The sequence below is a fragment of the Marinobacter maroccanus genome (genome assembly GCF_002933275.1).
Classification (GTDB): Bacteria; Pseudomonadota; Gammaproteobacteria; order Pseudomonadales; family Oleiphilaceae; genus Marinobacter; species Marinobacter maroccanus.
Genome location: NZ_PSSX01000018.1, coordinates 1 through 56591, shown reverse-complemented (window position 1 = coordinate 56591; position 56591 = coordinate 1). Strand labels below are relative to the sequence as shown.

General features: G+C 53.0%; 58 protein-coding genes (1 of these 58 running past the window's edge). 27 read left to right on the top strand and 31 right to left on the bottom strand.

From position 1 onward, the window contains the following. The 11 genes from KEHDKFFH_RS16570 to KEHDKFFH_RS16520 form a co-directional block, all read right to left on the bottom strand. A protein-coding gene (locus tag KEHDKFFH_RS16570; RefSeq protein WP_104322937.1) for an ATP-binding protein crosses the window boundary here: on the bottom strand, positions 1-1563 show its 5' end (the start). It extends 2127 nt beyond the left edge of the window; only the first 1563 of its 3690 coding nucleotides appear in the window; the start codon lies at positions 1561-1563; the stop codon falls past the left edge of the window. Between the two features lie 457 nt (positions 1564-2020). Then, positions 2021-2551: a hypothetical protein gene (locus KEHDKFFH_RS16565; protein ID WP_104322936.1), complete on the bottom strand. Its 531-nt coding sequence runs from the start codon at positions 2549-2551 to the stop codon at positions 2021-2023. A gap of 96 nt (positions 2552-2647) precedes the next feature. Next, the gene (locus KEHDKFFH_RS16560; RefSeq protein WP_104322935.1) at positions 2648-3451 is read right to left on the bottom strand and encodes a GIY-YIG nuclease family protein; all 804 of its coding nucleotides are present in this window, start codon (positions 3449-3451) and stop codon (positions 2648-2650) included. A gap of 268 nt (positions 3452-3719) precedes the next feature. Continuing rightward, positions 3720-4187, bottom strand: coding sequence for an RES family NAD+ phosphorylase (locus KEHDKFFH_RS16555; protein WP_104322934.1), 468 nt, complete (start codon positions 4185-4187; stop codon positions 3720-3722). After that, positions 4184-4756, bottom strand: coding sequence for a type II RES/Xre toxin-antitoxin system antitoxin (gene parS / locus KEHDKFFH_RS16550; protein WP_146084227.1), 573 nt, complete (start codon positions 4754-4756; stop codon positions 4184-4186). Before parS ends, KEHDKFFH_RS16555 begins: the two co-directional genes overlap by 4 nt. Positions 4757-4808: 52 nt before the next feature. After that, positions 4809-6059 (bottom strand): replication initiation protein, encoded by a 1251-nt coding sequence (locus KEHDKFFH_RS16545; RefSeq protein ID WP_146084226.1) that lies wholly within the window; start codon positions 6057-6059, stop codon positions 4809-4811. 224 nt (positions 6060-6283) lie between these two features. Further along, entirely contained in the window at positions 6284-6607 is a 324-nt protein-coding gene (locus KEHDKFFH_RS16540) for a HigA family addiction module antitoxin (RefSeq protein WP_104322931.1), read from the bottom strand. Between the two features lie 174 nt (positions 6608-6781). Next, positions 6782-7393 (bottom strand): hypothetical protein, encoded by a 612-nt coding sequence (locus tag KEHDKFFH_RS16535; protein WP_104322930.1) that lies wholly within the window; start codon positions 7391-7393, stop codon positions 6782-6784. Positions 7394-7510: 117 nt separating this feature from the next. Continuing rightward, positions 7511-7894 (bottom strand): hypothetical protein, encoded by a 384-nt coding sequence (locus KEHDKFFH_RS16530; RefSeq protein WP_104322929.1) that lies wholly within the window; start codon positions 7892-7894, stop codon positions 7511-7513. A gap of 102 nt (positions 7895-7996) precedes the next feature. Continuing rightward, positions 7997-8590 (bottom strand): helix-turn-helix transcriptional regulator, encoded by a 594-nt coding sequence (locus KEHDKFFH_RS16525; protein ID WP_158253207.1) that lies wholly within the window; start codon positions 8588-8590, stop codon positions 7997-7999. Positions 8591-8595: 5 nt separating this feature from the next. Further along, positions 8596-9567, bottom strand: coding sequence for a response regulator (locus KEHDKFFH_RS16520; protein ID WP_104322927.1), 972 nt, complete (start codon positions 9565-9567; stop codon positions 8596-8598). A gap of 527 nt (positions 9568-10094) precedes the next feature. Between KEHDKFFH_RS16520 and KEHDKFFH_RS16515 the strand changes: the two genes are divergently transcribed. The 3 genes from KEHDKFFH_RS16515 to KEHDKFFH_RS16505 all read left to right on the top strand — a co-directional run bounded on the left by KEHDKFFH_RS16515 (position 10095) and on the right by KEHDKFFH_RS16505 (position 14490). Further along, entirely contained in the window at positions 10095-10997 is a 903-nt protein-coding gene (locus tag KEHDKFFH_RS16515; RefSeq protein WP_104322926.1) for an alpha/beta fold hydrolase, read from the top strand. Next, positions 10975-14001 (top strand): ATP-binding protein, encoded by a 3027-nt coding sequence (locus KEHDKFFH_RS16510; RefSeq protein WP_104322925.1) that lies wholly within the window; start codon positions 10975-10977, stop codon positions 13999-14001. Before KEHDKFFH_RS16515 ends, KEHDKFFH_RS16510 begins: the two co-directional genes overlap by 23 nt. Before the next feature lie 177 nt (positions 14002-14178). Continuing rightward, positions 14179-14490 carry a hypothetical protein gene (locus tag KEHDKFFH_RS16505; protein WP_104322924.1) on the top strand — a complete coding sequence of 104 codons (312 nt, stop codon included), beginning with the start codon at positions 14179-14181 and terminating at the stop codon, positions 14488-14490. 272 nt (positions 14491-14762) lie between these two features. On the opposite strand, the gene KEHDKFFH_RS16500 is transcribed toward KEHDKFFH_RS16505, so the two are convergent. The 14 genes from KEHDKFFH_RS16500 to phnF form a co-directional block, all read right to left on the bottom strand. Beyond that, positions 14763-15611, bottom strand: a complete 849-nt coding sequence (locus KEHDKFFH_RS16500) for an EamA family transporter (RefSeq protein WP_104322923.1) — start codon at positions 15609-15611, stop codon at positions 14763-14765. Continuing rightward, on the bottom strand, positions 15608-16393 hold the full coding sequence (gene phnP, locus KEHDKFFH_RS16495) for a phosphonate metabolism protein PhnP (protein ID WP_104322922.1): 786 nt from the start codon (positions 16391-16393) through the stop codon (positions 15608-15610). Before phnP ends, KEHDKFFH_RS16500 begins: the two co-directional genes overlap by 4 nt. Then, positions 16384-16953, bottom strand: coding sequence for a phosphonate metabolism protein/1,5-bisphosphokinase (PRPP-forming) PhnN (gene phnN / locus KEHDKFFH_RS16490; protein WP_104322921.1), 570 nt, complete (start codon positions 16951-16953; stop codon positions 16384-16386). Before phnN ends, phnP begins: the two co-directional genes overlap by 10 nt. Beyond that, a complete protein-coding gene (locus tag KEHDKFFH_RS16485; RefSeq protein WP_104322920.1) occupies positions 16938-18086 on the bottom strand; it encodes an alpha-D-ribose 1-methylphosphonate 5-triphosphate diphosphatase in 1149 nt (382 codons plus the stop codon). The genes phnN and KEHDKFFH_RS16485 overlap by 16 nt, the downstream gene beginning before the upstream one ends. Beyond that, positions 18083-18829, bottom strand: a complete 747-nt coding sequence (gene phnL / locus KEHDKFFH_RS16480) for a phosphonate C-P lyase system protein PhnL (protein ID WP_104322919.1) — start codon at positions 18827-18829, stop codon at positions 18083-18085. Before phnL ends, KEHDKFFH_RS16485 begins: the two co-directional genes overlap by 4 nt. An 11-nt stretch (positions 18830-18840) precedes the next feature. Then, complete coding sequence (locus KEHDKFFH_RS16475; protein ID WP_104322918.1) at positions 18841-19671, bottom strand: ATP-binding cassette domain-containing protein; 831 nt, start codon at positions 19669-19671, stop codon at positions 18841-18843. Then, positions 19668-20567, bottom strand: coding sequence for an alpha-D-ribose 1-methylphosphonate 5-phosphate C-P-lyase PhnJ (locus tag KEHDKFFH_RS16470; RefSeq protein WP_104322917.1), 900 nt, complete (start codon positions 20565-20567; stop codon positions 19668-19670). Before KEHDKFFH_RS16470 ends, KEHDKFFH_RS16475 begins: the two co-directional genes overlap by 4 nt. Beyond that, positions 20557-21696 carry a carbon-phosphorus lyase complex subunit PhnI gene (locus KEHDKFFH_RS16465; RefSeq protein WP_104322916.1) on the bottom strand — a complete coding sequence of 380 codons (1140 nt, stop codon included), beginning with the start codon at positions 21694-21696 and terminating at the stop codon, positions 20557-20559. Before KEHDKFFH_RS16465 ends, KEHDKFFH_RS16470 begins: the two co-directional genes overlap by 11 nt. Further along, positions 21696-22277, bottom strand: coding sequence for a phosphonate C-P lyase system protein PhnH (gene phnH, locus KEHDKFFH_RS16460; RefSeq protein ID WP_241956540.1), 582 nt, complete (start codon positions 22275-22277; stop codon positions 21696-21698). Before phnH ends, KEHDKFFH_RS16465 begins: the two co-directional genes overlap by 1 nt. Further along, a complete protein-coding gene (gene phnG, locus KEHDKFFH_RS16455; protein WP_104322915.1) occupies positions 22267-22758 on the bottom strand; it encodes a phosphonate C-P lyase system protein PhnG in 492 nt (163 codons plus the stop codon). Before phnG ends, phnH begins: the two co-directional genes overlap by 11 nt. 64 nt (positions 22759-22822) lie before the next feature. Continuing rightward, positions 22823-23848 (bottom strand): phosphonate ABC transporter, permease protein PhnE, encoded by a 1026-nt coding sequence (phnE, locus tag KEHDKFFH_RS16450; RefSeq protein WP_104322914.1) that lies wholly within the window; start codon positions 23846-23848, stop codon positions 22823-22825. Beyond that, positions 23848-24663, bottom strand: coding sequence for a phosphonate ABC transporter ATP-binding protein (phnC, locus tag KEHDKFFH_RS16445; RefSeq protein ID WP_104322913.1), 816 nt, complete (start codon positions 24661-24663; stop codon positions 23848-23850). Before phnC ends, phnE begins: the two co-directional genes overlap by 1 nt. A 56-nt stretch (positions 24664-24719) precedes the next feature. Next, complete coding sequence (locus KEHDKFFH_RS16440; protein ID WP_104322912.1) at positions 24720-25667, bottom strand: phosphate/phosphite/phosphonate ABC transporter substrate-binding protein; 948 nt, start codon at positions 25665-25667, stop codon at positions 24720-24722. Between the two features lie 52 nt (positions 25668-25719). Next, positions 25720-26448 (bottom strand): phosphonate metabolism transcriptional regulator PhnF, encoded by a 729-nt coding sequence (phnF, locus tag KEHDKFFH_RS16435; RefSeq protein WP_241956539.1) that lies wholly within the window; start codon positions 26446-26448, stop codon positions 25720-25722. 416 nt (positions 26449-26864) lie between these two features. On the opposite strand from phnF, the gene KEHDKFFH_RS16430 reads away from it, so the two are divergent. From KEHDKFFH_RS16430 to KEHDKFFH_RS16320, 23 genes are all read left to right on the top strand, one after another. Beyond that, positions 26865-27296 (top strand): hypothetical protein, encoded by a 432-nt coding sequence (locus KEHDKFFH_RS16430; RefSeq protein WP_104322910.1) that lies wholly within the window; start codon positions 26865-26867, stop codon positions 27294-27296. Positions 27297-27477: 181 nt separating this feature from the next. Further along, positions 27478-28158 carry a hypothetical protein gene (locus KEHDKFFH_RS16425; protein ID WP_146084225.1) on the top strand — a complete coding sequence of 227 codons (681 nt, stop codon included), beginning with the start codon at positions 27478-27480 and terminating at the stop codon, positions 28156-28158. A 225-nt stretch (positions 28159-28383) separates the two neighbouring features. Then, the gene (locus KEHDKFFH_RS16420; RefSeq protein WP_104322908.1) at positions 28384-28695 is read left to right on the top strand and encodes a hypothetical protein; all 312 of its coding nucleotides are present in this window, start codon (positions 28384-28386) and stop codon (positions 28693-28695) included. Between the two features lie 74 nt (positions 28696-28769). Continuing rightward, positions 28770-29003: a hypothetical protein gene (locus KEHDKFFH_RS20140; RefSeq protein WP_104322907.1), complete on the top strand. Its 234-nt coding sequence runs from the start codon at positions 28770-28772 to the stop codon at positions 29001-29003. Next, positions 29000-29716, top strand: coding sequence for a DsbC family protein (locus tag KEHDKFFH_RS16410; RefSeq protein ID WP_104322906.1), 717 nt, complete (start codon positions 29000-29002; stop codon positions 29714-29716). The genes KEHDKFFH_RS20140 and KEHDKFFH_RS16410 overlap by 4 nt, the downstream gene beginning before the upstream one ends. A 2-nt stretch (positions 29717-29718) precedes the next feature. After that, positions 29719-30084 (top strand): hypothetical protein, encoded by a 366-nt coding sequence (locus KEHDKFFH_RS16405; RefSeq protein ID WP_198412811.1) that lies wholly within the window; start codon positions 29719-29721, stop codon positions 30082-30084. A gap of 24 nt (positions 30085-30108) precedes the next feature. Beyond that, positions 30109-30378 (top strand): type IV conjugative transfer system protein TraL, encoded by a 270-nt coding sequence (locus tag KEHDKFFH_RS16400; protein ID WP_091643629.1) that lies wholly within the window; start codon positions 30109-30111, stop codon positions 30376-30378. A gap of 3 nt (positions 30379-30381) precedes the next feature. Then, positions 30382-30963, top strand: a complete 582-nt coding sequence (locus KEHDKFFH_RS16395) for a TraE/TraK family type IV conjugative transfer system protein (RefSeq protein ID WP_091643631.1) — start codon at positions 30382-30384, stop codon at positions 30961-30963. Continuing rightward, the gene (locus KEHDKFFH_RS16390; protein WP_104322905.1) at positions 30956-31708 is read left to right on the top strand and encodes a TraK domain-containing protein; all 753 of its coding nucleotides are present in this window, start codon (positions 30956-30958) and stop codon (positions 31706-31708) included. The genes KEHDKFFH_RS16395 and KEHDKFFH_RS16390 overlap by 8 nt, the downstream gene beginning before the upstream one ends. After that, the gene (locus KEHDKFFH_RS16385; protein WP_104322904.1) at positions 31708-32883 is read left to right on the top strand and encodes a TraB/VirB10 family protein; all 1176 of its coding nucleotides are present in this window, start codon (positions 31708-31710) and stop codon (positions 32881-32883) included. The genes KEHDKFFH_RS16390 and KEHDKFFH_RS16385 overlap by 1 nt, the downstream gene beginning before the upstream one ends. Then, positions 32883-33473 carry a TraV family lipoprotein gene (locus KEHDKFFH_RS16380; RefSeq protein WP_104322903.1) on the top strand — a complete coding sequence of 197 codons (591 nt, stop codon included), beginning with the start codon at positions 32883-32885 and terminating at the stop codon, positions 33471-33473. The genes KEHDKFFH_RS16385 and KEHDKFFH_RS16380 overlap by 1 nt, the downstream gene beginning before the upstream one ends. Next, positions 33470-35971: a TraC family protein gene (locus KEHDKFFH_RS16375; RefSeq protein ID WP_104322902.1), complete on the top strand. Its 2502-nt coding sequence runs from the start codon at positions 33470-33472 to the stop codon at positions 35969-35971. Before KEHDKFFH_RS16380 ends, KEHDKFFH_RS16375 begins: the two co-directional genes overlap by 4 nt. Beyond that, entirely contained in the window at positions 35971-37905 is a 1935-nt protein-coding gene (locus KEHDKFFH_RS16370; protein WP_104322901.1) for a conjugal transfer protein TraN, read from the top strand. Before KEHDKFFH_RS16375 ends, KEHDKFFH_RS16370 begins: the two co-directional genes overlap by 1 nt. Beyond that, positions 37875-39347, top strand: a complete 1473-nt coding sequence (traN, locus tag KEHDKFFH_RS16365; protein ID WP_104322900.1) for a conjugal transfer protein TraN — start codon at positions 37875-37877, stop codon at positions 39345-39347. Before KEHDKFFH_RS16370 ends, traN begins: the two co-directional genes overlap by 31 nt. Further along, a complete protein-coding gene (locus KEHDKFFH_RS16360; RefSeq protein ID WP_104322899.1) occupies positions 39313-39891 on the top strand; it encodes a conjugal transfer protein TraW in 579 nt (192 codons plus the stop codon). The genes traN and KEHDKFFH_RS16360 overlap by 35 nt, the downstream gene beginning before the upstream one ends. 72 nt (positions 39892-39963) lie before the next feature. Continuing rightward, positions 39964-40950 (top strand): TraU family protein, encoded by a 987-nt coding sequence (locus tag KEHDKFFH_RS16355; protein ID WP_198412809.1) that lies wholly within the window; start codon positions 39964-39966, stop codon positions 40948-40950. Positions 40951-41044: 94 nt separating this feature from the next. Beyond that, a complete protein-coding gene (locus KEHDKFFH_RS16350; protein WP_158253206.1) occupies positions 41045-41704 on the top strand; it encodes a type-F conjugative transfer system pilin assembly protein TrbC in 660 nt (219 codons plus the stop codon). After that, entirely contained in the window at positions 41694-42161 is a 468-nt protein-coding gene (locus KEHDKFFH_RS16345) for a S26 family signal peptidase (protein WP_091643655.1), read from the top strand. Before KEHDKFFH_RS16350 ends, KEHDKFFH_RS16345 begins: the two co-directional genes overlap by 11 nt. Before the next feature lie 11 nt (positions 42162-42172). Next, positions 42173-43003: a conjugal transfer protein TraF gene (locus KEHDKFFH_RS16340; protein ID WP_091643658.1), complete on the top strand. Its 831-nt coding sequence runs from the start codon at positions 42173-42175 to the stop codon at positions 43001-43003. Further along, complete coding sequence (locus KEHDKFFH_RS16335) at positions 43003-44382, top strand: conjugal transfer protein TraH (RefSeq protein WP_104322897.1); 1380 nt, start codon at positions 43003-43005, stop codon at positions 44380-44382. The genes KEHDKFFH_RS16340 and KEHDKFFH_RS16335 overlap by 1 nt, the downstream gene beginning before the upstream one ends. Then, the gene (locus KEHDKFFH_RS16330) at positions 44379-47642 is read left to right on the top strand and encodes a conjugal transfer protein TraG N-terminal domain-containing protein (RefSeq protein ID WP_104322896.1); all 3264 of its coding nucleotides are present in this window, start codon (positions 44379-44381) and stop codon (positions 47640-47642) included. The genes KEHDKFFH_RS16335 and KEHDKFFH_RS16330 overlap by 4 nt, the downstream gene beginning before the upstream one ends. Next, on the top strand, positions 47639-48106 hold the full coding sequence (locus KEHDKFFH_RS16325; RefSeq protein ID WP_104322895.1) for a lytic transglycosylase domain-containing protein: 468 nt from the start codon (positions 47639-47641) through the stop codon (positions 48104-48106). Before KEHDKFFH_RS16330 ends, KEHDKFFH_RS16325 begins: the two co-directional genes overlap by 4 nt. 3 nt (positions 48107-48109) lie before the next feature. Continuing rightward, complete coding sequence (locus KEHDKFFH_RS16320; RefSeq protein ID WP_104322894.1) at positions 48110-49090, top strand: S49 family peptidase; 981 nt, start codon at positions 48110-48112, stop codon at positions 49088-49090. Here KEHDKFFH_RS16320 and KEHDKFFH_RS16315 read toward each other — a convergent pair whose 3' ends face one another. From KEHDKFFH_RS16315 to KEHDKFFH_RS16295, 5 genes are read right to left on the bottom strand one after another with little or no spacing between them, the layout of a single operon-like run. After that, positions 49091-49456 carry a hypothetical protein gene (locus KEHDKFFH_RS16315; RefSeq protein WP_104322893.1) on the bottom strand — a complete coding sequence of 122 codons (366 nt, stop codon included), beginning with the start codon at positions 49454-49456 and terminating at the stop codon, positions 49091-49093. A 4-nt stretch (positions 49457-49460) separates the two neighbouring features. Next, positions 49461-49925, bottom strand: a complete 465-nt coding sequence (locus KEHDKFFH_RS16310; RefSeq protein WP_104322892.1) for a hypothetical protein — start codon at positions 49923-49925, stop codon at positions 49461-49463. Positions 49926-49936: 11 nt separating this feature from the next. Further along, on the bottom strand, positions 49937-52726 hold the full coding sequence (gene mobF / locus KEHDKFFH_RS16305; protein WP_104322891.1) for a MobF family relaxase: 2790 nt from the start codon (positions 52724-52726) through the stop codon (positions 49937-49939). After that, complete coding sequence (gene traD, locus KEHDKFFH_RS16300) at positions 52726-54561, bottom strand: type IV conjugative transfer system coupling protein TraD (RefSeq protein ID WP_104322890.1); 1836 nt, start codon at positions 54559-54561, stop codon at positions 52726-52728. Before traD ends, mobF begins: the two co-directional genes overlap by 1 nt. Beyond that, positions 54562-54843 carry a hypothetical protein gene (locus KEHDKFFH_RS16295; RefSeq protein WP_091643682.1) on the bottom strand — a complete coding sequence of 94 codons (282 nt, stop codon included), beginning with the start codon at positions 54841-54843 and terminating at the stop codon, positions 54562-54564. It lies immediately after the preceding gene. Positions 54844-55146: 303 nt separating this feature from the next. Here KEHDKFFH_RS16295 and KEHDKFFH_RS16290 point away from each other — a divergent pair, with 303 nt between their 5' ends. Beyond that, entirely contained in the window at positions 55147-55428 is a 282-nt protein-coding gene (locus KEHDKFFH_RS16290; RefSeq protein WP_104322889.1) for a hypothetical protein, read from the top strand. An 87-nt stretch (positions 55429-55515) separates the two neighbouring features. On the opposite strand, the gene KEHDKFFH_RS16285 is transcribed toward KEHDKFFH_RS16290, so the two are convergent. After that, positions 55516-56382, bottom strand: a complete 867-nt coding sequence (locus tag KEHDKFFH_RS16285) for an ArdC family protein (RefSeq protein ID WP_104322888.1) — start codon at positions 56380-56382, stop codon at positions 55516-55518. Between the last annotated feature and the right edge of the window lie 209 nt (positions 56383-56591).

Genomic DNA, 56591 nt, shown 5'->3' with positions numbered 1-56591 from the left:
TTCAAGCTTTTCGCAACACTCCCGGGCGTCGGTGAACCGTTGGTCCGCTGCCCGGTAATAATTGTCCGCTGTCTCGAATCGCTGACTCGCATTTAAGTTGTCGGTCTGAGCCGTGTCGAATGCTTCCTGAGCCTTGTCTCTGGCCGACTCGGCAATCGTGAACTGACGAACCAGTTCCTCTGACGCCTGTGGGTTATCTCGGCGCTCCTCAAGTCGACTGATCTTGCTGGTCAGGTCAGACAGACTTCCCTGCAGGGTGCTGGCTGACTGCTGCTGTTTCTTCGCCTGTTCGCGGATTTCACGGCTCTGGCGATCCGAAATGACTTTGCGCTCGCTCTGCTGCTGACCAGTCAGTTCCTTGTAGCGGCCTTCCAGTCGGTCGAGTTCCTGCTGGGCGCGCTCACGGGTAGTACTGATTTCCGCCTCAATAGGTCGGCGTATCTCTTCCGACTTATCAGCGAGGATCTTCAGTTGGTTGGCGTAACTCTCATGACGGCCGACCAGTTCCCAGATACCGGCCAGCTTTTGCTCCCATTTGGGTAGTTCCTGTTCATCATAGGAGGTCTTGCTGCGCTGGATGTTGTCGATTCGCGTGGCTATGGGGCCGCGTTGCTCTTCATGGGCTTTCTTCTGCTTATCAAGCTCCTCGAGGGCCTTGGAGTGCGCCTTGTCTTCATCAGATATTTTCTGGCCAATCTCCTGGTTCTCTTCGTCGTAGGCGCGAACCTGGAGCTCCAGCGCCGTCTGACGATCACGGGAGGCCACCACCACGGCGGATAGTTTTGTGTTCGTGAGGGTGTAATCATCAAGCAAAATGCTTAGTTGGTCGCTTTCCGGGCGAGCCTTCTCCAGTGCCTGATAAGCGTCGTACTGGGTGAGAGTAGCAGTCAGGTGATCACGGTGGACTGAAAAATTCTCCAGAATCTGCCGGGCATCATCATCCAGCTTGTCCATGGCATACTCTTGAATAACCTTGGACAGATCCGCGAACTGAACCGAACGTTTGAACATGCCGGTAAACAGGGGCGTCAGCTTGGACATCCGGCCATTCCTGGGGCAAAGACTGAAGTGATACGCCTTTGATACCGTCCCATCGAGCAGGATTTGCCGATACTGCTGCGTCGTATCCACACTCATGTGACCAATGCCTTCGGCATTCAGGCGAGACAGCAAGGTGTGGGCAGGGTAGATCTCTTCATTTGCGACATCTATGAAAAGGTCTTCCCGGTATGGGGAGTCAATAAAGACGTGCCGGTGCCTGGCCTCGTTTCGCCGGTTACAGAATACCGCCATCTTGGGCTGCCCATGACTCAGATACTCAAACACCAGATAGGATCCGTTCCGCTTCAGGTAGAAAGAGTTGAAACTCTCATTCCCGTTGGCGCTCTCAACCGTAAGGCGCCGGGGACTCTCCCCGTAAAAGATCGGAATCAGTTTCAAGAAGCTGGTTTTACCAATGCCGTTAGCACCACTGATGTTGGTGTGACCAGAAACATCAAGCTCTGAGGCTCTGCCTTCAACATAGCTGTCAATAAGGACGATTTTCCTTAGTCCGAACTCCATCACGCTGCCCCAATGTTTTCGTTTAAAGTTAAAGAGCTCTGATCACAAACTCCACCTCACTATATACATGTGACGAAACGTCTCATATGTGTTTTTTTATACAGTGTTAAGAAGTCTATTGGCGGATTATGCATAGCTTCCTATATATTAGGTTACTACGCATAATAAACATTATGTTAAAGCACATGCAGTGTACCGAAAGGTTCAGGAGGTTTTGGGTCGGCCTGTAGCCCAGTGGCTGTGAGGTTTCCTGTAGATACCACCGAGACACGTCTACTGGTCTTACGCGCAGTCCATAAATTAATTCAGGGCACTTGGAACAACGCGCAAATTTGATCTTTAGAGTGCAGTCCGGCCGAGAGCGAACATTCAGATTTGGGGATAACGCTTGCTGCATAAGCGCATATGGAATGGAGCCGAAGGCGCAGTGTAATTGGCATCGCCGTGCCTGCAGTGGTTATGCGGGGCCATCGGCAGCCTGATAATCCGGAAGAATTTTCCAGTTATCCTCAAACTCAACAACGTCCTTAATGTTGAGAATTGCCTGCGGTGATGAGCCACCTCCAGGACGGCGATGGTCGTGCTTCTCCATAAAAGCCGAGTACCTCGCAACGATCTTCTTCTGGATATCTCGCTCTGTACAGATAAAAAATCTTGCTCCGCTTGTTCCCGAGTTGCTCAACCGCACCAAAACCCAAACCAAGCTCGGGTGCTTAAGCGGTTTCAATATACCCATTGTTTGACGGTTATCTTCATCGATACTGTGGTTACACCATTTATCGATTGAGGACTGGACTAATGCACCCTTGGTACTAGCTTTCACCTGAACAGGAAACGATTTGAGGGATTCGGAGTGCACAGCCGTGACATCAAATCCCGGTACGTTTCCAGAGTAAGGGGAAGCGTAGTAACCCAGAGTACCCAGTACTGCCGACACCAGATGCTCCCCGACCTGCCCTGTTAATTTATTCGATACCCCTGATGCCATACTCTCAACTTGTTCCTAGCGCATAACGCCCGGCACACGGGCTGTGTTTGAAGCCGCGAGGCGGCGGAAAGTTAGTTAGCATTGCGCAATCGATTGTCATGACAAAAGTTCCGTGAAATCAACGGCAAACTCCTGTTCCAAAAACTTTACAGTTTCTGGCTGGCCATCTAACGAAGCTCGAATGAGCTGCGAGGTAAACAACCCACTCTTTGATTTCCATTTTGCCTCGTTTCGCGGAACAGTCCGGATCCAGTCTACGAGTGCGACATACTCCGACTTCTCGAGATCGTTCGAGTTTTCTGCAATATTCGGGCATACCAGATCTTTCTGCAAAAGTGGGACACCACCTACCAGAACGTCACGCGCCGGCCGAGCGCTTTGAGTAATCTGGCCAACCCCTACAAAACCGTGACGCTTAAGGTATGCTGCGACAAAATCCCCTGTCTGCAAGCCTAGCATTGCATCCCGGAATCTTGGTGCCTGGCCTGCGGAGATAAACCCATGGGTTACGTAGTCATCCCAGTTGCGATGCACGCCTTCCCCTACGTTGTAGTAATACAGCCCATTTTGAAAATCGAACCCCGAAAGATATTTGTGCAGAGAGTCGTGGGGACGAAAATTGTCTGCATAATGGCCAGAGGAAATATTCGTAAGCTGCTTACCCAACTTCCAGAGTAAGGTCTTCTCAACAAGCAGCGCATCGTGTTCAGATAGATTGCGAGCAATAACCCTTATGATTGGCTCCAATCCTTCTTTCTTGATGGCCTTTATCCGCCGGGATTTTTCGCTATCTGAGTCGTCATTGAGGTGAGCATGTTTCCGGGAGCCTTTACCTTTCCCATAGTAAAACTCCTCGAAATTCCTGGGATCAATGTACACGTAGACGTAATAGTTACTCATAGCACCTTAGGGCATAACAGCGATTGGACAACGCGCTTTACCATCACAGAAATTTGACCGTATATTACTGACTTTGAACCATCGATCACATTGCACATAAATCAACAAAACAATGACTTAGCCGGGTACTGAACTCTACTACCATGTATTCATTCAGCCTATGCAATTTGCGCTCTAATCATACTGCATGCGATGGCTCGAAATCTTTGAAGAAAAGGCCTGACTCGAACGTTCCCTTATGTTCTTTAGGTGATACGCAGTCAACTCTTCAGGAATCAGAGCGCAGTCGATCATCAAATTGGAATGTTACCTCAACTGCCTCTTCGATAACCGCTTCGGCGCCAGGGTGTTCTGGATTAAGAACGAGATTATATTCTTGTGGCACAACACACGAACGAACCGCCAATGCAAGCGCTTCACCGCTGATAAGAAAATCAGTTCCGATCTCTTGAGTATCTGCTGAGACTCTTGTCGCGTTCCAATCTTTTGGGTAAGCGTCATCGGCCAGGACCATAAGTTGGCTGTCTGGGACTTCAATTTGAAACAATAGATAATTCTGAAGACTATCCTCTTCACCCAGGTTAACCAGGACTTCTAGTTGAGCAAGGGCAATGCTCTCCGACAGATATACCGCAGAGTGATTGGGCAGATTCCAACGCCCCCCATATTGGCGCGCACCAAACCCGGAAAACGCGGTATCCTTGTGTTTTCGTTTTGTAATACGGTACGCCTTCATGCGTACACGCCGTGCTCAAGCTGACCAATCAGATCCCGTACCATACGAATACCAGCCTCGGTATCCAGAAGATCTATTGGGCACTGGTGCTCAAGGGCTCGCACCGGACGCTTCAGCCAACGTCGTGCCTTATCCCTATCACCTTCGAACAGTTCCACGGCGTCACGCATCACCAGGTGCAAAGTCGCTACTCGATCCAGTTCTGCTTTGTTCACGGTTCCATCTTCACGTCTGCGCACCAAGGTGCGCGGGGAAATATCCAACAATGTGCACAAAACAGTGTCGTCGATGTCGTAAAGGGCCTTCAGGGCATCCAGTTCCTTAGCCTTGCCCCCGCGTCGGATTTTTTTTACGCCCTGAACGCCCGAAAATACGTACTTTCCGGTGATAGTTGAGCGATGGGCTTTCACAGCACCACGCCCCCCATAAACACCGCTAACATTCGCCTTCCCAGGCCCAAAATGCCCTTTAGGGCTCTGTTTTTTCTCAGTAATCGCTGACATATGAACCTCCCGCCATTTGGCAAAAATAGAATACCACAATGGCGCCGTCATTTCTTTAAAATCCACTCTACCCTTTAAAAGCCAACAGCAAAGAACCAAGAAAATACGAAGACACGACTTAGCTGGTATCCAGCCTCACACTCTCACAATTCTCAGACACACTGCCTGAATCGGACAACATTCTAATCGTCCGCGCCGGCACTAGAGAGCGACCACGATCAAACAACAAAGGAACCAAAAGCGAAGCAGTTATCTGATAGACAGCATTTTTAACATGGGATTTGCCAGCGTTTAGACGCCGCTTTTCGACAAGAAAATCGACAACATTGCGGCCGGCCGGCGCGAGTAAATGTTTGTGTTTTGCAACGGTTTGGCGGGAAAGTCCTGAAGCTTCAGCAACTGCCTTCTGTGTCAGTGCAATCCCCTCAGCTTCAAGATTGGTAACGGCTGTCCGAATCCTCTCTTCGGTCTTCTTAACGCGCTCCTTGTGCGTGTACCTGGCTGCCAAACGCTGCTTCTCAGGCAGCGGTATTGAGCGATCTAACAGCATGGTGCCACGAGCACAATCGGCGGCGCCGTAATACTTTGACCAGGTCCAGCGAGTAATCGATTTTACCGTCGCACGAACCTGGCTCTGGCGAAGCTTGCCGGATTTGTAGTGACGTCCGGAAAATCGGTTCTTACTCCGTGCGTACTGCTCCACCCTCTTTATAAAGGAGCTTTCAGAGCCCTGTTCACGTTCCTGCCGCACGATCGCATAGGCAAAGAATCGAACCTGCTCGAACAACGTACAGTGTCTGGAGTGGCTGACGGTCTCCAGATCTGGAACGCCTCGCCATGGAGGTATGTACTCAAGGTCGCTCGCCGGCTGCAATTCACCAAGAGAGTATTCAGAATTATGAAGCTCCGTGGTCTGCCACCAGGGATGGCCCGGTGTCTTTGCCACAGGTCCGCTGTAAGCAAGATCCGCCTTTAATTTCAGCGCCATTGAGCGATAAACAGCTTTCAGGAAATCAATCGGTTGCTGTCGGGCTTCAGGGCCCGTAAGAACCGGTGTGATTGCATAAAAAAGGTGAGCACTGCTGGTTTCCGGGTTACGAACGATGAGGTTAGGAGGCGGTAACGCTGCGTCTTCCCAAATCATCGGATTGTTATGGTCTAAATCGAAAACCAGCCAAGAGACCACGTTCTTGCGATTGACCTGCATGTAAGGCCAATTCACCGCATTTGCCCTGGGTTTAACGTAAGCCGCGGTCTTATTGTCGGAACAGCGACACAGATAGGGCGCTTCGTCAAAAACACGAAGCAAAGACGACCCAGGCATGGAGAAGGCCTCGTTATCCGGCCTTACGTCAGGTGATGTTGCCACGCTGAATTCCCCTTTCCATGGGTGAATAGAGCGTGTAGAGAGGTGCTATCGTCATTCTCTACCCTTATTTCTTGCAAAAGGGAGCCATGACGCGCTATATTGAAGGCTGTTCGTGTGTTCCTTCGTTTAGCGCGGAGCTCGCACATCAGGCACTCAAGTTGCAGCTTGGTGCCCATTTTCTTGGAAAGGCCCGATTTACCAGATCGGGCCTTTTCTTTTGCCTGTTAGAAAAGCATATTTAGTTCCTGCTGAGACTTGGTTTCTGGCTCTACTAGCCGGGGAATACGAGACAACTCAGATCCCTTCACTTGATGTTGCCATCGATCATAATCAGCCTGCATTTCCAACCACTTCACCGCTGGAACCCCAAACCCTGCTTCCAGGCGCAGTGCCAAATCAACGGTGATGTCAGCCTCGCCTTTAATCAGGCGATAAAGCGTCATCCTTCCTATCTGTAGCGATCCAGCAGTTTGGCGCTTATTCAGTTCGTGGCGCTCAATTTCGTGTCCCAGATGTATTCCGGGGTGGATCGGGGCGGCGCTGCTCATTGTGCGGTTCCTCCGATGACAACCTTTCCGAAGTGTACCATACGCGATACATCGCGCAATCGTGTCACATGAGAAACAACCCAAGGAAGGTTTGTCACAACCCGATGACGGCGAGGGGCAACTGAATCGCGGCAAGGGGCAACCCAATGACGGCCAGATTGCACCGGAAAGGGCCTAAAACTTCATTTCAACACGATCGGCTTTTTCGCTGATTTCACGGGCCGCCTTTACATTTTGTTCTTCTTCAGCAAGGCGCGCCTCATGCTTCCACTTATTAATCAAATCCTTTGGATGACCCTTGTTGATGTCTGCACCGGCCCAGACAAATCCCCTCTGATCAGATCGTCTTGGTTGGGAGATCCCCACCGTAATGGTGGTATCACCCGCCGTCCGCATACCCTGGAACTGGGGTAAGGGCTTTCCGGTGAGAGTTTTCAGAGTGGTGGTATCCCACTCACAAGGTGAAATCGCGTACTTTTCACACAAAGCATCTTTGAATTCGTCGGCCTGGTTCATCGGCACTAGTTGAGCGAAATTGATGTCGTAGAGCTCGCCCGTTGGAAGTGACCTGGCAAAGAGAATCGCATCCTCTACCTCAAGTCTGTGAACTTGAAACCCGTAGTCCTTGCCCATCGGGTCATCAGAAGTGTCGAGCTCACCTTCTGTGAAATAGAGGTCAAGAGCTGAGTAATGATCACCAACGGTGACGCCTCGAATAGAATCGGCAAACGTGAAAGAGCTGGTGACGACCATGAGATTGGCCAAGAGAGCGCGTAATTTTTTCATGCCATTTCCCTTTGACAGTTTGAAAGCCGTCCAATGGACGCTTGGGTGAAAGTTCAAAGTGCTTTACGAGCGTTTCGTCACTAGCCGTCATAAATCAGGACTCCGCAAGGCCAGTGTTCAAGCGGGGATCTTCGCAAAGTGCTGCGCGCTGTTTGCACTGATTTCCAGTGCCCAGTCCCTAACGACTGCAAACGGAAGATTGCCGCCTTCCTCAGGCATCGTCGAAAGCACGTCTTCCACAAACATCCTGTGCAAACTCATGGCTAGGGTAGAGCAGCGGCCAATAGGTAGTTCGATTTCCTCGCCTGGAAATACAAGCGTCAAGATGTTTAGCGCAATGGCCTCAAGTGCGCCTTTTGAGGGGTTCGGGGAATGAAAAGATACAGAAGGATCCGTCGACACGATTTGATGAAAATTTGTTGTGAAGCCGCCCGTTCTTCCATCCCGAATACACACAAACAATGAGGTTGAGATGGAGCTTCCTTTCGTTAGAGCAATCATTAGTCCGTTTCCTCAATATATGTCCTTATATAGGAGGAGAGTTTATGTTACGGATTGTAAAGTGTCTGTAGTAAAAAACAGACAAAAAATGTCTTAAAAAACCTACAAGGTTTTATCCCGCAGCCGGCTACTGAGAAGAAAGATGCCGTTGCGTGTTTCCACACCGAGCTTTTCACACAAGCGGTTCACGTAAGAGCTAACCGTTTGTTGCTTTACCCCAAGGAAATCGCAGATCTCTTTATTCGTCATGCCGTCCCATATGAGATTCAGGGTTTGGCTTTCTCGCAAGGAAAGTGTGTCCATAGCGCTCACCGACGCCGACTTAGAGCTCGACAAAATGCCACCCGCAGCACCGCGACCTACTCTGGTGATCAGATGAATGGCTTCATCGAAACCTCTGTGAAGGTCGATATAGCCAGCACAACCTCTGGCAATCAAAACCTCTGGTGCAGAAACGATACCCAGGACGACTAATTCTGCCTGTGGAAACCGCTTTTTAATTTTTACGATGTCTCTGAACGAAGACTGTTTCAAAAGGTCCGAATCCACTAGGATCAGATCGGTGTCTTCTACGCTTTCCCACAACTCGCTCAAAGCTTCGATTTGATGAGCAACGTAAAAATCCGGCAGCTTGTTAATGCTGATTGCAAATGCATCGGCAAGAAGTCGGTAGGGGTAAATGATGGTTATATTCACGTAACTCATCCTGTAACCCCCGAATAGGCTTGAATGAGCAAATCCCCACGAAACCGAGTCTTATCTGCCTCCAGATCCAAACGGCCACCCAGATTTTCAAGCTCCCGAATAATTAGCAAGAGCAGAGCATTTTGCCGCAAGGTATTGGAGTCCCGATCACCACAGGGATCCAGGATGCTGTCTCCAAACGGGGCACCGGCATCGAAGGAAAGGGAGATGTTTTTTTCTTGATTTTCATGCTGGAAAAAGCGGCTACCCTGCCCTTCTGGACACCCTCGTAGCAGCATCCACCAATAAAAAAGAGCTCGCCGTGCAGGGTCTGGCAGTTCTGACCCTGTCAGCATTAGCGACTCGATCATCGACAGAAAATCTAGCGCAAGCTCTTGTTCTAGATTTTTATCAACAAGCAACAAATCGGACCAATCATAAGCCCGCGGCGTCGACGCAAGTTCTAAAACGTGAAAAAAAGTGGAGCACACATTGTGGTCGAAACCCAAGGCCGCACAGATCTGAGCAAGGTCCCGTTCTCTATCTTTCCGGATAATCGTCCATCGCTCACCCGCTGCAAATATGCGGCGTTTTTCTCTTTCTATCTCTTGCGAACGGCGCTCATGCGAGCGCTGGACAAATTCACGAACCTCAGCCGGATCCCACGGTTTTTCAAGGTAGCCGTCAATGCCGGCGTCATTAATACAATTCTGAAGCGGCGCGACATCAGCATAGGCTGTCATTACCAATCGCCGCATCTGCGGATATTTCTCGCTTACCTGCCTAAGAACTTGATCGCCCGTCATCCCCGGCATTCGCTGATCACTAATCAGCACGTCGAAATGCTCCCCAGCGTCCAACGCGCTCAATAGCTCTGCACCACCAGGAAAGGTTTTAACCTGAAAATCCTCGCCAAACTCCCAAGTGAAGGCTCTCAGTGCGCGAGGTTCGTCATCAACAAAAGCAACGGAAATCGGCAAGTCAGTCATAAGGCCGAATCCTCGATGCGGCTTTGAGCAACTGAAAGCGCCGAAAGCTGCAATACGCTCTTTATTGAAGCGGAGAGCCCGGCCAGGTCAGTTACTCGGGCAATTCCGAGGCGATTGACTGCAGCCTTAATATCTCCGGCACTGGGATTTTCCGCAAGCAGGATCCGATGCGTCGAAGTTGGCAAACGTGGAGGATTCGTCAGCCATGGCCTAGAAGGTTCGTGAAATATGAGAATGCCTCCAACTGATAGCGTTGGAAGCGGGCTTTCGTAGTTGTGAAATATGATGTTGTCGCAAGGAAGCTGACAACGAATCACATCAGGTTGCCCTGAAATGCAGTGAATCACACACAGTCCTTGTGGTGTTGTCTTTAGATAAAGACCCATTCTTCCGGATCAGCGAAGCTAAATCTGCTGACCAGTGCCCATTTTAGCGGTAGGTTATCCGGTTTTGTGGCTCCGTCCCCGGAAACTCCCGCCAAACTACCGTATCTTTGCACGCAAAGGAATGTAATAGAAGGTTTTAAGATGATAGCGCAGCCTCCCAAGGAAACGGGCATCAACGGCTTCAAATGCCTGGCATTTAACGAAAATGCTCCAGGCACACCCGTTGTTCTGATCCACGGCCTTCTTTGCTCTATCTATTTTTGGTGGCCCGATCATCTATCTGTGTTTGGTAATCGCCCGATCTTCATCATAGGCTTGCCTGGGCACTACCCGTCGGCCTCGATTCAATCTTCTGCGACACTCGACGCAGACAGCCTTGCCACCGCCGTTCTCGACCAGGTCAATTATCTTCTGGGCCCGACCGCACCATTTATCCTCATTGGGCATTCTACGGGAGCACACGCGGCCATCGCCGCAGCGGCAGTGGCGCCCGATCGTGTTCAAGGCCTCATTTCCATCGGCGGTGCAGTGACGGGAGAAGAGGAAGGTGGCATATACGCTGCTTTCCAGTGGATGGCCAATAAACTCGGCGCCTTCGGACGCGCGTTAATTTCGCCGGCATTACGAGCCAGTTCTCTCTCATTGGGCATTCACAGGTTGTTTATCGGTGATGTGCTCGCCGAACCCAAGAAGACCGTCAATACAACCGCGTTTCAAGCCTACCTGCCCTACTACTTTCCGGCTCTTCAAAAAATCAGCGGCGCATCGATGGGAGTGTACTTCAGGGATCTGGCAAACATGGACCTGAGCGACATAATCCCGAGCATTCAATGTCCGGTATTGGTAATGTGTGGAAACCGCGACCCCTATGTGTCCATTGAGCGCACCGATGAGCTGGCATCAATGTTTCCGAACAGCAATGTCGCGCTTATAGACGGGAGCGGCCACATGCCAATGTTTGAAAACTGGCCTCAATACGAGGCGGCCATCAAAACCTTCATGGCCAGGGTGGGCCAGAAAAATGATCAAGTCGCTTACGCGTAGCCTCGCTCAATTCAGCCCAGCTTTTGGCGATGTCTCGCATCTGAAGCATTATCGCCAGGCCTACAAACACAAGAATTTGGCGGATCGTGCGTACCTGAACCGGATCGGCTGCCTGATTTCCATCATCATTGTTACGCTTGGCATTCCGCTTGATTACGTGGTCTACCCCGAGAAATTTGTTCATTTTGCCTTCCTGAGAATCGCTGAAGTTGCGTTTCTTATGGCGATGTACGCCATAACGACCTTACCTCGCGTCCGGCCATACCTATTTTTGGTCACCGCGGCTTTTACGTCGTCGGTCATTCTCACAGTCGTAATCATCATCTACCAAACGGATGGAGCCACATCGACCTACTACGCTGGCATCAACCTCGTTCTGCTCGGCATCGGATTCATGCTGGGTCTCACCTTCAAAGAAGCGCTTTTTTATACCTTTCTCACCTTGGCAAGCTACTGGGCCGTAAGCGCTGCGTCCGGTATACCAGAAGGTGCCTGGCGCATCGTCATCAACAATTCCTACTTCATCTTCCTGACAGGCGTCGTGGCAAATATTGCTGCCTATTTTTCAGAGAGGGAGCGGTTCTACACGTTCTGCCAGGAACAGGAAATTCAGAGAAAGAACCAAGAACTTGAGGAAATGGATCGCCTCAAGTCAGAGTTCCTAGCCAATGTATCTCATGAGCTTCGCACCCCTCTAACCGTTATTGTCGGACCTGCAAAGCACCTTCTAGACACTGAAAGTGAACGCCTTTCTGAACAGGCCCGAGTTGTTATTGAGCGGATCGTAAGAAACGGCGCTCGGTTAATAAAACTCGTCAACGATGTTTTGGAGGTCATGTCTTTCGAATCTGGGAGAAAACAACCAAAGTTTTCCCCGTTAGCCTTTGATCAGATTGTTAGATCCACGGCATCACAGCTTTCGGCGTTATTCAGCGATGCAAACGGTAAGAGTTTAAAGGTCACGGTGAGCAATGACGTTGTTCCCGTCCTGGGAAGCGAGATGCAGCTAGAGCGCGTTTGCTTCAACCTTATTCAGAACGCCTTTAAATTTTCACCGGCCAAGGAAGGCGAAGTGTCTGTCTCGCTCATGAAGGACGACGATCATGCGGTTTTGACCGTCGCGGACAATGGCATAGGCATTGACCCAAAAGATCATGACGTGATTTTTGAGCGGTACCGCCAAGCCGACGGTTCACAAACCAGGCGCTACCACGGAACGGGCATTGGCCTGGCACTTGTCAAAGAGATTGTTTCATCCCACGGCGGCAATATCTTCGTCCAGAGTAAACTTGAAGCAGGTGCAACGTTCACTGTCTCGCTTCCACTGTGCCACCAAGACATCCCAGCTCCCTCAGTAATTGAGGATGATCGCTCGGATCTTTTACGAAGCGCAGAAGTTGATTATCTCAACTGCTTCAAGAAAGAGGTTCAAGGGAGCCAAAACAATAAACCTCTGTGCCTGGTGGTTGATGACGAACCGGATATGGCGGCTTACATAAGAACGGTGTTGTCCTCTGACTTCCAGGTTCAAATCGCATGCGACGCTTTTGAGGGGCAAAAGTTATTTGATCAACTGAAGCCAAGCTGCGTTATCAGTGACCAAATGCTTCCTGGCATGAGCGGAACAGAATTTGTGACTTGGTGCAGACGGCATCCCCACGGTCAAACCGTGCCCATCGTGATGCTCACAGCCAAAAACGGTCCATCAACAAAGCAAGCGGCCGCTGATGCCGGGGCGGATGCGTTCTTAATAAAGCCTTTCGATGCGGTTGAACTGCGACAATCACTCCACTATCTGGTGCGATCAACCACGAGGGCTCTGAGCGATCGTCCGACGCTGGTCATTGTTGAGGATGAAAGAGACATCGCCGCCGTTCTCATGGATCTTCTGCAGAGCAGTTACGACATTGAGTGGGTATCAGAAGGCGGCTCTGCGGTCGACGTTATCCGAAAGCTTCAACCGACGGCGATACTTCTCGACCATATGCTGCCTGATAAGGATGGTATCGACATTCTGAAAGAGCTGAAGGCAAGCAAGGATCTCAGATCTATTCCGGTCATCCTTCTAACTGCCAATACCAAAGGCAATGTCCGAGAACAGGCATTAAAACTGGGCGTAGACGATTTTCTGTCAAAGCCATTCTCTGGCCCAGAGCTTACCACTCGCCTGTTCAATCTGATTCAGCGAACCCGCCTAGAAAGGATGCTGGAAGCGAAGAACAACGATTTGGAAAGGGCCGTCAGCGATCTGAAAGCCAGCGAAGCCCAGCTTATCCATTCGGAACGGTGGAGGACCCTCAACCATTTTGCGGGGGGCCTAATCCACGAAATTGGTAATCCTCTCAACTACGCGCTATCGGCTGCCCGCGTCGCTGCGAGTCACAGCAGTGACACAGTACGTAGCGAGGCGCTAGCCGATGCCACAGAGGGCCTTCAAAGAATCCAGCTCATGATAAGTGAGCTGAGAGATTTTCTAGCGCCCACATCTGCTCATGAACTGGAATTGAAGCCCACACCCTTGTCCAAAGTGATTCAACGTGCCGCCAAGCTCAACGCCGATCGCTTGTCCGGTGTTGCTTTCTCGACTCAGGGAGTTGAGGTGAATGTCCTTGTTTCCGAGTCGGCTCTCATGCACGTTCTTGGAAATTTGATTGATAATGCTCTTGAAGCTCTTCTTGAGTCCTCGGCGGAGAATCCGCGCATTGAGATTGTTGGCAAACTTCGTGAGAAGGATCAGCACCTGATCTTATCCATTTCGGACAATGGGCCTGGCGTTCCATCCCATCTTGGCTCCCAGGTTTTCGAACCCTTTATCCACTCCAATAAATCCAGTGGTCTCGGGCTAGGCCTTTCCATCTGTAAAACGCTTGTTGAGAAAATGGGTGGCTTGATTGTTCTAGAACCAAGCCAGCTCGGCGCTACTTTCAAACTCACTTTGCCATTAGCGCAACAGGTGCTCCCTTCCTCCCCCCGCGGTAACAGAGACCGAGGTTCACTGAAATAGCCTGCCTTCTTGAGATTCAAGTTGTATATCCGATCCTGATTAATTCATATAAAATTAATCACATTCGTAAACAACTATAGATTTGGTCCTAGTTAAAACGGATTGAATTCTCTAACAAGTTGCACCACCGGACGCCGCCCCGCCTGCTGCGCCGGTGTGCAAAGAACGAGGCAGTCAATGACCACCGCGAAAAAAGCAGAGAGAACCCTTCAACAAGTCAAAATGCCAGATGACCTTCATCGATCCATTAAAATGAAGGCCGTCCAAGACGACGTCTTGATGCAAGAGGTGTTCGATGAGGCCATGGAGAAGCTGATCGCGGACCGAAAGACAACAAAAATTCAGTACCTCGCCTCTCCCCGTGAAGGAAAATCTCGCTCCTTTTGGCTACGAGATTCGATTCTTTCTAGTGTGCAGGCCGCAGCGGAAGAGGACAGCGTGCCAGTGAATCGTGTCGAATACACTGCGTTGGTTCGTTTCTTCGAATAGAACGCCTTTCGTTAGAGGTTACAGGCGAGCTATCTCGCTTTATAAACAAAAGCGAACATTCGAGTCGGGGCTTTTCTTCACAGACTCCAGGCCAATCAAAGTTCTTTCATCCAGTATGATTGGCAAAGCAAATTTCCGACGCTGAATGATTGCCATGGCAGAGGTGTTCGTGCTCGGTTGAGCTATTGATTCCTCATTTCATCCTCAAGCTGCCGATATCAGGTACTCACAGCAAATTACACATAGGGGATGGTCACAGATTGTTTTCGGTCTTAGAGCGCTAGTAATAGAAGGCCGGTGCAAATAACTGCAGAGCCTATAAGGCGCCTGCCCGTGTTCGATTTTTCACCAAACCAGTAAATGGAAGCGAGCGTTGCGAGCACAATTCCCGTATTCGAATAGGCAACGACTTCCGCGGAAGGTAAGAACCGCATAGCATGGATAACCAATGCATAGGCCAGTCCGATGCACAGCCCACCAATCACGATGATCGGAACCGGCAGTCTTTGTGGCGGCGTCCAACGACCCGTCTGCCGTCGCAATGCCAGAGTCAGCACCAGGAAGGCAGCACTGTATCCCACCGATACAAACCCGATGATCGCAGCGAACCCGGGCAATTGGCCGGTCGCCAGTTTGTCGGAAATGGAATACACGCTGGTGCATGCCATCGCCAGGAGCGCCCAGGGAATAGCGGCGCTCTCTCCGACCTCCGATTGACTGCCTGCCAGGATCATAAGCCCGGCAACACTGATCATAATGCCCAGCAAGCCCACTGGGCTGGGCGACTCGCCGGTCAGCATCAACCACCACAACGCAATCAGAACCGGTGAGCTGCGCACCAGCGGGTACACCATGGCCACGGGAGCGTGTTTGTAGGATTTCCATAAACTGAAAAAATACAGAGCATTCGCGGTGGCAGAAACAGCCATTAAACCCAGAAATGAGGATGACCAAGCATCGGCTTGCCAAAGTGCGTAAGCCCCCCAGGGAGCCAGTAGTACAAGATGCGCCAATAAAGCCCACCACAGCGGCCAGGCCGCGCCGGGCTGGTGCCGGGCGATCAGGTTCCAGAGCACGTGCATCAATACCGATGCAGCCAGGGCGGCCGTGGCGCTGATCATGTCGGGGAATGGCTGGTTGTGATGTCGAAGCTCAGCCCGTCCGCTGCCGGCGTCACATTTTTCGGCAGAGCGCTGGCATTTGCCATCAGCCAGCAGTCAGTTTCGTGGCCCAGATGGGTCAGCCAGCCCTGTTCCGCGCCACTGCGTTCAATCATTGCCAGGGCTGCGGTGACATCGTTGTGGTTCTGCGGTGTTTTGCCCGAGACATCAGCCGGTGGATGACTGCAATCCACGGCTATGTGGCTGGGACGCCAGCGGCTGAGAAAATCGTCCGTTACCTGTGGTAGTCCAAGCGTGTCGGTCAGGTACGCAAACCGAGCGCCGTTGCGATGGGCGATGGCGTAACCGAAGGTGAGTTTCGAATGATTCAACGGCAGCGGCGTTAGAATGAAATCTCCCAGTTCTAACGCCCCGAACGCACTCAGATCGAAGATGTCCAGAATGCCGGGGTGCTTGAACAGATCGGTGAAGCCACCTGGATCGGGTGGCCCGTAAACCGGTATCGACTCGCCTTTACCCCAGCGCAGGTGCAGCAACCCCTGAACGTGATCGGGATGGTAGTGGGTGAGCACAATGGCGCTCAGCTCACCCGGTTCGAAGCGATCGTGCAGGTCCATCAGCCCGGCATCCAGCAGTATCTTGTGGTTGCCGTCTTCAATCAGTGCCGAGCAGGGCCTCCGGACATGCCTATGGTTACCTTTTGCCCGCTGGCAGGCGAGGCAAGTGCAGCCAAACCGGGGAACACCGCCGGCGCCCCCGGTGCCAAGAAAGGTTACGCGCACGCGCCCTGTCTCCTGTGCTGGTTGATGATGGTCAGTAATCGTTGGCTAGCGGCGTCTGGCGAGTGGGTGTTGTCCACCCGCAGGTAGCCTGTCTCTGCATCCAGGTCGAACTGGCTGTTGCGGTTCAGCCGCAGTTCAATGTCTTGCAGTGTTTCCCGGCCGCGTCGGGCCAGCCGTTCCTTGAGCACCTCCGGGGCCACCTCAATCAGTACCGGACACAGTTCGGGGTAATTCTGTAACGCGGTCTTCAGATACCCCCTTGAGCCGTTCATCACAACGGTCAGGCCCTTGGCCAGCCATTGATTGATCTCGATACCAATACCGTAATGACAACCGTGGCTTGCCCAGCTCATGGCGAAGAGTCCGGCACGCTGGCGCGCCAGGAATTCCTCTTCCGTCAGGGCAACATGATTTTCACCACCGGCTGAAGCCGGCCGGGTAATGTAGCGGTGGGCAAAACAGACATCGGGCTCCTGACCCAGCTGTTGCCGGGCCAGGCTGATCAAGGTGTCCTTGCCACTGCCCGAGGGGCCCACGAGGTAGATCAGTGTGCCTGCCATCTGAGCACCTCCCGGCCACCGGACCAGACCTGGCGTGCCTGCGCGAGCAATCCGCTGCCTGTGATGGCAATCAGGTCCGCCCGCTTGCCTTGAGCAATGGTGCCCCGATCTTCAAGACCTGTGGCTCTGGCCGGGTTGCGAGTAACCAGAGCAAAAGCTTGCGGCAGCGAGAGGTGGCCGTTCTCTACAAGCCGCAGGACGGACGGTAACAGCGCCGCCGGTGAATAATCGCTGCACAGACAGTCGGCCACTCCTTCTTTAACCGCGTCCAGCGCCTTCATATTGCCGGACTGGGACGCGTTGCGCAGGATGTTGGGCGCACCAAACAGGGTGGAAAGGCCGTTATCCCGGGCCGCGACTGCTGTTTCAAGGTTAACCGGGAATTCCGATATGCGGGCGCCTAGGCCTTTCAGCACAGCGACTTTTTCAGCGCTGTCGTCATCGTGGCTGGCTAACGGGACCTGGTGATGCCGGGCCTCGCCGGCAAGCTTTTCCATGCGGGCCATGGCACCCCGAGCGGCGGCGCGTTTCTGGTCCAGAATGGCATCCACGTCATCGGCGGATGTCTTGTAGGTTTTGGCCAGATAAGCCCGATAGGCTTCCACATCGCGGAACTGGCCCTGGCCAGGGCTGTGGTCCATAAAGGACAGCATCTGCAGGGAACCCTCTGCCAACAGGGCATTCAGGATATCCGGGGCGCTTTCATCGGTCACTTCGTAACGGGCATGCACCCGGTTATCCACCATGCCGTTGGGCCGGTGTCGGGCCATGGCCCGGGCCAGGTCGGCGGCCACCGCGTTGTTCCGAACGCCAAGTTCGTGGTTGGCAAAAGACAGCGCGTGGTAAACGGTGGTGATGCCTGCCACGGCGTTTCGTTTGTCCGCCAGGGCTGCGGCCAGCTCGAATGGAAAATGCACGTTGGGCCGGGGCTCGGCTTCTTTTTCCAGCGCATCGCAGTGCAGGTCGATCAGGCCCGGTGCCAACAGGCAGCCCTCTAGGTCAATGTGTTCTGCTCCATGCGTGTCCGTCGGTCCGATGGCGGCAATGGTGCCGTTTTCGATCAACAGGTCGGCCCGCTCTTCAACGGTGTCTTCCAGAACAAGTCGGGCGTTGGTCAGTAATTGGCGTCTCATGACTGTAAGGCCTCCGGGGCAGGGGTTGAATGGCTCAGGCTTTGGGGCGGTGCCAGCCGGTATTCGGCATCGGCCAGGGCGGTAACCAGTTCCGGGTCGTGGAAAATGGCGACCATGGCCACTCCGGCCTGCTTGAATTCCCGCAGCAGTTCGATGACTTGCCCCGTAGTGTTTTTGTCCAGGCTGGCAGTCGGCTCATCCAGCAGGAGTAGGCGGGGTTTGGCAATGAGGCCCCGTGCCAGGTTGACCCGTTGCTTCTCGCCGCCGGAGAAGGTAGCCGGTGGCAAACGCCACAGGCGCTCCGGCACGTTCAGGCGCCTGAGTAGCTCACGGGCCTGTGCCAGGGCATCTGCAAGGGCCATACCCCGCAGGATCAGTGGTTCTGCCACGACTTCGTCCGCCGGGCGTCGCGGTACGCAGTGCAGAAACTGGGTCACAAAGCCCAGTTCGCTCAGGCGCAAATGCAACATGTCCTGTTCGCTGATCCGCGCCAGGTCGACGACCTCGCCATCGGCCCGACGAAAATGGATGCTGCCCTCGCTGGGCAGATAGGTGCGGTAGATGCACTTCAGTACCGACGATTTACCCGCACCGGTGGGCCCGGTCAGGGCGGCCAGCTGGCCGGGAAACGCACGCATGTTGACGTCCGAACAAGACGGAACGAGTTCGTCCTGTGCGTGCAGGCGAAACTGTTTGGCCAGGCCCTGAACGTCGAGAATGGGTGTTTCAGAGATGTTTGTCATGGGTTTTTGCCTCACAGGGTGGATGCCACCAGTTGCTGGGTGTAGGCCTGCTGCGGATCTTCCAGAATCTGATCGGTCAGCCCGGATTCGATCACCCGACCGTATTTCATCACCAGGGTGCGACTGGCCAGCAGGCGGATAACGCCCAGGTCGTGGGTGACCACAATCATGGCGGTGCCCAGCTCGTGCTGGATTTCCAGAATCAGGTCGAGAATGCGCGCCTGTACCGACAGGTCCAGCCCGGTGGTCACTTCATCGAGGTATAGCAGAGGTGGTCGTGTTGCCAGGGCCTTGGCGATCTGAACGCGCTGTTGCATGCCACCGGAGAACTGCTTGGGCGACTCGTCCATACGGCTGACCATCACATCAGTGCGGGTAAGCAGTTCGCCGGCCCGGCGGCGGATGTCGCCGTAGTGGTTGAGGTCGTTCATCAGCAACCGCTCGGCAATGTTGCCACCTGCGGAGATGCCGAAATTCAGGCCAAGATTGGGATTCTGGTACACCATGCCGAAGCGGTGATTGCGCAACCAGCGCTGTTCCGCGCCGTTAAGGTTGAACAGCTCGTGGTTCTGGTCGCCGTCCCGGAAGATGGCGCTGCCCCGGCTGGGCGCCTGATCGAAATACAGGGTTTTCACCACCGTGGACTTGCCGCTCCCGGATTCTCCCATGATACCGAGAATCTCCCCCGGCTGGAGGCTGAAGCTGACATTGGCCGCTGCAACCACAGAGCCGCAGGCGGGGCACACGTTGGTGTCGTGCTCCGGGCCGGTCATATCCAGGCAGGATGGACACTCGGTGCCGTGGATGCGGGTCAGGCCCTTTACTTCAAGAATCGGTTTCATTGGGTAACCTCCCCGGCGTCTGTTCTGGCTAACTGGCGGTTGCAGAAGTCGGTGTCTGAGCACTGCCAGGCCTTGCTGCCGTCTTCCAGGTTCAGCTCGTCCAGGAAACTGTTAGTGCTGCCGCAGCGGTTGCAGGCCCTGCGCTTACCGTCGGCGTTATAGAAGTTCTCGGTACGGAAGGGCACGTCGTCAAACACCAGCGGTTCGGCGTTGGTGTAAGGCGGTACCGCATAGATTTTTTTCTCACGACCGGCGCCAAACAGCAGCAGTGCTTGGGACTGATGGAGCTTGGGTACGTCATAACGCGGGATCGGGCTCGGATCGATGACGTAATGACCATTGATCCGCGTGGGATAGCGGTGGGAAATGGTGATCTCATCGAACTTCACCAGGTCCTCGTACAGTTTGGTCAGCAGACGGGCATAATCCCCCTCGCCGTGCATGATCTTCCGCTTGGCCTCGGACGGTTCCACTATTACAAGGGGGTCGGGATAAGGCACCTGGAGGTTCAGAACCTGATCTTCCCGCAAGGCAATCTCCGGTACCCGATGGCGAGTCTGGATCAGAGTCGCTTCGGTGGTGCTCTCGGTGGTGGACACATCCGGGCAGGTCAGCTCCGCAAATTTGCGCAGATTCACGGCGTTGACGGAGTCATCCGAGCCCTGGTCGATCACCTTCAGCGTGTCCTCAGGGCCGATCATGGACAGGGTCAACTGCAGGCCGCCGGTACCAAAGCCCCGGCCCATGGGCATTTCCCGCGAGGCATAGGGCGTCTGATATCCTGGAATGCTGATGGCCTTGAGAATGACCCGGCGAATTTCCCGCTTGGCGAATTCGTCCAGAAAACCAAAGCCGTAACTGTCCTGGCTGTCGGTCAGTTGGTAATTAGGATTCATGGCTTTCCTCCTGCGGTGTTTCGCCGCGTTCACCGTACTTTTCCCGGGTAGAGCGCAACCGGTCCATATCGGACTGGAAGGTGACGTAGTGAGGCATTTTGTAGTGGTTGGCAAAGCCCATAGAGTCCACGCCGTCGATGTGCATCAGCACGAACTCCGGGTCTTCTGAGGGGTTTTCCGGGCCGTCTCGCATGCCTTTCTGCAGTGCGCGGTCCAGAATCGCCATGCTGATGGCCTTGGTTTCGTTGTGGCCGAAGCAGGCGCCGTAGCCCAGGGTGAACTCGGGCGCCGCGCCCTTGGCGGATTCGGATTCATCCGGCTCGTACATAGCAATGACTTCGCACTCGGTCATCAGCACTTCGCCAGCCTCGGTCAGCTCGCCGGTCACCGGATGGGGTAGCATCACCGGCAGGTAACCGACCCGCAGCTCGGCCACGGTGGGGTGGATATCGCCGTAACCGCGCATGTTGGAGTAGGCAATGGCCAGCATGGAGCCGGTTTCTGCCCGGGCCATGGTGGCCAATGCTGCAGAGCGGCTGACCGGGAAGATCAGCGGGTCCCGGGTGATGTCGAACGCGGGGTTTCTGTTCGTGGCCTTCGGTGGCAGCAGGCCCTCGGAGCGCAGGGAGTCCAGCACTTTCGGGAAGCTGTCCGGAAGCGCTTCCTCCGGCGCGTTTTTCAGAAACGTTGATGCCATCCTCCGGAATGGCTCCGGGGATTCCTCGGCCAGTTCAAACCGCATCAGGCGCAGGGCGTAATCGTGGGTTGGCCCGAGCATCTGGCCACCGGGGATGTCCTTGAACGCACTGGAAATCCGACGGATCAACCGCATGTTTCCGGTGTCCTGGGGCGGGGTTTCCAGCAGCCTGGGTTTGGTGGAACGGTAGGCCCGTAACGCAAAACCGGCTTCCAGGGTGTCCCCTTGCATCTGTTTGATGGCCAGGGCCGCGAGCTGGGGATGATAGAGCCCACCCTCGGACATAATCCGAGAGGTTAGCAGCCGCAGTTGGTGCTCAATGGCGTTGAGGGACAGCGGATCGGAACCTGACCCACCGGCTCTGAGCGCTTCGAGGGCCTCGGCAGCTCCTTCGATGGCTTTTCCGCCACCTTTGATTGCAACGTAACCCATCAGTTGCCTCCTCCGCTGATTTGGGTAGTGCGCGGCAAGGCGACTACTTGCGTGTCGTCCACCAGAATCAGGTCGACGCCCATGGGAAAATTCCGGTTCCAGCGGGCTCTCTCAGCCAGCCAGCCGTCGTGCAGGCCACGAAGCCCAAGCGACTGTGTGCCTTCGATGCCCGGCCCTCGCAGCGTAAGCGGAAACGCCGTGGTGCCGTCCAGGCTGGCAACGCGAATAATCAATGTTGCGCCTTGCTCGGGTTCAGCCAGGCTGCCCAGGGCCGGCTCAAAGCTGGGAGCGCGGCTGCCATCAGCAATAATAAACCCGGCGTTTTCGACGCTCGCCTCGCCGATTCCAAGCCGCCGTATATCATCCGGTTGAATCAGGTGGTCCGGGTCTGCCAGGGTCACCTCGTTGTCACACAGCACGGCGGCAATACAGGCGGGCCCTTTGGCATCAACGCAGGGCGGCAGTGGCTGGCGTCGCCCTGGAAAGGAAAAAGCGGTCATCAGCGCCCGGAAAGCCCGTTGCTGGAAAAGCGGGCTCCAGACGCTGTCAGGTTGTAGGGCTGTGTTTGGATTATTCATCATCGTCCTCACTTCCATCGCCCAGCAGGGAGAAGTCCACCCGGGTCGAGGTCAGAATGGCGTTGCGGCTGGCTTCGGTTTCCTGAAGCGTTGCCCTGCCGGTTTCCAGTAATCTGAGCGCCTGTTCGTGATGAGGCAGTCTGGCGGCCAGAGTGGCATCGAGAACCGCCAGTGCCCGGGCCAGTGAGCGCCGGTCATCCAGAAGACGGGCACCGCCTTCGGCACGGGTTCCATCCGGGGCAATGACTTCCACATGGGCATGGCTGACCGGCACTTCACCGAGAAAATACAGATCGTTCAGGGCAGAATCCGGCAGTTTGAGCAGGCCAAGGCCACTCTGCGGAAGGGTGATATCCCTTACGTCGCAGTGCCCGGCGATTTCGGCCGCCAGAGTTTCGGCTTTTTCAGCGGGAGCCGCAGACCAGTATCTAAGCCACTGGCTGCGAGGCGGTGGCCAGCTAGCCTCGGTTTCGTGAGTGTTCATGAGCAGTGCTCCTTATTGTTCAGATATCTATACATGTCTGTATTTAAATAAAAATGTCGCATGCTCAGATCATCCGGGACCGTATGCGCGCTGACAGCTGATCCAGCAGAAAAACGAACAGGAAGATGGCAATCAGAATGGTCATGACATGGCCGTAGTCGTACATGTCGAAGCGGCCTTTGAGCTCCTGGCCAATACCACCGGCCCCTACCAGGCCCACCACGGTGGCCATTCGCAGGTTGCGATCCAGAATATAGGCGGTGTAGGCCACATACTGGGGAAGCACCTGTGGCATCACGGCATAGAGCACTGTCTTGATCTTGCCCGCGCCAATGGCCTCCAGCGCTTCCTGAGGCTGCTTGTCGGCATTTTCGATGTCCTCGGCATAGAACTTGCCCAGAAAACCGGCGGCGTGCATGCCCAGGGCAAGCACCCCGGCGATGGGGCCGAAGCCATAAGCCAGCACCAGAAACAACGCCACGATGAGTTCCGGGACCGAGCGCAGCAGGCTGATAAAGCCGCGGGCGAGCGTGTAAGTCACCCGGTTCGGGGAGTAGTTACTTGCTGCAAACCAGGCCAGAGGAATAGACAGGCTGACGGCCAGAAGCGTGCCCCAGAGTGCAATTTCCAGGGTCTCTATCATCTTGCCAAATACGGTTTTCACATAGCCCAGAGGGTCGTAAAGCACCTCTGTTGTTTCGGTAACGCTTTCCAGTTGCAGTGTGTCTTCATTCAGGCGTTGGGTAGTGGTTTCCCGGCTTTCAACGCGGGCGAACACGGGCAGCTCGTCGGCGTTGAAATCGTTCATGCGGGCCACTTCTTCGGATGTCGCCATTTGTGGCGGCCACATGGAATCGGCCACCTTGCTAAGGCCGCGCACCACCTGAGATTCGTCGTTCAGACCCACAAGGTTGCCAACGGCCTGGGTGGTCATGGAGACCATCCGGTCCATTTCAGTCCGGTGACCGGTGACCAACAGCAAGGCCAGAATCAGAACGGCGATCACCAGGTGTTTTAGCCGGAACGGCTGATCCAGATGCCAGTGCAAACGGGTACCCTGGGGTGGCACGGGAATGGGTCGGGTGCTCATCACATACCTCCCGCCGCTTCGAGTTCCAGACTATCTTCAGTAACCGGTGTGGGTTCGCCATCGCCCCAGTCAGCATTCTGGTAGAGTCTGCTCAGTCGCTGGTCGTCGAACTCTGTCGGGGCGCCGTCAAAGACAACCTCGCCACTGCGCATACCTACAATCCGGTCGCCGAATTCACGGGCCAGGTCCACTTGGTGCAGGCTGCAGATAACGGTGGCATTGAGTTCGCGAGCGGCGTCCTTCAGCAGGGTAAGAATATCCCGTGAGATCTGAGGATCCAGGCTGGCGACGGGTTCATCGGCCAGTACCACCTTCGGGTCGAGCATGAAGGCTCTTGCGATACCGACGCGTTGCTGCTGGCCACCAGAGAGTTCGCCGGCCCGGCGATGAAGGTGTTCCGGCTTCAAGCCCACCCGTTCAAGGTAGTGGCAAGCCTTCTTGCGCTGCTCCGGATGAAACCAGCCACACAGGGCCCGGGCCAATGACACTTCGGGCAGTGCACCGGAGAGCACATTGGCGGCCACACTGGCACGAGTTGCCAGGTTGAAATGCTGATGAATCATCGCGACCCGTTTGCGAAGTTCGCGTTCGCTCGCTTGTGTCAACTCAAGCCCATCAACCTGTATCTTTCCTGCTGTCGGTCTCATCAACCCGTTAACAGCCCGCAACAGCGTGGATTTACCCGCGCCGGAAGGACCAAGGATGACGCAGAACTGCCCCTTCGGGACCTCAAGATCGACGTTGTTCAGCGCACGTGTGCCGTCGGCCCAGGTCTTTTCGATAGCACCGAGCTTGACCATTGATGTCTGGCTCATAATCGTTTCTCCTCTATGGCGGCCCGCCTTATGAGGCGGGCCGCTATCAGCCATCCTCAGCGCTGGTTACCAGCTGCCAGAATGGACTGTTTAACGTCACGCGTGACGGCGTTCAGCATGTCGCCGACTTCCGCCATGGTTTCTTCGCTTACATCGCTGGTGTAACGGTCAACCTGCTTACCGCCATAGCCACGAATCTGCTCGGGCTTGATGCCAGGCATGGCATGGACATTATTGAATGCCTTCTGGAGACGACTTTTAACGTCTTCGCTGACTTGCGGCTGAATGGCCAGCGGTGGATACGGAAGAGGAGCGCTTTTGGCAACCACCTTGATGTCCTTGCCGTCAATAGCGCCCGCGTTCAGGGCTTTTTCGTAGGAGTCGAAGGAAGCGCCACCTACATCCACGATGCCCTGGGACAGCGCGGACAGAACATTTGCATGGCTGCCGGCGAGGTTGACCTTGGCGGTATCTCTCGCTGGATCAACGCCCTCACGAAGCATCATGGCCACAGGAATATTGAAGCTGGAGGTGGAGTTGATATCGCCCAGGGCGATGCGTTTGCCGCGGATGTCGGTAATGGTGTCGATACCACTGTCCTTGCGGGCAAAAATGCCGGAGTAATAGACGGACCCGCCTTTCCTGACCGCCATGGCCAGAAGGTTGGCGCAACCACGCCCATGGGCCTGGAGGTAACTGACAGGGCCAAACCAGGCAATGTCGGCCGAGCCGTTACACATGGCTTCAACAACCGCGCCGTAGCTTTGGCCGACTTTCAGTTCAAAGTTCAGGCCTGTGGCTTCTGAAATGGCATTGAAGATCGGTTCGAAGTCTTTGCGGGTTCCGTCTTCCGTGCCACCGTCAGCCGGAATCAGGACGACCCGGAGGGGCTGCTTGCTTGAGCCGTCATTGGCCGCAGCCATGGCACTGGCCGAACCGAGCAGAACGATGGCGGTTATTACGGACACCGCGTATTTGAGAAGAGTGTGCAGTTTCGGATACATTACTAAAGCTCCCGTAGGGTGTTGATTCAGGTGTTCGACCGTTAGCAGACAGTCATGGGTTGATGCACAGTTGGATCCGGTCTGCGCGAAACCGGGTAATCACGTACTCAAGCGGGGTCAGATCCCGCTCATGCACGTTGGTACTCTTTACCCGCAGCACGGGCTGGGTCCGGGGCATCGCCAGAAGACCGGCGTCGTCGCCCTGCGGGAGCATCGCAGTTACCAGGCTCTGGACGCGTTTGAGCGTGTAACCGTAATGGTCCGCCAGAAAGCCGTGTAGAGAGCCGCCCTCATAGTCATCCCGGACTTTTGCGAACCTGGCTTCTGGCAGGAAGTGCGAGATAACGCAGAAGGGCGAGCCATCTACGGTTCGCACGCTTTCAATCCAGATCACCGGATCTCCCACCTCGATGTTCAGGCGTTCCGCCACCCGCTCAATGGCAGGCAGAACCTGCTTACGAACAACACGCCCGCCCGTGGACGCGCCCATGGCCGTCAGGTTTTCGGTAAACCGGGTGTCAGTGCCCAAGGGGTAGTCGATCTGGTTATTGATCACGAACACACCGCGACCGTGCTGGCGCTCCAGAAGGCCATCGGCAACCAGAAGATCAATGGCGCGTCGGAGTGTGTGGCGATTTACACCAAAACGATCCGCCATCTCATTTTCCGAGGGCAGCATGTCGCCGGGGGCATACTGGTTCAGAACGTCACGCTCCAGGTGCCGGGCAATCTGACGGTAGAGGGCGTGGCCGGTTTCGCGTTGCAGGGTGTAAAGGCTCATAGGCATGTCTATACAAGTTGATTTGTAAAAGAGCCTAAAGGACTAATGTGACAAAGTTGTGATGATTTAGTGACGAGACTGCCATCACCGAACGGGCTTTACTGAAACTTAAATTCCATCAATGTCGTTTGCCGGATTTGGGGAATGCCTACCGGGCGAATTTCTCGGACATTGGGAACGAGATGGGTTTTACTCCTTTGCTGCGGACATACCCAAAGAGGGGTCTCCAAAGGTGAGTGTTGGTCTATCCGCCTGAAGGTTCGCTTTGCGACCAAGGCTGCTCACGGGCCTCAGCAAACAAAAGCGAACATTTGCCTTTAGATAGACATTCGTGAAAAGCTCAGCCCCAACGTGTCCATGTAAGCGTTGCGGGATCACGGCGCGTGGGCCGGGCGTTATATTTTCGGAGAGATCTGATGGAAGAGTCTAAATCTACTTTGAGCTTTATCGGTATTGGACTAGGTTCGATTGCTTTTCTACTGGCCATCGTTCACTTTTGGGCTGGCCCCTTTTCTTCGCAGCCATCGCTTGAGCAAACGGTGGCAGAAAAAGCAGTGTCAATAAAACAGGCAACTGTTGCTGTGCTTCAAGGAAAAGAGGCACCTGCGCCAAAATCTCCACCAATAGACATGGATCAAATGGTAAGCATCGGCACTGCTGTTCTTGGCGGTTTAGCCATCATCCTTGCTGTAATTGGTTTTGCTAAAAAAGAACATATACGTGTTGCTGGTGGCGCCGTTCTGCTTGGAGGGATCGCGATAGCGTTTCAGTTTGCTGTTGTGGCATTGGGTGCAATAGTGGTGGCAATTCTGGTCGCGGCAGTGCTGTCCCAAATCGGGTTCGAATAGTCAAAATAATTGCGTCAAATACGTTCTGCACTGCCTCCCCACTTCAGTAGATACGCATCGATAACTCCTGGACTTACCCCGGTCCACTAGACACTCCTGGCCTATGATTGGCCTGCGGCCTCCACCGGACGTCTCTGTCGGGCCGCCGCTTATTTCTGCGTTCGAGTCAGAGGACTTAGACATGGCGTATTCATCCAATCAAAAAGCCATAGGCGGCAAATTAATTCGCAGTGCAGTCGTTTTGCTGTGCGCCACCTTTCTGGCATCTTGCTCGTATGGGCCACCGCAGATTCGTGCTTATATCACGAATGCCAGAGCGAAACCCGATTCCCACTGGATCGCTGTTGCGGTTGAATACCAGCATTACCAGGAACCAACAGGAATCAACGCTTTTCCCAATGGCGGCATACCCAAGTACCTCAGTGAGAAGGTAAAAATATACTTGTGTAATGTGGAGACCCTCGAAGTACGTCGACTCGTATCGGCAACCCCACCGGACATTGTTAAGCTCGGATGGCAGCCGTGGGTTCTGGGATGGGTGGGTGAAAGTTTGTACTTTCAGATATCTGGGCAAAAAGGAACGAGTCTCAATGAGACTAAGACTAACAAGGTGGTCTACAGGATTGACGGAGATGGGCAAGATTCAGAAGTAGCCAACACCCCGGACAACCTTGTGTTCCAGCAGGACACAGGTCCTCTACCCAAAGGCTCATTTGTACGAATCAGCAATCGCTACGATACAATTGCGGTCAGGACGGAAAGAGACGCTAGTCCACGAACTCTGTTCAAAATCGACATTAACCAGGGAGAACTCGTTGCGATTCAAGAATCGAACAAGCCGGATACAGGCGACGGCTTATAGCCGCGCCTGATCCGCAACGTTATCGCACCATCTGAATGTTCGCTTTGCGACCTTAGCGCCTCCGAATACAGGCACACAGTTTGTAGTGCTAAACCTACACTTTCTCCACATAACGGTAATCCAAAATTTATTTTAGACATTTTCATATAATGATATATAATCTGGATGGGATCCGTCGCGGCACACCATGGACGGTGCCTAACAACTCACCAGGAAGCGACATCATTGGACACGCAAGAAACTCTCAAGCAACTCAAGCTGGGTGAAGAAACCCGATCTGCATTGAAATCGTATGCTGCTCGGGAAGGAATTTTTCTAAAACAGCTATACCGCGATGCAGTGAGCTGGTTCCTTGCGTCAAACGACCCCGAATACCTGGCCTCCCCCCGAGACGGAGTTTATATCAGTATCTGGCTTCCAGATCCCATCGTTATGGAAGTGAAATCGCGCGCCGAGGTTGATAGCCAACCTCAAAATCGGGTTATCTACACCTCGCTCGTGAAGTACCTCGCAAAGCACTCCGGAAAAATCATATAAAAATATATACAAGCGTATAAACCTGTCCTATACTCCATCTGTGTCAGTCACCGCCTGTAGGTTGCACAGATTATATGAAATTGACTAACTCTATATTTCTAGTAGCTGCACTGCTGAGTGCGATCACCACTCCCACTCTGGCAAGCAAGCCAACCAGTGAAATCGTTTTCTCAGATGGCCGCTGGGTCATTCTGGATCATGCCCGTCTGCCGAAACCGAAGCTGGAAAAGATCGCACGCGGTGTACATATCGATCCTCGGCTCTTGCAGGAGCTGACCAAAACCCAACCACGGAAGTCTTCTCAATGAAATTTTCTCGCATCGCTTCTGCAATCGTGTTGATTGCGCTCGCACTGAACGTCAATGCCGCGACCATTGATGAGGTAAAGCAAACGCTCGCCGTGAAATTTTCGAATTCCAAAATCCAGGACGTGCGGCCGGCGCCAGTCGATGGGCTCTATGAAGTAACGTTGAGCGGAGCCCAGGTGATTTATTTTTCGCCCGCCAATAACGCTCTTGTGTTTGGCGAGATCTACGACCTTGAGGGGCAGTCACTTACCGCCGAAGCGATCGCCAGGGCCAACCGCCTCCGGTTGGAAGATCTTCCCTATGACCAAGCCCTTGTTCTTGGGCCGGAAGACGGCGTGCCCATTATCGAATTTACCGACCCGGACTGCCCTTATTGCCTGCGCTACGACGAATTCATTCGAGATTCACATGTGCCGGTTAAGCGGGTGATCTTCTTCATGACCGCGATTCATCCCCAAACTGCGCCAGCCAAAGCTCAGCACATTTTGTGCTCGGAAGATAAAGCCGCCGCGTTTGATGACATTTATCTGCGTCGAATCCAACCAACAGCAACCTGCGAAACCGGTGCTGCTCAATTGGACGTTCACGCCAATGTATCGAGTCAGTGGCGAGTTCAAGGAACGCCGACACTGATCCTCGATGGAAGCCCGGTAACGGGCTTTCGGAAAGAGGTGATCGCCAATTACCTCGCCAACAAAACCAAGGAGAGTTAAAAATGAAAGTGTCTGCTTCTCAAACTGCTCACGCTGAACTGTCTCGTCTGAGCGCCATCGCCAAGGCCCGTTTTGGTTCCTTCCGTTCCGCTGCTCCGGTAGCCGCAGTTCCCATGCTTGTTTTGGGTTCGATGACTGCCAGTGCGATCACCGCGCCAGCCACCGGCACCTTCGCATATGACCTGTACGACGTAGCTGTGAACGACATGCTGAAAGGCCCCGTCGGCTTCGTCGGCGGACTTGCCGCGATTGTCCTTTCAGCAGTCCAGATCACCAAGAACTGGATGCTTGCTGCCGGTGGCGTTCTGGGCGGTACCGCCATGATCAAGGCTGACAGCATCACAACTTCGCTTGGCATGATCATCTAAGCGAGCAATGACCGGAGGCCGACCATGAACGAATCACGACTACCGATTTACCTTCATCAGCCGCTTCAAGTCCTTTGGTTTGACGCGCATGAAATGGCGATCATCGTGATTTTTTATCTTGGCGCCGCCATCTTTGGTGGCCTCGCCTGGATAACGCTGTTCATTGGTCCGGCCCTCCTTATTCCTATGAAACGAAAACGCGCCCGAGGCTGGTTCAGCCATCTGGCCTATGCCAACGGGTTCTTTGAACTCAAAGGCTATCCCGTTCCCACTGCCACCAAATTTCACGAGTGACCCATGAAAAGTCTCTTCTCCAATCTGTTTGTCCAGGATTCGAGCAATGTCTTTGCCGAAAACCGGCTGCTCAAATTTGGGTTTGTGGCTGTGGTGATTTTTGCTGGTCTTCAGACAGCCACAATTTCATCGAAGCTAGATGAACAACGCGTTCACCTGATCCCCATTGGTGGGCAAGGCGACTTCGTTATTTCAGGTTCGACTGCATCCGACGACTACTTGCGCTCGATGAGTCGTTACATCGTTCATATGGCGGGCGACCTTTCAGCCGCCACTGCCAGAAGGCAGCTGAATGAGTTGTTGCCACTCATTCACCCCGACGAATACTCCCGTTACCGCGATCTATTTACCCGACTGGCAGATGGTATTGAGCGCTACCCGACAGTCTCCTATGTCGTTCAATGGCGCGGTAATCGAGACATTAAAAAAGTAGGCGACGACACCATTCACGTTGCTGGCGTGAAAAAGCGGATTGTTGGTGACTCGGTGACCAGCACGGAAAACGTCACCTACCAGATCTCTTATTCATTCGAGCAAGGAAGATTTTGGCTTACCGGCATCAAGGAGGTATCGAACGATGCTTAATAAACAATTTTTCAACGCTGCACTGGCCGTGATGTTAGTAAGCTTGCCGGCACTTGCTCACACCCAGGTTGTGAAGCCTGATGTTGTCACACCAGTGGAAATGTCCAATCGAGACATCAACAGAGTTACCTGTGTCGACGGTGCAATTAACGATGCTTTTTTCTCTCAAGAGAAAGGGATCGTGGTTGAGAACAACGGGAATAATAGCTTCATCAAATTTCTGATTCAGGATGATGGGCTGCATCAGGAATATGTTTCAGCGCGATCCGAGTTCTATCTGGTATGCGCCGGCGAGATTTACACCTTAATGGTGTCTCCAAAGGACATTCCCGGGCAAACAATCCGCCTTTCTACAGGCGCGAAAAACCGCATCAAAGACAACCAGGAACTGCTCTCCCCCCTTCCCGATGAAGAGCGCGCAGTCTATTTGACTATGGCGGCTCTTGAGGACGACATCCCGGACAGCTTTTCGGTCAGCACAAACACGAACAGTGAATGGGAGTCCCGCATGACCGCCGGCAAGCCAAACACACAACTCGCGTTGCGCCGGACTATTCGAGTGGATGGGTTGGGGCTTTCCTTAAAAGAGTTTTTGGTCAGAACCAGCACCACGACCACCTTCAGCGAGACGGATTTCCTGAGCTCGGCCATTGGCGAATCGATCTTTGCGGTAACCATGGATCCGCTGAGCTTGGAACCTGGCCAAGTAGGCCGTCTGTTTGTGGTCTCTAAGGAGGGCTTCTGATGAAGACTTGGTGGAATGGCCTCGGAGCCGAAGACAGACTCAAGTACCGGAAATATAGCATTGCCACTGGTTTCCTCGCTCTCTTGCTGTTCGTTTACTATGCCTCCGGTCAAGACGAAAAAGAGCCAGTCAAAGAGGTTGAAACGACAGACCTATCTCTAGGTGCCGATCTCCTGGAAGACGACATCCGTGCAAAAGTAGACAAGGATTTGAAGCACGTTGGCGAGACACTTGCCGAAATGGAGCGTCGACAACGCCAATATGACTCTCTGCTTGCGGCGCTTGAGACCTCTCAGAACGATTTGAAGCGGCAGGGTCGGGGTGAGGAAACCGGAAAAGAGGAAATGGTGAATCCCCTTTCCGACCTCGAAGCCCCGGAAGCCGGAGGCGAAGTGTCTTACCCGGAGCCTCCAACCTATGTTCCCAGTTATAGCGCGTCCGAATCCTCCCTCAACGATATTCCGGTTGAAGCGAGAATTGTCGGCGGTATTGGCCGTGCTCCTGGTGCCGACTTTCAACCGGAGACAGTTTCAAAAAAAAAGAATTCGATCTACATGCCACCCAGCCACATGCCTGCAATTCTGCTGACTGGTATTCGTGCCCTTACTTCGGAACTAGGTGACGCAAACCCTGAGCCTGTAATGCTTCGGGTTCAGGCGCCGGCGGTGCTTCCAAACAGTGTCAAAGCCAACCTGAAAGGCTGCTTTGTCATCGCCAATGCGACGGCAAATCTCGCTCAAGAGCGTGTAAACCTTCAGCTGGTCAGTCTTTCCTGCATGAGTTTGGATGGAACAGCGGTCATTGATCAGCCAGTTCAGGGGTTCGTCGCTGATAGTGACGGCGTGCGCGGGCTTACCGGTCCAGTTGTTTCAAAGATGGGCGCTCATGTAATGCGGATGATCGTCGCAGGCCTCTTCGAGGGAGCAGGAAACGGCATTGCGGGTGCGGCTGCTACAACCTCGACCTCGGCGCTTGGAACAACACAAATCGTCGACACAGACTCAATCGTTCAATCCGCCGGCGGCCAAGCTCTCAAGTCTGGCTCTGAAGCCGTCCAAAAACTGTTTTTGGATCTCGCAAAACAAACCGTTCCCATCATTGAGGTCGGCGCAGCCAAAAGGCTGACCGTCGTCATCCAGAAAGGAACGGATCTCAGCATTATGGAGAAAGGCTAATGAAAAAATTTACTCTGCTGTTAGCGGTTAGCCTCTTGGGCGGCTGTTCTCTGGTGCCTTATGAAAACGAGTTCTCCTGCAACTTACAGGACAACTTTGGAAAATGTATCTCTGTCGAAGATGCTTATGAGGAGGCGGTGACAGGGGTAGAAAAGTATCCGCACATGACCAGGGCGTCCGAGCAAGCGCGGCAAGCCAGAGCGGAGCGAAAAAACAAGTTGGCTGGATCCCGGCGTGTAAAGGAGCAACCAATCGCTGTGTCGACATCCTATGACGCGCCGACGCCCTCTCACACAGAAGATCCTTCTTTTGCGCCCCCTCAGTCAGCATACAGCGGCTACCGCGACCAGGTTTATGATCAGCTTGGAACCATGATTCAGGCGCCTCGGACGCCTATGATCAAACCTCCGCGCTCAGTCCGCACCATGATTCTTCCCTACTCCAGTGAACTGAAACGCAACCGGCTATACATGCCCCGATTCGTCTACAGCATTGTCGAGGAACCGCGTTTCGTTATGGGCCAATACCTTTATAAGAAGCCGGAACTTACTGACTCGCTTATTGACCAGGTGCAGGGGAGCAACCAATGACCGCTGAAGAGAAAGTAGGCCCCCTCTCAAAAATCTGGTCGTTGATCGTTGGCGACAATGGCGGCATCACACACAGGGACCTTGAGCAAGAACTTCGCCGAAACAAATTTTCTGACTTTCTACCCTGGGTGAGTTTCGATGAAGAGCTGGGTGCCTTCCATACCCTGGATAACCGCTACGGCTACCTTTTCGAGATATGCCCTCTCACCTTTTTAGGCGGGCGGGACCTTAAACAATTAGAAACGTTTTTATCGGTCACCTACCCGAAAAGAACCCAGATCCAAATTATGCTGGCGCCTGATCACAACGTGAACGGTATCCTTCAAGCCTATTCGCGCAACAAACAGCGCCGAACACCTCTGCTCCAGAAATCCATTGAGCAATACACCAGCTTCCTAAAAGCCGGCACTAAGGGAATGCGCTGCTATCACGGCATTCCCGTTCGAAATTGGCGAGCGTTTGTCTGCATCAAGACTGCAAAACCGCTATCAAGCGAAGTATTATCGATCGCTGAAGAAACCTTGCAAGCCGCACACCTTGCCCCGGCACGGATGGGTCCAAATCATCTGGTTGCCTGGGCACGGCAGTTTTTCAACGATGCCGACGCTGATCCGAATGGCCATGTTGATTCCCGGCTTCCGCTGCGAAAGCAGATCATCAATGCGGAAACCAAAATTGAGTTCTCAGGAGGCGAAAAACCGTTTCGTCTCGGCAAGCGTTTTGGCCGGGTGATTACGCCAAAGGTAAACGCAAAATCCATCGATACCTTCACCACCAATACCCTGACCGGCGGAGTAATGGGCGCACCGGATGATCCCGATCAGATCACCACGCCTTTTATTTTCAGCCTCAACATTGTCTTCGAAGACATAAAAACTTCTCTACACCAAAAGGCCAGCGCCACCATGGCGCAAAAAGGCACAGGCTCTTTTGCAAAGGCCATTCAGAAAAGAACCGAGGAGTTTAGTTGGGCTCTGGACAAGCTCGAATCGGAACGGTTTATGACAATCATTCCATCCTTGGTCATCCTCGGGGATACCGAAGCTGAATGCATTGATTCGGTGTCGCGCGCCCGTCGACTCTGGGAATCCAAAGATTTCGTGATGCAGGAAGAATCGGTGCTTGAGAAACCGATGCTGATTGCCTCTTTGCCGTTCGGTCTCTATGACATCGATAAAAACATCGGCTTGCTCGACCGACATTTCTACGCGCCACTGAGCGCCGTGGCTCGTTTCATGCCCATTCAAGGCGATTTTCGAGGATCCAGCGACCCCGCCCTACTCTACGTCGGGCGCAAAGGGCAGCTGGTCGGCATGGACGTGTTCGACAAGCGAGCACCCAACCATAACTTCCTCATTGCCGCCGGTTCGGGTGCGGGCAAGTCCTACACGCTCAACGATCTCTGCAAAAACTATTACGCTGCAGGCTCATTGGTTCGAGTAACCGACATTGGTTACAGCCTTCAGAAGCAATGCGATATGGTCGGCGGCCGGTTTATGGATTTCGGCAAAGAGCGGATCACGATCAATCCGTTCAACACCAACTCCAAGGATGAGGATGACCGAAACGCGGACCTCATGACCACCGCCAACATCCTCGCTGAAATGGCATATTCCGCTTCTCGCCAACCGCTGCACGAAACGGAATGGACGTTGATCAAAGAAGCCGTTCGTTGGACTGCAGACCGCGGCGACATCGTCAACGGAATCGATGCTGTTCAACACTACTTGAAGTCCTATCCAAAACTCGCCTATGACCAGGGCGAACCGCTGCCTAGTGCGGTCTCCAAGGCTCACGAACTCGCCTTCAACCTGCACGATTTCACGACGAAAGGCGTGTACGGGCGTTTTTTCAATGGCGCCGGCGGATTCGATATTTCGAACGATGGTTTCGTAGTTCTGGAGCTTGAAAAGCTTTCAGGTCAAGCCGAGCTGTTCAACGTGGTGATTATGCAGGTGATGAACTCGGTCACCCAGGATCTTTACCTTTCCGATCGCTCCGAACAACGCTTCGTGCTGTTCGAAGAGGCCTGGCGATACTTTTCAGATTCCCGGGGGGAGGAGAACAACCGACTCGGCAACCTGATTGAAGAGGGCTATCGCCGCGCCCGCAAGTACTCCGGGGCCTTTGGCATTGTTACGCAGAGCCCGCTGGATCTCCGGAAATTCGGCCCTGTCGGACAGGTCATCAAGAATAACGCTGCATTCAAGTTTTACCTTGAATGCGAGGACTACGCGAAGGCTGTAGATGAAGGGGTTCTCGACTACGAGGGCCTGGCTGTCGATCTCCTGACCTCCGTAAAAGCCAACAAACCCAAATACTCTGAGATCTTCTTTGATACGCCGTTTGGCCGGGGTATCGGCAGGCTGTCTGTGGATCCCTGGAATCACTGGATCGCAACGTCCGACGGCAAGGAGGTTGCCAAATATAACGCACTGATTGCTCAGGGTATGACGCCAGCTCAGGCGGTGTCCAAACTATCCGGAGTGCCACTTTAATGGATCGCTGGATTCTGCTCGTCCTCATAGGACTTTTACCGGGATTTGTATCGGCAGATCCGGCATCCGTCACTGAGGCCGAGACCACTGTGGGCAATGCTAGAAGCAGCTACGGAAGCGCCGAAGCCATCCAACAGAACTTCACTACACCTCTGATGTCTGCCGACGCCATGAAGACGTTCGATGGCCAGAGCTTCGATGCCAATTTGGGCTGCAGCGGCTCTCAGAAGTTTTTGGAAATATTCGTTGCACCCTCGGCCAGCGGTGACATTGGCACCTTGACGGTCTCTCAAGATAGCGACCTGGACGGCACGATTGATCGGGTATTTACACCAGGGGTTCCGGTGTCCGGTGTATGTGCAAACGGAGCTGTTTCGTGTAACGCAGGGACCTGGGACAACTGCTCGGGACTGTCTTGGGTGGTGAACGGCTCAGGCGAAATCGGCATGACCCCGATTCCCCTAAACAAGCTGGGCGGGTGCTATTGCGTGAATAACTCATGCGGGACTGGCCTAGTTATGAGCAACTTGGACAAAGTCCTTAATGATTTGGGGGGAGGCGCAACCGGTGCGCTGACATCGCAAATGGACTATCTCACGGTTTCCGAAGTGGGTGTGACCGGACCGATGATTAAGTTTTACGCACAGAAGGCCGGTGACTGCGCTGCGGGCTCGCCAATGCTGAAAGCCTACAACAGCACGCCGGGTAACCTCGCCAGCGATGCTTTCTCCGCCTCTGCCGCTGATCCGGAATTTAATTTGATTACGACATCTCCGGCCGCTATAGCGGACCCTGTCCAAATCAAAAGCTGCCAAATAACCCGGAACGTGCCAGTGGAAGAAGTCACACTGAACGACATCATTGAATATGCCGGCGGTTCTGGAAACATTTTTCCATGCGGCCCAGATTGCCTTCAGCTTTCATTAGGGCAAGTTGGCGACAACTATTGGGCCGGTAGCTGCAAAATGTATGAGCGCCAGGTTCAATTCAATGTCTTGGACCCAAGCCGGATTTTGGAAGCAAAAATCAACTACGCAAAATTCGATGACTGGATGCAGATCTACGCCGATGCCGACCTGCTTTGGAATGGCCCCTACGGAAACTGGACAGGTACCGGACGACCACCGGGCGCTTGCGAGCTCTCAACCAACTGGGTCCGCTCGCCAAATGTCGACTTTAAGAGTTATCTGACGGGTGGACCCGTCGACTTCAAAATTAGAGTGGAAGTTACGGGGAATGGCGAAGGCTACGCGCTCGCAAAAATAAAGGTCGATACCGACTGTAAACTCAAACCTGACACCATTTCAAACAGCTGTAGTGCATACCAAAGTGACCCTGAATGCACACTCATGGAAGAACAAGTGGACGGGGTTTGGACATATCAGAATTTCGTCAATACCGGTCTTACTCCGTTGCCGTCCACCCAAGTGATCAATGGTTCAACCTGCTCGTTTACACCTACACGCCCCTGGTGGCAAAAAACGCGCAAATATCGCTGTCAGGTCACCGGTACATACGATTTCGATGACGCCCTCGAACGGGCTGACAACGTTCAAGCCAGCACCACGAACACTGGCTATCAAGACTATTTGAAGCAGTCTAACGGTAGTGTTCTGACGCCGACAGAAAGCCTTTCTGTTCTGGAAGAGGTTTCAGTGCCTGCCTGCACACAGGCATGCAAGACCAGAAAGCCGCGCTTAGCAACTGACGCGGTTCAGAACGGCGTCGTGCAGGAGAACCGCACAGACCCCAATACCTTCGATTACTTCTTCCACGAGTGTTCCGCTGGCGTTTGTCCGGCTGGACCCGGAGAGACAGTCGTTCAGTCGTGTGGATGTCTTAATGAATTCGCAGAAGCCGCAGCAACATTGCAGGCCGTTCGCCAAGCATCAAGGGATACGATATGCAGTTCAGGCACAGCCAACCCGCTTTAATTGGACTTTTAAGCCTCTTTCTCCCTCTCGGCTCAGTTTATGCGGCCAACTGGTCCTGTGGCCAAGATCTCAATATGAATGGTGATCTTGGCCAACCAGGTGAGACGGCTTCATGTTTTGAATCGCCAAGCGGGGGAGCACTATGTCCAATTTCCGCCGTTGACTGTAGCTCAAGTCAACAAATGGTCTGCACGAACCCGGTTGCTTTGAATTTTGATGTAAAAGTCGCTCGGCAATTCGGGTCCTTCACGGTCGGATTCGATCTCAAGACTGGTGCCGTAACATCAGGCCCCACTGGCTTGGTCGCACAGATCCCAACGCTCGATTTCGACAGCATTTGCACAAACAACAATCCGATCAGTGCTACTGGTTCCACAACTTGGGACGCCCCGAGCCTATCCGGTAGCAACTTCCTGGGCACAACGCTTGTGAACCTAGTGACCGCCCCAAGCTGTGCAAACGGTTTAGTCGGCACAATCCAGATCACTGACAATTACACTGGGGGCCTCCCCTCACAAGCAGGCGGACAAGTTTCTTTCTCTACCACATCTGAAACCTGCGCCCTAGAAACCCAACACGCCTGCCCTTTAGGTAACAGCTATTCCTGCATGGAAAACGCCGCCGGACAACAACAGTGCAGCCCCAATGCCTGTGTTGATCTGGCAACCCAAGTGCCGGTGGTCGACGACATCGATACTGGAATGTATCAGGACGATGGCACGACCGCAGCCGATGGAACCTGCCTGGGACAGATGATGATTTTTGCAGGTAGAGCAATGAGGTGTGATAAAGCAGGAGTATCTACCGCGTTTCAGAATTGCTGCAAAAACACAGGCAAAGTGCTTGCGGATGACACCGGCGACTCTGGTTCCCCGACCCAGATGATTACTTCAGTCTACGACTCAATTACGCAGGGTAAATCGGAGTATGAAGCTGCGTTGGCCGCCGGCGCACCTACGATGGTGGCGGCGAATGCGGCGGCCACGGCGGCTGGGGATGTCATGGCAAACTATGGCGTAGTCGTAGATCCAACGGCCATGGTCGGCGCTGTAATCGACTACTTCACACAGTCCTGCGATCAAACATCTACGGAAACGGGTGTTCTTAATGGCTCAGGGTTTTGCTACGAGATTGGAGAATACTGCCGGGAAGAATGGGAATTTGTTGGGTGCGTCCAAAAAGCAAAATCGTATTGCTGTTTCAATTCGAAAATGGGTCGCATCATCCATCAACAAGGCCGAGCGCAGCTCAACTCTGTGGCCGGCTTCGGTACCCCGGAAGCTCCGAACTGTCGCGGGCTGACACCCGAGGAGTTCCAATCAATCGACTTTTCTAAGATCGATTTCAGCGAATATTACGGTGACCTGGTACCAGACACCATGACTCAAATTGAAGGGAAGATTTCTAATGGTGTTACGGATTTTTATAACAGTAATCAGTAGCTGTCTTGCCGGATCCCTGATTGCCGCCGAATCCCACGTTCTTGGGCGCACCTATGAGATTGCTGAACCGGATGCACTGACTGAGATCCAGAGCAAGGTGGCTCAAGTTGATTGGGAAACAGTGATGAGTGACGGTGTTGCGCGCAATGCTGCCGCGCAAGCCGTGTCTCTGCCTCGCGCGCGGGAAGACCGCATTCGGTACCACATTCCTTATTACACGGCCGAATTCGATGTTAAGGACCAAAATGGGCAAATCATCTATCCAAAGGGATTCCAATTTAATCCCCTGGAGCATGTTCGTCTTCCCCAGCGGCTTATGTTTATCTCAAAAGATGACCTTGCCTGGGCACAGGATCACCTGAAATCCACGGATATGGTCATGATCACCTCAGGTGATTACCGGGCTATCGCCATGGCTTTGCAGCGCCCTGTTTTCATTCTTACCCCTCCTGTTCGCGACCGACTCTCACTGCAGTTTGTTCCATCGATCGTGACACAAGAGGGCAGCACCCTCCGAATCGAAGAACACTCAATCAATCTCTAATTTTCATATAGTGCTATATACTCGCATATATTGTTAGGCTAAACTTAGGGAAATTCCCGGACGTTTCTAGCCATGATGAGTATTCGAGCAATCTTGCTTCTTTTAACACTGATAGGGGCTTACACGGCCCCTCAATCAGCCCTCGCGTCCAAATGCCCCTCTGGCGTCCTGAATCCTGTTACGGACGTCTCTTGGCAGTGCATCTTCCCGATTCGCATTGGCGGGCTGAGCATCGGTAAAGGCGATTCAGGAATGCCCGATCCTGGTGCTGACTCCCCTTCCGTGCTCTGCAGCTGTAATTCAGGAGCGATCAATCGATACGGCATTGGTATTTCTATGTGGGAGCCCGCACGGCTCATTGATACCGTTTCAGATCCCTACTGCATGATGCCGCTCGGATTTAAGTTGATGAACACCGGCGGGAAACTGGGCGGATCGCACATGCAGGAAGATGGTCAGTCCAAAACCTTCCAGCAGATGCATTACTACTTCTTTCCCGCATTTAGCATCTTGGGGCTGTTCTATGACATCCCCTGCATAGCAGAGCGAGAATTCGACGTAGCGATGATGACTGAACTCATCCCTACCTGGAACAACGAAATTCTCTCGCTGATGATTCACCCCGAGTCGTTGCTGTTCGCCAACCCGGTCGCTCAACTGGCGTGCGCTGCGGATTCCTCTGGCGCCTTGGTTGGAAGGCCCGTTAATTCCCTCTTCTGGTGTATGGGATCGTGGTCAGGAGCCTATCCCCTGGCCGGGTCAATAACCGGCACGGATTACGTGACGGCGAATGCCGGGATCGCAGCCCGCGGAATCTACTTCATGGCTCGGATGGGACTACTAAAAGAATCCTCCTCAGATGGCTGCTATACCGCGCCAGTTCCCATTTGGTCCAAGGACAAATACAAGCTGCAACTGATGAAGCCTGTTCGGGACGATAGCTGCCGGCCGATCGGTCAAACCGGTTTGTTGTGGAGCCATTACAAGCACCCCCCCGCAGGCGGTGACAATTTTTCATGGATGGTGTTTAGGAGGCTCAACTGCTGTGTTTCTTATTAAAAGTAACCTGGGGTTTGCCCTAACCCTCTGTCTAATGAGCCCATTAGCCTCTGCGGAATCGGATGCCATTCCCACACTCCCCGATCAGATCAACGTGCCGGAGGAATACCTGGCGATCGCGAAACAGGCCAAAGAACGGGTGATGGATTCACCGGCGATGAAGGCCCGCGTCTCCGAAGTCATGCAGGAGGTGAACAGCGACCAATGGCAAGCCCGAAAGAATGAATTTCTCAGTCTGCTTCGGGCCGATGCTGGCCTCGATGCTGGCGATCCTGAAAACCCAGACCCTAAAGCAACTGGCTCCCGCGCCCTGCTATTCGTCTCAAGCTCCATTCCGGAAATCACCTTGCGGAATTACGCCAGGGATCTCGAAAAGGTCGGTGGTGTGATGGTGATGCGCGGCATGATCGGTGGTCTCAAGAAAACACAGCCCACCATGGAATTCATGGCCAAGGTTCTTCGCAAGAACCCGACGTGTGAGGGGCCAAAGTGCGCAATGCGAGGGCTTGATGTCGTCATCGATCCCATCCAATTCAGGAATCACAACATCTTCAAAGTCCCCGCCCTGGTCGTTGAGCAGAACTTTGATTTTCAAAGTTATTGCGAGAAAGGCGCTGCAACCCCCGGAATGCGACTGCCCGTGGTTTACGGGGATTCAAGCCTACAAAGTCTCCTGAAACGCTTAACCACGATGACCGGCGGCGCACCGGCCGAATCCATTCTTGCCAAGCTGGAGAACCCAAATGCTCAATAATAAAGTGAAAAATGTCCTTCTCACTTTGCTTGTAGGGGCGCCTCTTGCCTTTGCAATCTCCTTCGTTTCAGACCACCTCAATATCACGGTCTCTGAGTCTGTCGATCACAGAATTTTTTGGGAAACCGACGCCATTGCCGGGCCAGGCGACTATGCGACATTCGAGCTTTCTCATGAATTGGCGGGCCATGAACCTGTGTTAATCAGCAAAAGGCTCATGTGCTGGGAGGGTCAAACAATAACCCAAAAGGATCTTGAGTTTTTTTGCGACGGAGAGTCTCTGGGGCGCGCCAAGACTGAAACGCTCAAAGGCGATCCTTTACCCCTATTTTCCTATTCGGGAGTAGTACCTGCCGGCAAAGCTTGGGCCTATGGATCGCATCCCGATTCTTTCGACTCACGGTATTGGGGTTTTGTGGACGTCTCCAAAACCAAGCGCCTCAAAGCGATCTTTTAAGGAGCCAACCCATGAAATTTGTACTGACACTGCTCTTGCTCGCTCTTGCTGCCTCACAGGCAAACGCCATCCAGCAGCCGAACCAGGATACTCAGATCAAGGGGTATCACTGGTATGAAGAACCGGTTAAGCCTTCTAGCGAAGAAGATCCCGATAAGAAGGAGAGGCAACCACTTCCTCCACCGCCACCGGCAGCGGAGATGATGGATATGCACCCGGATGACTTAAAAGCCATGCTCGAAAACTACCTGAAGGAAGCTGTTTGGCTTAGAACTCCGGAGAGTGTACTTGCCTATTATCGAATTCAGGATGTCGTGCGCCGCAAGGCTGCCGGATTTACGGCCGTGTCCAACATGGTCATGCTGCAAAATCCAACTCTCAGCGGTGCATCACAGTACCCGATTACTTCCCCAGGCCGAAAAGCGGAACTTCAGCAGCGCGCCAATAACCAGGCTCAATACCTAGAAAACTTCAGGGGCAAATATGCCCTAGCACTTTTCTCGACTGAAGAGTGCCCGTACTGCTCGCCTCAAAGAAACATTCTCAAGTTAGTGTCAGATCGCACCGGGCTTGAAACTACTGAAGTAAATATAAACAAAAACCCATCCGCTCAAGCGCGATTCGATGTCCAAGTGACCCCGATGGTTATTCTCATCGAGCGTAATAGCGAACGCTGGATGCCAATTGCAGTTGGGGTGGAATCAGCCACCAAAATCACCTCAAACGCATATCGCGCCATCCGCTATTTGAGAGGCGAGACATCTCCTGAGCAATTCCTCACACCCGAATATCGCCAGGGTGGATTCTTTGATCCGGGCGCGCCAAAGGGAGAATCGTTCTGATGAAAAGGCTTACCCTCCCAACCCTAATCCTTTCGCTTTCCGCGCCAGTGGCCTCCGCAAACTGGACGGATGACTGGTTTGCTTCATCCACGTCCAGTGGCGCATCAAGCTACAAGAACCAGCAACGCGGTTTCTACTCTGCAGGCTCCTATTCAGCCCGCTTCAACGTGTCCAACGACCCGCTTCTCACTATTTCGCCCCCCAGGGTATCGGCAGGGTGTGGTGGTGTTGATCTTTTTCTTGGCGGGATGTCGATGCTCGACCCGGATTACCTGGTCGATAAGCTTCAGAACATGATTCAGGCAGCTCCTGCCGTCGCTTTCGACACAGCAATGAAAGTGATGAGCAAAGAACTCTCTGAGACGATGAAAAGTTTCGAAAAAATAATCAACGACTTGAACGGAATTCAGATCAACGATTGCCAATTTGCCAAAAAGCTTGGCGAGCCCGTTGGCGATTTTATCGGGACCGCAGCCAGCAACCGTCTCAAAGCCCTGGATAGCAAGGCGGCCACCGCACTTGGGTCAGTTACAAGCTGGTATGAAACGACTGAAAATCAAGTAGCAGCCAACCAGGAGCCATCCGTCGACGTCAAGCAGCTTACTGCCGATTGTCCGACCCAATTCAACAACATCTTCAAGACTGGCTCCCTACTACAGAATGCCGCTGACGAATTCGGTTTCCAGTACGTCGATACCATGCGCGGATTCGTGGGTGATGTGATGATCAACGCAACGGCAGCCGTGAAAGCCCCCGTCATCGAACCGATTAGCTCATGTCCCAATAACGACGAATCCAGCATTGATGATTTCGTTGTCGGCAATGCCGAAAAGAAAGTCAACGGTGCGGGTGGACCTGTTTGCCAAACGGATTCAGCGACTCCAGGCGGTCTTCTGGCACTAGTGAGCAATCAGATGAATGCGATCGCCACCAAAATCGAGAACAAAACCGCTTTAAGTGCAGCAGATGAGGCGTTCCTGACCTCTTCTCCGATCCCAATCCTGCCAATTATTGTCGATTCCATTGCACTGGGAGACAAAGCAATGGCGATCGCTCTCACGGAAGAAGTCGTCGCCTACGCCTATGCGTTTTATATGGTCGATGATCTCTACAACACCATCGACAACATGATCCGCGAAATCGACGCAGTTATGAACAGCACAGGCGCCGCCGGCCCACAATGCGACAGAACAGTTTACGCCGAGGTTGCCGACCATCTAACCGGAATAAAAAAAGACGCTTACCAATTCCGAATGGCCGCGCGAACCAGCTATCTCAAAAAAACCCAAGAGCAGATGGCACACATCGCATTTACCGCTGCCCAGGCTAAGCGACAAGAAGAAGTTCTTCGGCGCAATGCAGAGGACATCACTCAATGAAGCGCACACTTCCGATAATCGCTCTGATCCTCGTGGCAGCGCTACCAAGCACAGCGTTTGCCCTGGATATGGATTTCTATACCTATGACGGCTTCACGGAAACGGTAAACGCCTTTAAACGCATTTCACTGGTATTTGCGAATAATCAGTACACCACATTATTCGCCGTGGCCGTGGTACTCGGCCTGTTACTCGGTGGTTTGTTCACAGTCGGTAAAGGCATCATTAATTTCCAACAGTCGGCCACTGGCCTCAGCCTGTCCTGGTTAATGACGACCTTAATTGGCGTGGCTGTCTTTAAAGCATTGATCACTCCCACCGGCACTGTGCATGTATATGACCCGGTCCGAAATGCCTATGAAGCTGTGCCAGACGTTCCTGATTTGATTGTTTTGGTCGCTGGTATGACCAACAAAGCGGAGCGGGCAGTTCAAGAGATTGTGGATGCCTCGGCCGCTCATCCCTACGGGACAGAGGGAATGGGTGTTGGCTTCGAGCTCCTGCTCAACGCAACGTCGGATAAAACCTTTTCCTCCGATTATTACCTCCAGAAGTCTATCCGACAGTATTTCAAAGACTGCTCAAAGCTTGCACTTGTCCTTCCCAGCTACGCAGTGGATCTTGCCGAGATTAAAAGCGGCACGGACGACTTGCTGAACCAGTTAGCCGATATGAAATCGCCTGCGATGTTCACGACCATGTATTCCTCTGGCGCGGGCAAGGCCGGCACAGTGATGAGTTGTTCAGACGCTTATGACAATGTCCTGGCGCCGGCTCTAAACGCCGCGCCAACATACGATGAGCACCTGAATTCCGTTTGTACCAAAACCGGCTTTGATATAGCCGTACCCGCACAAAAAACAGCGTGCGAAACAAAGATTCAAAACATGAATCTTAACGTGTTTGGAGCCGCAGCCGCCCCACCTGCGCAATTGCTTAGAAACGTGGTCATTAGTAATGCAATCGCCAGCGTTATGCTTGATGAAAACCCAGATGCGGGGATCCGCGCCTTAACCAACCGGTCCATGGTAAACAACGGACTTGGAATTGCTGTTAGCGCGAACGAGTGGATGCCAAAGATTAGGGCTTCAGTTACCGCCATAGTGTTGGGACTGATCCCGATTCTGGCACTTTTCATTGTGACGCCACTATTCCCCATGGCCCTGAAGCTTATCGTGGCTCTTCTCGGCTGGATAATGCTCTGGGGGGTCATGGATGTGATCTTGGCACAAATTGCGGTCGACCAAGCCTACGATGCCGTTGACGAAATTCAGCGTCACAACATGGGGCTATCCGCAATGTTCCTTGCCCCCGAAAGTGCAACCCAGGCGCTTTCTCTTTTTGGAAAAGCCCGCGGCATGGGTATCACCATTTCGGCTTTCATCGCCGCCATGCTCTTCAAGATGTCGCCCTATGGCCTGACGTCTCTGGCTGGAAATTGGTCGGGGCATGCTGACGGCGCAGGCTCTGACGCAGCAAACAAAGCTCAGTCCCCTGTAGAAAGCATGAACCATTTGAATTCGCTTGCGAGTGCTCGCGGATCCGCAAACCTCATGGCCGAGACCGGGTGGAACAATATCGCCTCTGTTTCTGAGCACAATCAAGCAGAAAGCCACTACCGAGGCCTCGAAACGATGTCTGGCATGGCAGATCTTGGCCACACCAATCCGATCACCTCGGGTAAAGCATTGGGCGCATATGGAGCCGGTGGAGTTGTGGGTGGCGTTGCTGGCGCCGTGCAATCCAACGGTGGAGATAGCTCCCCTGAAGCTCTATTCACGCAGGGGCTAAACACCTCGAATGTAGAAAGCCAATCCCGTCATGGGTCTGCCGCTGGACGCCAAGAATCAGCAGCGACTATGGGCTATGGGTCTGTCCACGCCCAAGCTGCCTACGACACCGCTCTTGCCGTTTCCAATACAAGCGCCGACAACTTGCGCACAGGCACTATGTTGGATCGCATCATCCAACAGCATCCTGGAATGGAAAAAGGAGAAGCTTTCGAAGCTCTTGCGATGGCGAGAAACGCCGATCTTTGGGGGCAACTGGACTCTACGAATTGGCACCCGAGTGAGTTGGTTACTTTGGCTGAATTTACTTCCAATTTAAATAACTCACAAACCAGGGGTGTAATGGGTTATATGGCCGAAACTGGAATAACTCCCTCTGAGATTTATGAGTCTGTGGGTGCTAAGCGAGCGGCTACCGCTCACGGCGAAAAGGTAGCCTTGGATGAGCTAACACCGCAACAGTTCGCAGTGGCTAGCGCCTTCGAGAACATCAAGCAAGTTGCGTATGCCGAAGCAGGCGTTAACCAGGGAATCAACCAGGAAAATGGTGTTGAGGGTTACTTGCGGGATTCTGCTCGTCTTCAGCACGCCAGCACTGGCGCTGGCATTGAGCGCGCAAACACCCTTGAAGGGAAAACCGGGTGGTCTTGGGAAGAACAAGCACAAAGAGAAACATCCGCCAATTTTGGCTCCTTTTACTTCTCCCAAGAGGAAATGCAGAAGGGAATTGATACAGGCTGGTTTACAGAACAACAGGTTGCTGCAAGTCCTAATGGGGCCCGAGTCACCCTGGCCACGGACGGCAGCGGTGGCGTGATAAATAGCAGCGCCCTTTCCGGCCATAGCGCTACCCACGACGATCGTATAACCAAGGATAGCCGTTATTCTGAAACTGACTCTGTCTACATCGACACTGGCGGTCGAGTTGACACACCAAGTCTTGCCCACCTCGCTCTTAGCAGCGATCCGGAAGATACCCGTAACCTGGCCAATATTCTTGAGAAAATTCAGGGAGACGGCGAAGAGGGTAACCGCTTCGCCGCGATATCCCGCCTTACCCAAGTCCTGGATTCTATTAACACCAGCACAATTACTGGTGACGACAGTATTGGTACCCGAGCTGAAGGCGGTGTTTCCACTGGCATGCTAGAAAACTTTGGTATCACTGGATCGATCACGGGCCACACCAGTACCGGCATTCAAGAAACAGAAAGTACCAACATGAACCGCGAACGAATTACGCGGATGGCTGAGCAAACCTTTGAAATTTTGAACGGCGATGAAGTCCGTCCTGGAGAGGATGCATCAATGGCCGCCGCAAAATATGTTCAGTCAGAATTCCAGTCCTATAAAGCCGAAAGCCGAGATGAGGCTCAAACAGCATTCGATTTCTTCTCCAACCTCGATGACCCGGAAATCAATCCCCAGCAGGAAGATAACGGCGTTGACAGGCGAGGACGGCGCCGATGAGAAAACACTTTCAGGCATTCTTATCAGTTGCACTAACCCTAACTCTCTCCGGTCACGCCATCGCTGACATTGATAACTGTTTCATGGAAGCCGCCGGCCGCTACAAGGTCCCGGCAAAGTTATTGAAAGCAATTGCTCTTGTGGAAAGTAATAACAAGACCGATGCGATCAACGGCAAAAACAGTGATGGCTCCAGGGATTATGGATTAATGCAGATCAACTCCCAGCATTTAGAACGGTTGCAGCCCTACCGCATAACAGCTCCTGTTCTGGTTCGCGATCCTTGCACCAATATCCATGTAGGCGCCTGGATCCTTGCCGAAAACCTCGTCACCACAAAAGGTAACCTGTGGGCCGCCGTGGGAGCCTATAACGCAGGATTCTCAACCAAACCAAAAGTACAGAAAGCCCGCCGAAAGTATGTGGCGAAAGTCCGCAATGCCCTTCAACGTATTGGAGAATAGAATATGGAACCGCAAAAAAGCACGGAACAGACCTTGATTGAGGCCTTTACGCAACAGCAACGGGCGTTCGCCGATGCAATAATGACAGAGACTCGAAAGACGCGGCGTAGTGCGAACTGGCGAACCTTTGCGTTCGTTCTGGTGATTGTGTCCATATTCGCAATCAACTTGCTCTACAGCACAGGGATTGTTGGGGGCACCACAATTCCAAAAGACGGCAAATACGTCTCACTCGTGCGCCTGGACGGACCTATCGAAGCAGGCAAGCCAACTTCGTTCCAGCAAATAGAGAACCACCTTTACCAGGCGTTTCACGACAAGGACGCTAAAGGCGTTCTTTTGGTCATTAATTCGCCGGGAGGCACGCCTGTCCAATCGCATAAGCTCTACAAATATCTGCAGGACTTAAAGGAAGAGACTGGCAAGCGTCTGGTCGTTCTGGGTGATGATATGCTCACTTCAGGCGCCTATATGGTCGCAGTCGCAGCCGACAAAATATTCGTGAACCCTTCAACTCTCACAGGGTCGATTGGCGTGTTTCAGCAGTCGTTTGGATTCAAAGATCTTGCTGATAAGGTTGGCGTTCATGCCCGCACCGTTGTTGCCGGTGAAAATAAGCGCAGACTGGACCCTTTCCTTGAAACTGATCCAGAAGACCTTCAAAAGGTTCAATCCGTGCTGAACGACATACATCAGCAATTTATCTCAGTAGTGAAGGATTCTCGCGCTGACAAGCTAACTAGCGATCAGAATCTGTTTACCGGGGATTATTGGACAGGACACGAAGCTGTAGAGCTGGGATTAGTAGATGGAATCGCAACCTATCATGGCGTTCTTGAAAAAGAATTTGGAGCGCAACATGCGCTAGATTACACGCAGAAACCAGGCTTATTTTCAAAGCTGCCAAGAGTGGCTGAGGCTTGGCTGGAAGATGCCACGCTGAACATTCTAAACAGCGCTACAAATTCGATACCACGCCTCTAATCACCCTTGCCAATTACAAGCCTCACGTAAGTGGGGCTTTACCCTTTCCATAGCATTAGTCGATTTCCACTCACGACCATAAAGGATATTTTTTTCGATTTCTTTGTACTCACCGTAACTAATGAGCTCCCCGAGCTCATACACAACACAAGCACACCGCTGTTGATCCACTAATGAAATCTCACGACTCGCACCGGCAAGCCCCTCCAAACAGACCTGGTTGAGCTTGGTAATGCTGGTAACTTCCTTTATGGTCCGCACATCGTAGACCCCATCAGAAGATCTCGTAGGTTGTTGTCCCGATACTTGAGAAGTGCCAATGAGCAGAGTCACACACGCCACCCATCGCGCAATTTCCTTTGGCATATCCTTATCTCCTGTGTTTTCCCGTGTTTCCATTGGAGTCTTCTAATGCTACCTGCACTCCACCTCTAACGATGTCACCTTGTATCGCTAGGATTTCTCTAGGGTAAATCACTGGCCAGAAGCAAAATCCAAAAAAGCCAGTAAAAATAACCATCATCATCGGCGGCAAGACCAGGTGCATATCTGCCAGCATAAAATCTGGATTATTATCTGAAGAAAGCCCTGGTGTGAAAAAAAGGATGGCGATCACAGCCGCAACCACACCCACTGCACGCAATATGCCCCGGGTGAAGTGACAGAATACCCCAAACACCACGGCCAAAGGCACTGCCATTAAAATACCCGCTATAGCCGCCTCATTTACGCTCAGCTCAGGAAAAACCACAGCTTCGGTTACAAACCAAGCCCAAAACGCCATACCAAGCGTCGGCGCGACGACACTTTTCATAAACCCTATTGTGTAAAACATGCTCCATCCTCCTAAAGCGACATTCCTTTATCCGGACTATTCTTGGCCTTTCCAAACGTCTTATCGAAGACATCCTTAACTTTTTGAGCAACCTTCTCCATCCTGGTTTCTTTAACCAGGCCATCAGCAGCAAACATTTTCTCGACGCTCACGTTGCGACCTTCCAAGGCACTCGTTTTCTCGCCGGTACGCTCTTCAATACCTTTGGTGAGCTTGGCTCTATCGTCGGTATAAATCCGAGCATCTTCTTTAGCCCTGGACAATCCAACATAGAATGATTTCTGATTAACGAGGTTGCGCCGCCAACTTTCTGCCAATGCCATTGCGGATTTGTAGGTCTGCCCCTGGGCAGAAACAATTGTTGAGGCATAAGCATGGTCCCAATGTTTATCCTCTTTCAGGTCCAGCGAGATTCGACGCCCATCCTGAAATTTTATTATGGCCGTTGACCCATCGATCCGCTCAATTTCCCCCTTTGCACCGTTCTTAAGATCCCGGTCCTTGTCAGTCTTGGTCCACCTTATGCGATCACCCTCTGCCAGGCGCTTATCTTCTTCACGATAAACCTCGACCCCATGCTTGGCACGACCAGCAACTTTATCAGGTCGCCACTCAACTTCCTGACCGTCCTTGTTAGCAAATATTACCTTTTCGCCGTCAACACGAAGGACTTTGACCAATTCATTTCGTTCAACCCCAATGGTTTTAAAATCCCTCGCAAACTGAACCAAATCACCTTTCTGGTAGCCCCGTGAACTTCCTTTTTCTACCCCTGTAAGCCCCAGACTCACCAACGCCTTTAATTCGGCTTTATCTTTCCCCAGGTCGCCAGATTGTTGCAGCTTCTCTCGGATGCCCTGATTCACAACAGCCCGCGTTTCATTATCCGGAACCATCAAAAGTGTGTCTGAGCGGTCCCTGGCGGTCATACCGGCATAGTCATCAATCACTCGTGTCACCAAAGTTTCACGATTCGGGTCTTCGTGAATCCGCCCCGCGACGTTCTTCATTGCTTTAGCAACTTGACCAACCATCGCATCTTTCACTGCTTGCAGAAGAATCGGATTGTTCTTCTGCCGCTGGATTTCAGTCATCTGAGCCGTCTTCATGCCGCCTCTTACGAGCTGCGCGAACGGTTTACCCCACTCAACTGAACCGATCTGCGCGTGGTCACCAACCAACGCAACTCGGGCACCTTCCTTTCGAGCGTAGGTGAGCAGATCAGCCATTTGATTAGCGTTTACCAGAGAGCCTTCATCGACAATCCAGAGCTTCTTCTGATCCAGTCCCTTTCCGCCCTTCCCTTCCTCTTCCCGCGCCAATGCGTAGAGGTGGCTGGCAAGCGTTTGACTCCGAATCCCAGAGCCTTCCATTAGCGAATCGCTTGCAGATCCTGTTGGGGCAAAACCACGGACCGAGTATCCCTTCCCCTCTGCGACCTCGCGCACCGCAGATAGCATGTAGGTCTTACCAGTACCGGCATAACCTTGAACGCCAACGACCCTATCTTTCCCATTCAAGATGGTTGTTGCACCCTCCATCTGACCCCTGGTGAAACCCAAAGATTGTCCGTATTCCTTGACCGCTCCTTTGCCGGATATCGGCTTTAATTCATTTTGGCCAGTCTTCACCAGATCTACGATATACCGCTCTTTCTTTAGAGCTTGGGGGGTGGTCAGATACGCCTCATCCCGCGAAACCCCAGTGGCCTGAAGGAGGACTTTTTCCTGCTTCAGGCTGCGTACTGCCTGTTCTACGTCCTTAATACTGTGGTTGCCTACGCCCCACGCAAGGGTCATCTTGACCAGTTCACCTTCTGAGAAAACGGCCTCACGTTCCGCCAATTTCTTATAAGCAAAAATCGCGTCGTCTTTAGCGCGGTCAGGACTGTCCCTTTCAGCACTTGGCCGCGCCTCGGGGATGGTAGGAACCGTCAAACGAGCTTCTTTAAGCTCGCTCCGCCACCGTTCCTGCAATACATCTTCTGTCGTGTACTGCTTCGAATCGCGCGTCATTAATGATGCCCTATCCATTGCTTTGGCACCCTCCAGACCCCTTTCCTTTGCGGCAGCCTCAATATCCTTTCGCCGCTTGGAATAAAGATCTCGAAGCTCCTGAGACACCTCTTGAAGCTCAAATGTGCCGTTCTTGCCGCGCTCAATGGTGTAACCGAGCTCTTGGGCTTTCATGGCAAGTTCAGATCGGTATACCTGTCCTGCAGCCACATTCGGATCGTACATTTTCCGGCTTTCGATGGATCGCCACTGACCATCATTCCTCAGCGTAGCGTTCAGTATCACGCTATGCGTATGCAATTGAGGATCCAGCGCCCTACTGGTCGTATGCGTGAATGTCGCCGCAGCGAGGTTTTCAGTGCGTACAAACTGCGAAACCCCTTCTGAGGTATTCCGGGCTCCAACCAGCTTATCTTCTATGTAACCGACAGCCGATTTGACCGCTTCTTTATGAGCGGCCATCAGCCGCTCATCACCTCCCATCAGCGCCATAATCGAAACGGATTTAGGAGCTGAAAACGTAAAATCCCAACCAGGCTTGTGTTCCAATCCACCTTTTCCGTCTGACCGTCCCAAGGTGTCTCCTGTTGGCAATCGGCCCTCCAAAGCTTGCTGGAAAACTTTTATATCGACCGGCCCCTCCAAGCCCATCAATTCGGCGCCCTTCCCAACCCATTCGCTGGGAATAACCTCTTTCTCGCCATTTTCATTTTTGCCGTAGTAATCGGCATCCTTGTAATAGGAACCAGCCTGTTTCGCGCTCCCGAGCGCCTTGATCGACAACATCAGAACAGCGCTCCGTCGACGTAATCATTTTTCTTCGACTCCGCAGGGGCGGTCGTCGTTGAATGCCCTTCTTTCGCCTCCTCAGCCGCTTCAACAGGCTCAGCCAGAGCGACCTTCAAATCCCGATGAATAAAGCCCTCAGCAATCTTCTTGAGCGACTTACGCTTGAGCTTGAACTGTGCCACTGGGAATGACCGCCCAAGCTTCAAATAGCCGACAAGATCGGGCAGAAACTGGATCTCAGTGGGTAAAACAATGGGGCGAACATGGCGCTGCCGGTTCAACGAAACACCATCACGAATGTCATTTACGCCGTAAGAAATACCTTCATTAGTCTCCAATTGTTCGATGCTTCCTAAACCAAGACTGGCCCACTTGGCCGATCGCTCTTCGTTGAACCGAAATACAGCCCAGGTCGAACACATGCCGGCCAGTGTATCGGCTTCGTCGCGACCATAGATTGACACCAATTGGGGGTAGCTCTGGACTCCCAATACCCCGCATCCACCGAACTTCCTGGACTGCGCCAGTGTGTCCGTAATCGTGGGAAGCCTGTTCAAGCTTGGCAGCTCATCGATCAGCAACCAGATCCTCCGGTCCCTGCATGGTTCCATACTCAAAATCGCAGATGATGCAGTATCCAACCACGCGGTTATTAGCGGCTTAACAACGTCCTTTTGGTCGTCTTTTCGGGTGATAAAGACCCACTGATCACCATCGTCGTTGCGCACCCATTCCTTGATAGAAAACGTCGGCCCATTATCCTGGAGGTACTTCAGCGGCCTGATGTAAGTGGCCATAACCGCTCGAACGGATGACGCCATTTTCTCAGCACCTTCAGACAGAATTGACGCGCCTTCCGTGCCTTTCAAAAAGCCGATAATTTCCTCCATATCGGCATTCAGGATTTTGTCCACTAGCAACTTATTTGATCGCTGGGGATGGGTTGCCAGCTTTCGAGCCATAGCTGCAAAAACAATCCGCGCGGCGGTCGCCCAGAAAGGATCGTTAGACTTCTGATCAGGAATGAACGAGGTCGCCAGCTGATCAAACTCATAATCCTCTTTACACTCAGTCCAGATGTCCCAAGCACGCCCCCTGGCGTCAAACGGACTCAAGATCACGTCATGCCCTTCGCGATAGAAGTTCTCGACCATTTCGCCGGATGGGTCGTAGAAAATCGCACGCTCACCCCGTTTTCGAATAACCTCCGCCATTTCTTTATAGGTGACAGATTTGCCTGTCCCTGGCGCACCCACAATCAAAAAGTGAGCCGGCTCTGAATCCTTGGGGATCGGTATATTCGCGACGGTCATACCGCCTGTTTTTGTCGCGCGCTTAATCGCTTTTGTCAGCTCCTTTGAATCGACTAGCTTCCCGCCACGAACAAATTCCTCGTTGGCAAAGTCCTCACCAGTGCTATTGAGGAATCGCCAGGCCACAAAACCAAAAACCGCCAATGCCAGAAACCCAAACACCACGCCGAAGGCCAGAGCATGTGTGCTTCGATCTAGCACTCGATGAATTTCCTGGTTCCGCAGGAAACCCACCGCCGGAATAGTCCGGCTACGACCATCGGGATAGGTAACAGATACGGTCGCATCGTCAATCTTCAGGCCTTCATATTTCACATAGGCTTCGATGTAACCGACTGCCAATGAGCGCTCAAGGGGCGTCGTTTTGACCCAATAGGTCGTCGCAATCGCCAGTACAAATAAGATCAAACAGAGCCTGGAGAATTGAACGACAACCTGCCAGATCATGCGCAAGTAATGGATGGTTGTCTGACCACCGCGCGTGAAGTTACCGATGTTGGAGCCCCTGAAAATACTCATTTAGATCATCCCCATCCGATCAAGCATTGAGCGAGCATCCTCTCGCGCCTCAGCAATCAAGCTTTCGTTTTGAGCACCCGCGAACCTCTGTGTAAGACATAGGGATTGGACCCCAATCTTTATAAGCGCGTCGATCTGCGCCTGAGTACCCTCACTGGCAGCGACACCCCGCTCAATCAAGATGCGCCACATTTCCGCCTCAGTGGCGATCCCTCGTTTTTTCGTTTCCTGTTTAACGAATGCAATCGTTTCTTCCGACACCCGAATTGAAACAGCTCTCACGGCTATAGCTCCTTATAGCTTTATATTTATTCATATACTAGTATAAAGAGCGTATGCGCGCCAGCACTACTGAAATCAGGGCCCGTACTCGGAGGCGCATACCGCATCGCCCACAGGGCGTATGCGCTCTATCCCTTGTGCCACAAGGGATAGAGTAAAGCAGCGTCAGCTGCGTAGGGTGTGACGAAACCAAGGCGACCGCGTCGCTGAGGTCCAATACCCTGCTCCATCCAGGTGTTTTTGGCATCTGGGTCTTCATCAGTAAACCAACGGTAAACCACAGGTAGACCAGGAGAGTTCGAAATGGGAAAACAATCGGTTTTTATTAAATCGCGGGAAGATACGGTAACCGTCTCTGCCAAAGTGCCGCGCTCGCTTAAACTCCGAGCCGACAAACTGCGGGATCAGATCCAGGAAATTGACGACGAACTATCGTTTGATCTTTCCGTTTTAATCCGAGACGCCATTGAAGAGGCTGTAGATAAGGGTGAGAAGGAATTAACCAGGTTGAAGAAGACTGTCGAGAAAGAGTCGAACAACGCGTTCGGATCCTCAAACTCTCAACAACCGGCGGAAACGCTCTGACCGGCTCGGCCGCCGTCCAGGTGGCCGAGCCCCGCTCAAAATTCAGACACAAAAAAAGGGCCTCGCGGCCCTTTATCATTTGCGCTCTCAGGCGGCTTTGTCCTCCTTTTTGCTTTCCTGCTCTGCCAGGTATTCAAAGCACAGATCATGTGCCTTCTGCGCCAGTGTCGCCGCTTTAAACAGGGCCTTTTTGTCAAAGTCCAGAATCCGGATCCAGTGCGCCAGGTAGCTCTTATGCTGCAAGTCACCCTGAAGTCCGATTCGGCTGCACAGCATCCAGCTACCCAACTCGGCCACCAGCTCCTCAAAAGCGTAAGCATCAGAGCCAAACTTACCGATCAATTCCCGATTAAGGCGGGTCTTGTGGCCAGTGGCGTGAACCATTTCATGCAGGCGTGTGCAGTAGTAATCCTCACCCTTAGCGAACTGTTCACGGGTTGGCATTCTGATAATGTCGAGGCTTGGGATATAACAGGCCTGATCGCCGCCGTGCCGGGTCTCAATCGGAAACGCTTCACAAATGGCCTCTGCATCCTCGATTGGGGCCCAAGTCGGCTCTGTCTCGGGTGTTTCAAAACCTTCGAACTGTTCGCGATTGAATACCGTGAATGCCTTCATCACGGCGTAGGATTCTGTCTCGCCGGTGTCGCGGTTCTCCTTCTCCATCGGCTTGAAGAAAATACAGGTTGTTCCCTTCTCACCTTTGCGGACAAAAGCGCCTTGCTGCTTGCCCTGCTGGAAAGTCATCCACTGGTTGGATCGGTAGCCTTCAGCGCGTGCGCGCATGGCCAACAAAAGAACGTTCATGCCGTTATACGGCTTTCCAGTCGTACCGTTGACCGGCATGGCAAATGATCCGTTAGAGGTCCACGGACAAACCCAGGGCTTAACACCTTCTTTCAGGGCTGCCAAAAATTCGGAAGTGATTTCTTGATAGAGGTCGCGCTTTGCCATGGTGGGAATCTCCTAACTCGCCTCGATAACCGGCGGCGAACCCGGTGGCCAGCACCCCGCTGACCATGTGGTTATTATCGGTTTTCCTTGCTCTTGTGTCAATCTCTTTGTATATCTTTGAAAGACTAAAAACCCATATGAATCAGCCCCCTTTGCGCATATTCATCTAACGCCAGGCTTGTCTTTTTCCTTGTGATGATCTTGATTGT

Excerpts from the sequence above, each read along its gene's own strand:
- KEHDKFFH_RS20140 (WP_104322907.1), top strand. The coding sequence starts at position 28,770 with ATGAAATTGACTAACTCTATATTTCTAGTAGCTGCACTGCTGAGTGCG.
- KEHDKFFH_RS16405 (WP_198412811.1), top strand. The coding sequence starts at position 29,719 with ATGAAAGTGTCTGCTTCTCAAACTGCTCACGCTGAACTGTCTCGTCTG.
- KEHDKFFH_RS16470 (WP_104322917.1), bottom strand. The coding sequence starts at position 20,567 with ATGAATCCTAATTACCAACTGACCGACAGCCAGGACAGTTACGGCTTT.
- KEHDKFFH_RS16310 (WP_104322892.1), bottom strand. The coding sequence starts at position 49,925 with ATGTTTTACACAATAGGGTTTATGAAAAGTGTCGTCGCGCCGACGCTT.
- mobF (WP_104322891.1), bottom strand. The coding sequence starts at position 52,726 with ATGTTGTCGATCAAGGCGCTCGGGAGCGCGAAACAGGCTGGTTCCTAT.
- KEHDKFFH_RS16510 (WP_104322925.1), top strand. The coding sequence starts at position 10,975 with ATGATCAAGTCGCTTACGCGTAGCCTCGCTCAATTCAGCCCAGCTTTT.
- KEHDKFFH_RS16565 (WP_104322936.1), bottom strand. The coding sequence starts at position 2,551 with ATGGCATCAGGGGTATCGAATAAATTAACAGGGCAGGTCGGGGAGCAT.
- traD (WP_104322890.1), bottom strand. The coding sequence starts at position 54,561 with ATGAGTATTTTCAGGGGCTCCAACATCGGTAACTTCACGCGCGGTGGT.
- KEHDKFFH_RS16370 (WP_104322901.1), top strand. The coding sequence starts at position 35,971 with ATGGATCGCTGGATTCTGCTCGTCCTCATAGGACTTTTACCGGGATTT.
- KEHDKFFH_RS16335 (WP_104322897.1), top strand. The coding sequence starts at position 43,003 with ATGAAAAGGCTTACCCTCCCAACCCTAATCCTTTCGCTTTCCGCGCCA.
- KEHDKFFH_RS16380 (WP_104322903.1), top strand. The coding sequence starts at position 32,883 with ATGAAAAAATTTACTCTGCTGTTAGCGGTTAGCCTCTTGGGCGGCTGT.
- KEHDKFFH_RS16340 (WP_091643658.1), top strand. The coding sequence starts at position 42,173 with ATGAAATTTGTACTGACACTGCTCTTGCTCGCTCTTGCTGCCTCACAG.
- phnF (WP_241956539.1), bottom strand. The coding sequence starts at position 26,448 with ATGAGCCTTTACACCCTGCAACGCGAAACCGGCCACGCCCTCTACCGT.
- KEHDKFFH_RS16505 (WP_104322924.1), top strand. The coding sequence starts at position 14,179 with ATGACCACCGCGAAAAAAGCAGAGAGAACCCTTCAACAAGTCAAAATG.
- phnG (WP_104322915.1), bottom strand. The coding sequence starts at position 22,758 with ATGAACACTCACGAAACCGAGGCTAGCTGGCCACCGCCTCGCAGCCAG.
- KEHDKFFH_RS16315 (WP_104322893.1), bottom strand. The coding sequence starts at position 49,456 with ATGCCAAAGGAAATTGCGCGATGGGTGGCGTGTGTGACTCTGCTCATT.
- KEHDKFFH_RS16540 (WP_104322931.1), bottom strand. The coding sequence starts at position 6,607 with ATGAGCAGCGCCGCCCCGATCCACCCCGGAATACATCTGGGACACGAA.
- traN (WP_104322900.1), top strand. The coding sequence starts at position 37,875 with ATGCAGTTCAGGCACAGCCAACCCGCTTTAATTGGACTTTTAAGCCTC.
- KEHDKFFH_RS16385 (WP_104322904.1), top strand. The coding sequence starts at position 31,708 with ATGAAGACTTGGTGGAATGGCCTCGGAGCCGAAGACAGACTCAAGTAC.
- KEHDKFFH_RS16325 (WP_104322895.1), top strand. The coding sequence starts at position 47,639 with ATGAGAAAACACTTTCAGGCATTCTTATCAGTTGCACTAACCCTAACT.
- KEHDKFFH_RS16355 (WP_198412809.1), top strand. The coding sequence starts at position 39,964 with ATGATGAGTATTCGAGCAATCTTGCTTCTTTTAACACTGATAGGGGCT.
- KEHDKFFH_RS16520 (WP_104322927.1), bottom strand. The coding sequence starts at position 9,567 with ATGACTGACTTGCCGATTTCCGTTGCTTTTGTTGATGACGAACCTCGC.
- KEHDKFFH_RS16500 (WP_104322923.1), bottom strand. The coding sequence starts at position 15,611 with ATGATCAGCGCCACGGCCGCCCTGGCTGCATCGGTATTGATGCACGTG.
- KEHDKFFH_RS16285 (WP_104322888.1), bottom strand. The coding sequence starts at position 56,382 with ATGGCAAAGCGCGACCTCTATCAAGAAATCACTTCCGAATTTTTGGCA.
- KEHDKFFH_RS16360 (WP_104322899.1), top strand. The coding sequence starts at position 39,313 with ATGGTGTTACGGATTTTTATAACAGTAATCAGTAGCTGTCTTGCCGGA.
- KEHDKFFH_RS16465 (WP_104322916.1), bottom strand. The coding sequence starts at position 21,696 with ATGGGTTACGTTGCAATCAAAGGTGGCGGAAAAGCCATCGAAGGAGCT.
- KEHDKFFH_RS16485 (WP_104322920.1), bottom strand. The coding sequence starts at position 18,086 with ATGAGACGCCAATTACTGACCAACGCCCGACTTGTTCTGGAAGACACC.
- KEHDKFFH_RS16410 (WP_104322906.1), top strand. The coding sequence starts at position 29,000 with ATGAAATTTTCTCGCATCGCTTCTGCAATCGTGTTGATTGCGCTCGCA.
- KEHDKFFH_RS16430 (WP_104322910.1), top strand. The coding sequence starts at position 26,865 with ATGGAAGAGTCTAAATCTACTTTGAGCTTTATCGGTATTGGACTAGGT.
- KEHDKFFH_RS16390 (WP_104322905.1), top strand. The coding sequence starts at position 30,956 with ATGCTTAATAAACAATTTTTCAACGCTGCACTGGCCGTGATGTTAGTA.
- KEHDKFFH_RS16425 (WP_146084225.1), top strand. The coding sequence starts at position 27,478 with ATGGCGTATTCATCCAATCAAAAAGCCATAGGCGGCAAATTAATTCGC.
- KEHDKFFH_RS16400 (WP_091643629.1), top strand. The coding sequence starts at position 30,109 with ATGAACGAATCACGACTACCGATTTACCTTCATCAGCCGCTTCAAGTC.
- KEHDKFFH_RS16345 (WP_091643655.1), top strand. The coding sequence starts at position 41,694 with ATGCTCAATAATAAAGTGAAAAATGTCCTTCTCACTTTGCTTGTAGGG.
- phnN (WP_104322921.1), bottom strand. The coding sequence starts at position 16,953 with ATGGCAGGCACACTGATCTACCTCGTGGGCCCCTCGGGCAGTGGCAAG.
- KEHDKFFH_RS16475 (WP_104322918.1), bottom strand. The coding sequence starts at position 19,671 with ATGAAACCGATTCTTGAAGTAAAGGGCCTGACCCGCATCCACGGCACC.
- KEHDKFFH_RS16535 (WP_104322930.1), bottom strand. The coding sequence starts at position 7,393 with ATGAAAAAATTACGCGCTCTCTTGGCCAATCTCATGGTCGTCACCAGC.
- KEHDKFFH_RS16560 (WP_104322935.1), bottom strand. The coding sequence starts at position 3,451 with ATGAGTAACTATTACGTCTACGTGTACATTGATCCCAGGAATTTCGAG.
- KEHDKFFH_RS16290 (WP_104322889.1), top strand. The coding sequence starts at position 55,147 with ATGGGAAAACAATCGGTTTTTATTAAATCGCGGGAAGATACGGTAACC.
- KEHDKFFH_RS16395 (WP_091643631.1), top strand. The coding sequence starts at position 30,382 with ATGAAAAGTCTCTTCTCCAATCTGTTTGTCCAGGATTCGAGCAATGTC.
- phnL (WP_104322919.1), bottom strand. The coding sequence starts at position 18,829 with ATGACAAACATCTCTGAAACACCCATTCTCGACGTTCAGGGCCTGGCC.
- KEHDKFFH_RS16440 (WP_104322912.1), bottom strand. The coding sequence starts at position 25,667 with ATGTATCCGAAACTGCACACTCTTCTCAAATACGCGGTGTCCGTAATA.
- phnH (WP_241956540.1), bottom strand. The coding sequence starts at position 22,277 with ATGATGAATAATCCAAACACAGCCCTACAACCTGACAGCGTCTGGAGC.
- KEHDKFFH_RS16530 (WP_104322929.1), bottom strand. The coding sequence starts at position 7,894 with ATGATTGCTCTAACGAAAGGAAGCTCCATCTCAACCTCATTGTTTGTG.
- phnC (WP_104322913.1), bottom strand. The coding sequence starts at position 24,663 with ATGAGCCAGACATCAATGGTCAAGCTCGGTGCTATCGAAAAGACCTGG.
- KEHDKFFH_RS16330 (WP_104322896.1), top strand. The coding sequence starts at position 44,379 with ATGAAGCGCACACTTCCGATAATCGCTCTGATCCTCGTGGCAGCGCTA.
- KEHDKFFH_RS16320 (WP_104322894.1), top strand. The coding sequence starts at position 48,110 with ATGGAACCGCAAAAAAGCACGGAACAGACCTTGATTGAGGCCTTTACG.
- KEHDKFFH_RS16555 (WP_104322934.1), bottom strand. The coding sequence starts at position 4,187 with ATGAAGGCGTACCGTATTACAAAACGAAAACACAAGGATACCGCGTTT.
- KEHDKFFH_RS16375 (WP_104322902.1), top strand. The coding sequence starts at position 33,470 with ATGACCGCTGAAGAGAAAGTAGGCCCCCTCTCAAAAATCTGGTCGTTG.
- phnE (WP_104322914.1), bottom strand. The coding sequence starts at position 23,848 with ATGAGCACCCGACCCATTCCCGTGCCACCCCAGGGTACCCGTTTGCAC.
- KEHDKFFH_RS16515 (WP_104322926.1), top strand. The coding sequence starts at position 10,095 with ATGATAGCGCAGCCTCCCAAGGAAACGGGCATCAACGGCTTCAAATGC.